Origin of the sequence: Paraburkholderia diazotrophica, from assembly GCF_038900755.1 — a bacterium.
Classification (GTDB): domain Bacteria; phylum Pseudomonadota; class Gammaproteobacteria; order Burkholderiales; family Burkholderiaceae; genus Paraburkholderia; species Paraburkholderia diazotrophica_A.
Genome location: NZ_JBBPEN010000005.1, coordinates 456,052 through 513,722 on the forward strand (window position 1 = coordinate 456,052; position 57,671 = coordinate 513,722).

Below are 57,671 nucleotides of genomic sequence, written 5' to 3' on the forward strand. Positions count from 1 at the left end.
GTAGTCGCGTACAAGAACGGCCGCCCCGTGATGCTGACGGACGTCGCGAGCATCGTCTCCGGCGCGGAGAACACGAAGCTCGGCGCATGGGTGGACAACACGCCCGCGATCATCCTGAACGTGCAGCGCCAGCCGGGCGCGAACGTGATCCAGACAGTCGACAGCATCAAGAAGCTGCTGCCCACGCTCCAGCAGTCGCTGCCCGCCGCGCTCGACGTGCAGATCGTCACCGACCGCACCACGACGATCCGCGCGTCCGTGCGCGACGTGCAGTTCGAGCTGCTGATGTCGGTCGTGCTGGTCGTGCTGGTGATGTATCTGTTCCTCGCGAACATCTACGCGACGATCATCCCGAGCCTCTCCGTGCCGCTTTCGCTGATCGGCACGCTCGCCGTGATGTACCTGTGCGGCTTCTCGCTCGACAACCTCTCGCTGATGGCGCTGACCATCGCGACAGGCTTCGTCGTCGACGACGCGATCGTGATGATCGAGAACATCGCGCGCTACGTCGAGGAAGGCGACGCGCCTCTCGAAGCCGCGCTGAAGGGCTCGAAGCAGATCGGCTTCACGATCATCTCGCTGACGGTCTCGCTGATCGCCGTGCTGATTCCGCTGCTTTTCATGGGCGACGTGGTCGGGCGCCTGTTCCACGAGTTCGCGATCACGCTCGCCGTGACGATCGTGATTTCCGCCGTCGTGTCGCTCACGCTCGTCCCCATGATGTGCGCGAAGCTGCTGCGCCACACGCCGCCCAAGGAAAGCCACCGCTTCGAAGCGAAGGCGCACGCGGCGATCGACTGGATCATCGCGCGCTATGCCGTCGCGCTGGAATGGGTGCTGAACCGGCGCCGCTCGACGCTCGTCGTCGCCGTGCTGACGCTGGTGCTCACGGGCGTGCTGTACGTGTTCATTCCGAAGGGCTTCTTTCCGGTGCAGGACACGGGCGTGATCCAGGCGATCACGCAGGCGCCGCAGTCGGTGTCGTACGCGTCGATGGCCGAGCGCCAGCAGCAACTCGCCACCGAGATCCTGAAAAATCCGAACGTCGAGAGCCTGACATCGTTTATCGGCGTGGACGGCAGCAACATCACGCTGAACAGCGGCCGCATGCTGATCAACCTGAAGCCGCGCGACGACCGCGACGCAACGGCGAGCCAGGTGATCCGCCAGTTGCAGCGCGACACGTCGCACATTCCGGGCGCGACGCTCTACATGCAGCCGGTGCAGGATCTGACCATCGATTCGACGGTGAGCCCGACGCAGTATCAGTTCATGCTGACCGATCCGAACATCGAAGAATTCTCGACATGGGTGCCCAAGCTGATGGAGCGGCTACAGCAGTCGCCCGAACTCGTCGACGTGGCCACCGATCTGCAGAACAACGGCCAGTCGGTCTACGTGGAAATCGACCGCGCGTCGGCGGCGCGCTACGGCATCACGCCCGCGACCGTCGACAACGCGCTCTACGACGCGTTCGGCCAGCGCATCATCTCGACGATCTTCACGCAGTCGAACCAGTACCGCGTGATTCTCGAAGCGCAGCCGCAGATGCAGCACTACACGGAGTCGCTGAACTCGATCTACCTGCCATCGTCGACGTCGACGGGCGGCCAGGTGCCGTTGGCGTCCATCGCGAGCTTTCACGAGAAGCCCTCGCCGCTGCTCGTCACGCATCTGAGCCAGTTCCCGGCCACGACCGTGTCGTTCAATCTGGCGCCGGGCGCGTCGCTCGGCGCGGCCGTGAAAGCGATCGAACAGGCGGAAAAGGATATCGGCCTGCCCGCGTCGTTCCAGACGCGCTTCCAGGGCGCGGCGCTCGCATTTCAGGCGTCGCTTTCGAACGAGCTGTTCCTGATTCTCGCCGCCGTCGTCACGATGTATATCGTGCTCGGCGTGCTGTACGAGAGCTTCGTGCATCCCGTCACGATCCTGTCGACGCTGCCGTCGGCGGGCGTCGGCGCGCTGCTGGCGCTGCTGCTCACGGGTCACGACCTGGACATCATCGGCATCATCGGCATCGTGCTGCTGATCGGCATCGTGAAGAAGAACGCGATCATGATGATCGACTTCGCGCTCGAAGCCGAGCGCGTGCACGGCAAGCCGCCGCGCGAAGCGATCTATCAGGCGTGCCTGTTGCGCTTCCGCCCGATCCTGATGACGACGATGGCGGCGCTGCTCGGCGCGCTGCCGCTGATGCTCGGCGCGGGCGCGGGCTCGGAGTTGCGCCGGCCGCTCGGTATCGCGATTGCGGGCGGCCTGATCGTCAGCCAGTTGCTGACGCTCTTCACGACGCCCGTGATCTATCTCGGCTTCGATTCGATCGCGCGGCGCCTGCGCGCGCGCTTTCATCGTGACGGCCATCCCGCGCCGCCCGTCACCGACGCCGACGCCTGAATGAAGAGGCCGAAACGATGAACCTGTCGCGCCCTTTCATCCAGCGCCCCGTCGCCACGACGTTGCTCGCGATCGGCATTGCGCTGTCAGGCCTGTTCGCGTTCGCGAGGCTGCCCGTCGCGCCGTTGCCGCAAGTCGATTTCCCGACCATCTCGATTCAGGCGAGCCTGCCGGGCGCGAGCCCGGAGACGGTCGCGACGAGCGTGGCGAGTCCGCTCGAACGGCATCTCGGGTCGATTGCCGACGTCACCGAAATGACGTCGACGAGCTCCGTCGGCTCGGCGCGCATCACGATGCAGTTCGGCCTGAACCGCAACATCGACGGCGCCGCGCGCGACGTGCAGGCGGCCATCAACGCGGCGCGCGCCGACCTGCCCACGAGCCTCCGGCAGAACCCGACCTATCACAAGGTCAATCCCGCCGACGCGCCCATCCTGATTCTCGCGCTCACGTCGAAGACGATGACGGCGGGCCAGCTATACGACTCGGCCGCGACGGTGCTGCAACAATCGCTGTCGCAAGTGGACGGCGTCGGCGAAGTGGACGTGAGCGGCTCGGCGAACCCGGCCGTGCGCGTCGAGCTCGAGCCGCAAGCGCTCTTTCACTACGGCATCGGTCTCGAAGACGTGCGCGCGGCGCTCGCGTCGGCGAATGCGAACAGCCCGAAAGGCTCGATCGAATTCGGCCCGAACCACGTGCAGCTCTACACGAACGACCAGGCGAAGCAGGCTTCGCAGTACAAGGACCTGGTCATTGCGTATCGCGACGGCGCGGCCGTGCATCTGTCCGATGTCGCCGAAGTCGTCGATTCCGTCGAGGACCTGCGCAATCTCGGCCTGATGAACAACGAGCGCTCGGTGCTCGTCATCCTGTACCGGCAGCCCGGCGCGAACATCATCGAGACGATCGACCGCGTGAAGGCGATGATCCCGCAATTGCAGGCTTCGCTGCCCGCCGCCGCCCAGATCACGCCGACGGCCGACCGCTCGACGACGATCCGTGCGTCGCTGAAGGACACCGAGCACACGCTGATGATCGCCGTCGCGCTCGTCGTGATGGTCGTCTTCCTGTTCCTGCGCAACTGGCGCGCGACGCTGATTCCGAGCGTGGCGGTGCCGATTTCGATCGTCGGCACGTTCGCGGCGATGTACCTGCTCGGGTTTTCAATCGACAACCTGTCGCTGATGGCGTTGACCATCGCGACAGGCTTCGTCGTCGACGACGCGATCGTCGTGCTCGAAAACATCACGCGCCATATCGAGAGCGGCATGCCGCGCATGAAAGCCGCGTTCATCGGCGCGCGCGAAGTCGGCTTCACGGTGATGTCGATCAGCATCTCCCTCGTCGCCGTGTTCCTGCCGATCCTGCTGATGGGCGGCATCGTCGGGCGGCTGTTCCGCGAGTTCGCGCTAACGCTGTCGCTTGCGATCGGCGTGTCGCTGATCGTATCGCTGACGCTCACGCCGATGATGTGCTCGCGCCTGCTCTTCGAGCCGCACGAGAAGCGGGAAGAAGGCCGTTTCGCGCGCTGGCTCGAACGCGGCTTCGACGCGATGCAGCGCGGCTACGCGCGCACGCTCGGCTGGTCGCTGCGTCATCCGCTGCTGATCCTGATGGTGCTGTTCATCACGATCGCGCTGAACATCGCGCTCTACATCATCGTGCCGAAGGGCTTTTTCCCGCAGCAGGACACGGGGCGCCTGATCGGCGGCATCCAGGCCGACCAGGCGACGTCCTTCCAGGCGATGAAGGTGAAGTTCTCCGAGATGATGCGCATCGTGCAGGCGAATCCCGCCGTCGACAGCGTAGTCGGCTTCACGGGCGGACGGCAGACCAACTCGGGCTTCATGTTCGTGTCGCTCAAGCCGAAGACGGAGCGCAAGATTTCCGCCGATCAGGTGATCCAGCAATTGCGCGGACCGCTGTCGGGCGTCGCGGGCGCGCGCACGTTCCTGCAGGCGGTGCAGGACATCCGCGTCGGCGGCCGGCAGTCGAATGCGCAGTATCAGTTCACGCTGCTCTCCGATACCACGGCGGACCTGTACATATGGGCGCCGCGTCTCACGGAAGCGCTGCAAAAGCGGCCCGAGCTCACCGACGTCAATTCGGACCAGCAGCAAGCCGGTCTTGAATCGATGGTGACGATCGACCGCCAGACGGCGGCGCGCCTCAACATCAAGCCCGCGCAGATCGACAACACGCTGTACGACGCGTTCGGCCAGCGCCAGGTCTCGACGATCTACAACCCGCTGAACCAGTATCACGTCGTGATGGAAGTCGCGCCGAAGTATTGGCAGAGCCCCGACATGCTGAACCAGGTGTGGGTCAGTACGTCGGGCGGCAGCGCGAGCGGCTCGCAGTCCACTAACGCGACGGCGGGCACGGTCACGTCGGCCACGACGGCAACGACGCGTTCGCCGGCGGGCGGCACGGCGGGCACGGCGGCGTCGAGCGCGGCCGCCATCGCCGCTGACTCCGCGCGCAATCTGGCGAACAACTCGATTGCGGCGAGCGGCAAGTCGAGCGCGTCGACGGGCGCCGCCGTGTCGACCTCGAAGGAAACGATGATTCCGCTTTCCGCGATCGCCCGCTTCGGCCCCGGCAACACACCGCTCGCGGTGAATCACCAGAGCCAGTTCGTCGCGTCGACGATCTCGTTCAACCTGCCGCCCGGCAAATCGCTCTCGCAGGCCACGCAGATCATCTATCAGACGATGGCCGAGATCGGCATGCCGGCGACGATCCACGGCAGCTTCCAGGGCACCGCGCAGGCGTTCCAGCAATCGATGTCCGACCAGCCGATCCTGATCCTCGCGGCACTCGCGGCCGTCTATATCGTGCTCGGCATCCTGTACGAGAGCTACATCCACCCGCTGACCATTCTGTCGACGCTGCCGTCGGCGGGTGTCGGCGCGCTGCTCGCGCTGCTGCTCTTCAACACGGAGTTCAGCATCATCGCGCTGATCGGGGTGATCCTGCTGATCGGCATCGTGAAGAAGAACGCGATCATGATGGTGGACTTCGCAATCGACGCGTCGCGGCAAGGGCTGTCGTCGCGCGATGCGATCGAGCAGGCGTGCCTGTTGCGCTTCCGCCCGATCATGATGACGACCTGCGCGGCTCTGCTCGGCGCGCTGCCGCTCGCGTTCGGGCGCGGCGAAGGCGCGGAGCTGCGCGCGCCGCTGGGTCTGGCGATCGTCGGCGGGCTGATCGTGAGCCAGATGCTCACGCTCTATACGACGCCCGTCGTCTATCTGTACATGGACCGCCTGCGCGTGCGCTGGGAGGCGCGCAAGAACAAAGGGGCGCAGGCGGCTGCTTCGGGGAGCTGAGCCCGTTCGTCCGGCTCGCTGTGCGCGGCGGCTCGCGTTGTGGTTTCATTGCCGGGTCGCTGGCCTCCGCCGCGCATCATGCGGAGGCCAGCGTTCAGCGAACCATCCAGCTAACCACTCCGACTAGCCACAAGCCTCGCTTCTCAAAGCTTCTGCGCCATCGCCAGCAAGAAAATGCGCGTCCACTGACGCGCCTCGCGCTCCGACGTCATCGGCAAGCGCCATTCGGGATGCGCCGCATCCTTCACATCGAGCTTGACCTGCCAGCGCTCGCCATCGCGCACCGGCTGCGCGTGTCGAAGGTCCGCGAAAATGTACGAGCCGCGCGTGCCGCTCACGCGCACGTCGCAAAGCCGCTTGCCCGCCGCGAGCCGCACGTCGCCCCATTCGCCTTTGAGCCCGTGCGTCCAGTCGCCATCGCGGATATTGGCCGCGACTTCCTTGCGGCGGCGCCACCACCATGCGAGCGCCGCGAGCAGCAGCGCGACGACGAGCACCGCGACACCGACCGCCACGCCCAGCCCGAACTGCGCCGACAGCGTGTGAAACGCCTGCACGGCGCCATAGATCAGCGCGGCCAGTACGAGCAGTCCGACGGCAATGGGCATCGCGTATCGGCGATCAGAAGTGGAACGGGGCGGACTGCGCGCAACCGGGCATCAAGGCTGCTTGTGGGCCGTGGCCCACGCCTTGAGCGCCTGCATCGTGTTTTCGACGTGCTTGTCGGGCGACAGGCTCGTGTATTCGTAGATGACCTTGCCGTCGGGCGCGATCACGTATGACACGCGGTTCGCCATCGGCGCGTGCATCGGCAAGCCCGCGTCATAGGCGTTGATGACCTTCGAATCGGGATCGGCCGCAACCGGGAATTTGCTGCGGCATTCGCTGACCGAGAACTTCGTCAGCGTGTCGATGTTGTCGTGCGACACGCCGATCACGGTCGCGCCGTACTTCTTGTACTCGTCGACGGCCTCCGCGAATTCGTGCGCCTCGATCGTGCAGCCCTTCGTGAAGGCGGCGGGATAGAAGTACAGGACGACGGGCCCTTTCTTGAGCGCATCGGCGAGTTGATACTGATAGCTTTTGCCTCCCAGCGACGCCTGCGCCGTGAAATCCGGCGCGTCGTCGCCGGGCTTGAGCGTGGCGGAAGCCGTCAGCGCATACAGCGATAAACTCGCGCACAGCGTAGCGGCCAGCGCGAACGGCGCAATCTTCTGCTTCATGTCGAGTCCTCGAATCGTGAACGCACGATACCCGTGCGATGTCGCGCGACGCTCGCGCATCAGCCATGCGAGCCGCCGCAACCGTAACCTGCCCCTTCAATTGGACCACGTTTGGCGAATGCGCGTCGGCGCGCAGCATGAACGCAGTCGATCCGTCCACAAACTGCGCAGTCCGCTGACCACGCGCGCCATCATCCGCCAATGCATGAAACGAACGGGATGCGGACTTTAATCCACGAGATGCGCGCCGAACCACGCTGCCGCCGACAGGTTCAACTCGGCGAGCACCACGGGCGTCAGCGCCGCGAATTCGGCGAGCGATTGCGAGCTTGCGATCGCCGCAATCGCGGCTGCATCCTGCGCTTCGCCCGCCGCTTCGGCGATCCGCAGCAGCGCGCCCATCGGCCCCGCACGTTCGACGATCGCATCGCGAATGATGGGCGACAGGTCAAGCGGATCGAGCGTCTCGCCGGGCGTCGAATCGACGAGCACATGCACCAGCGAGAACGCGCCTGTCAGAAACGCGGCATCGGCGAAACCTTCGTCGTTCGGCCGTATCCAGCGCGCGGCCAGCTCCATGAAACGCGCGCGCGTGCCCGCCAGTTGCACGAGGGGATCGGAGCGCCACGGCAGGTCGCCGCCGCCCGCGTATAGCAACAGTTGCGCCCAGCGCGCGATCTGCCGCGTGCCCGTCGCGATGATCGCTTCGCGCAGCGACGAAATATTGCGTCCAAGCCCGAACGCACTCGAATTCACGAGGCGAAGCAGTTGCATCACCACATTCGGATTGCGCTTCAATTCGTCTTCTAGCTCGACGATGCCCGCCTCGCCCGCGAGCAGCGCAAGCAGCCGCATCAGCGACGCACGCGATGAACGGTCATGGCGCGTCGACAGCACCTGCGGCCGCGCAAAGAAATAACCCTGGAACAGATGGAAGCCCAACTCGCGGGCAAGCGCAAAGTCTTTGCGCGTTTCAACCTTCTCGGCGATCAGCGTCTTGCCGTGCATGCGCAGCGTCCGCGCGAGCGTGCGCAACTGCGCACGGTCCGTCTGCAGGAAGTCGACCTTGACGATGTCCGCGTGCGGCAACACGGTCAGCAGATTCGGCGACAGCTCGCACACGTCGTCGAGCGCGATGCGAAAGCCCGCGCTCCGCAACTCGGCGATGCGCGCAATGAGCCGCGCATCGAACGTGACCGTTTCGAGGATTTCGAGCACGAAGCGCTCGGGCTGCATCAGATGCACGATGTCGTCGAACAGCAGCTTGCTGCTGATGTTCACGTAGCCCCGATGCGCGCCGAGCACCGACGGCACACCGATGCCGCCTATCGTGCGCACGACGACCTGTGCAGTTGCTTGCGCATCGTCGGAGACTTCCGCGTAGTTGCGCGCGCTGCCGCGAAAGAGCAGTTCATACGCATGCAACGCGCCGTTGCGGTCGAGAATCGGCTGACGTCCCACGTAGACGAACTGAGCGGAAGACTGTGACGCGGACAGCGGCGACAGCGGCGCGTCGTGCTCGCCATGCGCTTGCGCAAACGTTTGGACGCGAGCGGCTTGATCGTTGTCGTGGGAAGGATCGGCCAATTTTTTCGACGGCTTCAATTCCATAGTCAGTTGAACGGGATGGCGCGCGCCCCGTTCGGGCAACGCACGTGCTTCGCCGACGCGGCACATTGGACGTCGCATCGGATTCGTTAACGGTGCGCGATCGCCGCGACTTTAGCGGAATTCACGGACGCATGCATGGGTCAACAGCCTCTACCACACGTTACGGCGCTTTTTATGTGCGAAAGCTAAAGATTCCGCCGCGAGGGTCGTTATCCCGTTCTGATGGATGGCCTTACGCCCGCACGGACCCGTCGTCCCGCTGGCATTGCGCGGCCGTCCCGCCTCACGACGAACCCGGGTAGTCACCGACATACATGGAAGCGACCAGGATCACCCCAGCCCGCCGGGGCTTGCTGCGCACGGCTATCGACCGATTCCGCGCGGTCCGTCAGCCCGCGCACGCGACGGTCGCGCAAGGTCTTGCGGCCGGCCTCGAGCAGGCCGCGGGCGCCGTCGACTTCCTCGCGCACGTGGCGCGCAACCTCACGTTCCTGTATGTGTCGGAAGCGAGCCTGCGCTTCATCGGCTACCACCGCGAATATCTGCAAACCGTCACGCTGCACGAACTCGTCGCGCCCGCCGACGTTGCGTCTCTCGATGCCGCATTGCGCCGCGCCGACGAAACGGGCGCCGTCGAAAAGGTCACGCTCGATCTGATCAAGTCGCTGACCTACCCTGTGCCCGTCGAACTGCGCATCGTGCGCAACTGCCACGACGGCATCGAAGGCTACGCGATCGCGGGCTTTGACGTATCGAGCTGGCGCACGGCGGAAGCGAACCTCAAGCATCGACTGCATCACGATCATCTGACGGGCCTCGCGACGTTGCCCGCGCTGATCGAGGACATGCGCAACGCACAGCGAAAGGCCGATGCGACGGGCAAGGCGGCCGCGCTGCTGCTGCTCGATATCGACGACTATCAGCGCGTGAACCGCGCGCTCGGCTACGACGCGGGCGATGAGATGCTGCGCGATACCGCGCGGCGCCTGACCAACATGGCGACACAAGGCGAAGTGATCGCGCGCATCTCCAGCGACGAGTTCGCGATCCTGCTGCCGCCCGTGCATCCGCGCGCCGATGCGGCAATCGCCGCCGAAGCGCTGGCGCGGCGTCTGTTGACGGCGATCCAGCAGCCGTACACATTCAACCGTCAGCCCGTGCATCTGTCGGCGAGCGTCGGCATCGCGCTGTATCCCGACGTGCAGCACATGCCCGACGCGCAGCACCTGTCCGACGCGCAGCACATGTCTGATACGCAGCGCACGCCCGATTCGTCCGACGCCTCGCCGCGCGACAGCCAGCTATTGCGCTGGGCCGATCATGCGCTGTTGCGCGCGAAGGCGGCGGGCGGCAACACGCTCGCCTTCTACGTGCCCGACGACAGCCCCGCCGACGCCGAGCGCCTCAAGCTCGAATCGGACCTGTACGACGGCGTGCGCAACGGCGAGTTCTCGCTGCACTTCCAGCCGATCACGAGCAGCCAGACGCGCGGCGTAGTCGGCGTCGAAGCGCTGATCCGCTGGCAGCATCCCGTGCACGGACTCGTGCCGCCGTCGATGTTCATTCCGCTCGCCGAATCGGTCGGCCTCATCAACTACCTCGGCAACTGGGTGTTGAAGGCCGCATGCATGCAGCTGATCCGCTGGGACGCGCAAGGCATCCGGCTGCAATACGTCGCGGTCAACGTGTCGCCGCAACAATTCCGCGATCCGCGCTTCAAGGAGAGCGTGCGCGAAGCGATCGCGCTGACGGGCATCGATCCGCGCCGGCTCGTGTTCGAGATCACCGAAAGCCTGCTGATGCACGACCCGCAGCACGCGACGACGTTGCTCGAAGAACTGACGGGCCTCGGCATCCGCTTCGCCGTCGACGACTTCGGCACCGGCTATTCGAGCCTTGCGTATCTGCAACGCTTTCCGCTGGCCAAACTGAAAATCGACCGGAGTTTTGTGGAGAACCTGCTAACCTCGCGCAACGATCAGGCCATCGTGAGCGCTGTCGTGGGCCTCGCGCAGACACTCGATCTCGAACTGGTCGCCGAAGGCGTCGAGACGGAAGAACAGCGCAATCTGCTCACCGAGATGGGCTGCGATCACATTCAGGGCTGGCTCGTCTGCAAGGCGCTGCCGTCCGAAGAACTCGCGCAGCGCTTCGAATCGCGCGCGCTACACGTGCATGGTGAAGCGTGACCGGGATGACGCGTGTTCGCCCTGTGCATCGGCCACGCATCGGCGTGGCGCTAACTGGAACTTGTATGGCTTTCGCGGGATTCTCATGCTAAAGGCTGCGCTGCTTGACCGGCTCTGGGCTCGCATGAACGAGCGCGGCGATTTTCCGATGCTGCAGCAGTCGCTCCGCACGACGATGGCCGCGATGAACAACGACGATCTCGACTTCAGCGCGCTCGTGCAAATCGTGCTCTCCGACTTCGCGCTGACGCAGAAAGTGCTGCGTCTCTCGAACTCGGCGATGTACATGGCGTTCGGCGGCAACATCACAACCGTCTCGCGCGCGCTGATGGTGCTCGGCATGGATGCCGTCGGTCATCTCGTCGTCGGCCTGAAGATCGTCGATCACTTTCATCACAGCGTGCCGCGGCGCATCGACGCGAAACTCGAACTGAACCGCACGATGCTCTCGGGCTGCGTCGCGCGCAAGATCACCGAGCGCGGCGATCTGCGCCAGGGCGAAGAGGCCGTCGTGTGCACGCTGATGCGCCAGGTCGGCAAGCTGCTGGTCGTGTTCTATCTCGATGCCGAGTGGGACCAGATTCGCCGTCAGGTCGATACGGGCATGGGCGAAAACGAAGCGTGCGAAAGCGTGCTCGGCGTGACGTTCCAGGAGATCGGACTCGAAGCGGCGACGCGCTGGCGCCTGCCGGACATGATCCGCGTCGGCATGACCGGGTTCGATCCGCAGCAGCACGACGAACCGCGCCAGGCGCAATGGCTGCGCGCGATCACGAACTATTCGACGGAAGTCGCGAACGTGCTCACGCAGGCGCATCTGCCCGAGTCGCAACGCGACGTGCGCATCGCCGAACTGGCGCAACGCTACAGCCGCACGCTCGGCACCGACCCCGAAGTGCTCGTCGACATGAGCCTGACGCTCGCCGAAGAAGAAACCCGCGACGGCGTGATGCGCGAGATCTTCGAATTGCGCGCGAACGCCGATGCGATCGCGCGCGAGTCGCTCGACCCCGAGTCGTGCATTCTCGCGGGCGTGAGCGAGCTACAGGCGCTGCCGGGCGACAGCGGACTCGCGCCCGCGCTCGCGATGGCATCGGAGACCGTGCTCGCCGGGCTGAACTTCGAGCGCACCGTCGTGTTCGTGCGTCAGGGCAACGGCATCTTCAAGGCAACGATGGGCTTCGGCGCGAAGATCGAAGGCGCGTTGCCCGCGCTCAGCTTCGCGACGGCGTTCGAGCCCGACGTGTTTCATCTCGCGATCGCGAACTCGGTCGGCATCTTCATCGAGAACGCACGCGATCCGAAGATGCACGCGCGCTTGCCGGGCTGGTATCGCCGCGCATTCGACGATGTGCATTCGTTCGTCTTGCTGCCCGTGATGCTGGAGAACAAATCGACGGTCGCCCTGCTCTACGGCGACTGGACGCGTCACGACATGCCGCGCCGCATCTCGCAGCGGGAAATGGCCGCGCTCAACGACCTCGCGCGAGAATTGGGACGGTTCTTCGCGCACGCGCCGGTGAGCGAAGTGGAAACGCTGTGAAGTAACTGGAAGATCGCGCTGACCGGCTCACGCCGAGGTCATGCGCGCGCCTTCTGCCATCGACATGCGCGGCTCATGCATTCGAGCCGCGCGCCTTGTTCAATCCTCGATCCGCTCGAGCCCTGCCGCTTCCGCGCTGCGATCGGCGATGCCCGCCCACGCGGCGGCGACCAGGCCCATTTGCGCGACGTCGCTCACCTGCAGGCCTTCGAGTCGCGCACAACCGTTTTCGATGTCGGACCATGCGCCGCGCTCGAGCGCTTCGATCACGGTCAGCAACGTGCCGAGCACGCCTTCGCGCTGGAGAATCGCGTCGCGGATCGGCTTCGACAGCGCGAGCACGTTCAGCGTATGTTCGAGCGAGCCGCCGAACACCGCATCGACAAACGAGAACACACCCGTGAGGAACGCCGCATCGGTTTCGTGACGGCCCGCCTCGGGCAGGCGCTCGATGGCCAGTTCCATGAAGCGTGCGCGCGTGGCGGCGAGTTGCAGCAACGGATCGTCTTCGAGCGCGACCTTGCGGCCGTCCGCGTACAACAGCAGTTGCGTCCAGCGCGCGATGCGGTTGGTGCCCGTCGCGTTGATCGCCTCGCGCAGCGTCGTGACCTTGCGCCCCATCGCGAGGCCGCTCGAGTTCGCGAGTCGCATCAGGTGCATCACGAGCACGGGGTTCAGCTTCAGTTCCGCTTCGAGTTGCGCGACCGTCGGCTCGCCGCCGAGCAGTTGCAGCAGGTTCAGCAGCGCATGACGCGGCGCGCTGACCTTGCGCGCGTCCGCGCCCGTTGGATGCGCGAAGTAATAGCCCTGGAAGCGGTCGAAGCCGAGATTGAAGGCCTGCTCGAACACGGCTTGCGACTCGACGCCGAGTGCGATCAGCAGCTTGCCCGCCGACTTCAGCACGCTAGCGAACTTCGGCAACATCGCCTGCGGGATGCGGTTCATGTCGATCTTCACGGCATCCGCGTACGGCAGAAGGCGCGCGAACGTTTCGTCGGCCTGCGCGACGTTGTCGAGCACGAAGCGATAGCGGCGGCCATGCAGCTCGACGATGCGCGCGATCAGTTGGTCGTCGGCTCCTGTTTCGGGCGGCAGCTCGAACATGAAACGCCCGGCGGGAATCTGGCGGAGCGCGTCGTCGAACAGCAGTTCGCGCGTGATCTGCAGGTAGCCCGGATGACCGGCGAGCGCAGCGCGCACATCGGCCTGCAAAACGGCGCGGATGACGGCTTGCGTCGCGCTGCGCTGTGCGTTCGACGAGGGCTCGTCGGCCGCTGCCGGCTCTTCGCTCGTTTGCGCGACGGGCGGCTGGTGCACCTTGAGTTCGAACGCGCACAACATGTTGTCGCGATTCAGAATAGGCTGACGGGCAAATGAAACGTTTGCCCGCTGGTCCTGCGCGATGCCGGGAACGCCTTCGAACTGGCGTTCTTCAGCGACTGCGTTGGTGGTCATTCCGGTCCCCTGTCGAGCAGACGAGGCGTGTCGATGGGCGTGGGCGCTTTAGCGCGCGCTCTCGTCCCGTGCCTGCTCTGGTCTCATGCAAGTAGTTGCGGCGAAGCGTGGCGCTTCGTACTCTCATCGTGTTCAGTGTTCTTCTTCAGGCTTCAAAGCGTTCGCTTCCTGAGCGCGGCGCATCGAGCCCCTTTCCCCGCTCGCTGATTTTAGCGCAGCCACAATGGCCCGGGAGCACGGCTGCGTGAAAAAGACCATGAAACAAGGGCAAAAAAACAAAACGGCCGCTCGAAGCGGCCTTAGTGGAACGACATCGGCGAGCTTATCCGCAGCCGATGACGCGCGTATTACTTGAGCACGACTTTCACGTCGAAGTATTTGGCGGCGAGGCGGTCGATCGTGCCGTCGGCCTTCAGTTCCTTCAGAGCCTGGTTGACGGCGTCCTTCAGCGCGGCGTCGCCCTTGCGGATGCCGAAGCCGACGCCCGAGCCGAGCAGCTTTTCGTCCGAAACGGCTGGCCCCGCGAATTCGAAGCCTGCGCCCTGCGGCTTCTTGAGGAAGCCCTTGGAGGCCGCTTCCGCGTCCTGGAACGATGCATCGAGACGGCCCGCGACTAGATCGGCGTACACCTGGTCTTGCGTCTGATACGGAATCACGTCGACGCCTGCGGGCGCCCACTTGGCCTTCGCGTAGGTTTCCTGGATCGTGCCTTGCAGCACGCCGACGTGCTTGCCCTTCAGCGATGCGGCCGTCGGCTGGAGGCCGCTGCCCTTCCTCGCGATCATCTGGTTGGGGATCACGTAGATGGGATCGGTGAAGTCGATGGCCGCACGGCGCTGGTCGGTGATCGACATATCCGAGTTGATCGCGTTGAACTTGCGGGCCTGGAGCGCGGGGATCAGGCCGTCGAACGAGTTCTCGACCCACACGCACTTCGTCTTGAGCCGGGCGCAGACGGCGTTGCCGATATCGATATCGAAGCCTTGCAGCTCACCCGCCGGCGACTTCGATTCGAACGGCGCATACGACGCCTCGACGCCGAAGCGAAGTTCCTTGATCTCGGCGGCCGTTGCGTTCACTGCCATCATCGCGCCCGCGAATGCGGCGAGCGCGGCCATCTTTTGCCAACTCATTTTCATCGATGTTTTCCTAAAGAAGTGCTGGTGTGCGGTAGCTGGGATGCGGTACGCCCCGCGTTGGGCGTGCGCGTGATCATTGCAACGTCAAAAATGCAGTTCAAACGCATGCGCGGGGGTTGGTGCGACGCACAAGGCGGTGGATTTTACAGGGTCCGCGGGTTCGCTCCGCGTGGCGGTGTTTGGGTTAGGGTTCTTGCTGCGCGCGAATTTTGTAAGTTCTTGTCGGAGAGGGGCAATGAATTTTGTTGTCCGCCGGCGGTTTTTTGTTTTTTCAGCTTGCCGCTGGCATTCGCGCATGCGTGGTTATTCCAGCGTGCCGCCGGCATCCGCAATTGCGTGGTTGTTTCAGCGTGCCGCCGGCATCCGCAATTGCGTGGTTGTTTCAGCGTGCCGCCGGCATCCGCAATTGCGTGGTTGTTTCAGCGTGCCGCCGGCATCCGCAATTGCGCCTCGCGGCGCAGGCGTTGCCCCTGTGCGGGGCGGCACCTACTCTTCTTTGCCGCGGCAAAGAAGAGTAGGCAGAAGAAAGCCGCTCACACCGCCAGTGCTTGACGATTACCCATGGGCTCTCAACGTCCCCGTCCTTCATGCGGCAGGGTGCTGGCTCATGCGCGTTGCCAGCGCATTTATCGAACGCGTCACCCTTCATGCACCCGTGTTGCGGCCCGCGACATCAAATATCCCCGGCCCCTTTGCGGCAAACTGTGTGTAGGCATTCGCAGCGCACAGGAAACCTTCGCTACGCGATGCGGCTCAAGTGAGGACGGCGCCCTGCGCGACACAGCAACCGGATTCACTACCGACATGCGGCGCTGGAACATTCAGTGCCCTTTAGTCGTGCCACAGGTGCGTGAAGTGGGTGAGGCGTTCAACTAGCGTGTTGGCAACGAACATCAGCGAGCACATTGCGGTGCGAAACACGGGGACGTTGAGAGCCCGTGGGTAGTCGTCAGTTCGGGCGGTGTTAGCCCGCTTTCTTTTGCCTACTTTTCTTTGCGGCGGCAAAGAAAAGTAGGTGCCGCCCCGCACAGGGGCAACGCCTGCGCCGCGAGGCGCAATTGCGGATGCCGGCGGCATGCTGAAACAACTACGCAATTGCGGATGCCAGCGGCACGCTGAAACAACCACGCAATCGCGGATGCCGGCGGCACGCTGAAACAACCACGCAATTGCGGATGCCGGCGGCACGCTGAAACAACCACGCAATTGCGGATGCCAGCGGCACGCTGAAACAACCACGCAATTGCGGATGCCAGCGGCACGCTGAAACAACCACGCAATTGCGGATGCCAGCGCAAAAGCAAAAAAACCAACAGCGTCGCAGACAAAAAACTACACTAGTACCGAATGCGTCTCATCAGTCGTTTCGACAACCAGAAGCCCCGCTCTCAATCCAGGCTTCACGGTCGCATTAGGAAACACAATCCGCTCTTCGTCGTGACGCACGACATACCGATAATCCCCATCTCGCGCAAGCACCGTATCGCGCCCGAACGCCGTGAAGTTGGCCACGTCCTTTGCGAATAGCAATTCAAATGCATCGCTCTTCTTCGTGATCTGATCGATCACGGTAAACACGCGCGGCAAAGCAAGCGATGCATTCCCCGCTTCACCAGCGATGAGCTGCCGCACGGCATGATCCGCGCCAACAAACCGCGACAAGTCGTTTTGCCCAAAAGGCCTGACCTTCCCGAGCTCCAACGTGCAGGCATCCGCGCCGCAAAACTCGGCCGTGAAATGCGAGTATGTGTTGCCCTTCGTCGTATGCAGCAGCACAGCCGCGATACGCGCGTCGCGCAGCCACTCGAACATCGAACGTGACAACGGCGCGCCCGTATGCGGCAGCAACGCAAACTGCTCGAACACGGAAGCGCGAATCGCCGTGTGCATGTCGATGTGCCAGCGCGCACCCGGCGCATCCGAGGCATCGGCGAAAAAACGCGTCGCAATGCGCTCCAACGCGGCAGCACGCGGCGCCTCGTGACTTTCAGGCAACTGCGCATGACGCCCGCTGAAGAGCCGGTTCAGATCGTCGTCGATATAGCGGCACGACTCGCGCATCGCCTGCACGTTTCCCAGAATGACGAGCACCCGGCATTCGAGCGCAACGCGTCCATGCGCAATGTCGCGAACCAGAAACGACAGCAACTCGATGGGCGCGGTCTCGTCGCCATGAATGCCCGCCGACGCAAGCACGCTGCGCACGTCACCGCCCGATGACGCAGCGGGCTCGAACTGCAGCACGCCGTCATCGATCCACGACCATTGCGCGCCGTTCGCGCACACGCCGGCGCGCGCATCGTCGCCAGGCTGCGCGCCCGCGAGCGTGAACGCGACGAAATCGTCGAGCATCGCCGGCACGGAAGTATCAGCGCTGGAAGTCATATAGCGATCCCAGACCCAGAATCTGTGTCAGTTCGTCGAGCGCCGTGCGCGACTCCAGGAGCAACTGCGGATCGGCCAGATCCAGCGGCGCGAGACGATCGCGATAGTGCTTCTCGATCCACGCATCGAGCCGAGTGAAGAGGCTGTCGTCGATCCACACGCCCGGCGCCACCGCGCCGCGCTCGGCATCGTTGAGCACCACTCGCAGGCGCAGGCACGCGGGACCGCCGCCGTTCTTCATGCTCTCGCGCAGATCGAAAGCAAGCACGTCGTCGATCGGCGCCTTGCCCGATGCGAGTTCGTCCAGATACGCCGCAACGCGCGGATTCTCGCGGCACTCCTGCGGCACGACCAGCACCTGGCGGCCGTCGCCGCGCAACAGCAGCTGGCTGTTGAACAGATACGACGTCACGGCATCCGCGACGCTCACCTGCGCGTCCGGCACTTCGATCACATTGAATTCGCCGTTGAGCGTGGAAAGCTTCGCGCGCAGTTCGTCGTACACAGCCTTTTGATCGACGAACGCCAGCTGATGGCAGAACAGCGTGCGCGCATTGCCCACCGCGATCACGTCGTTGTGGAACACGCCCGCGTCGATCACATCGGGCGTCTGTTGCGCGTACACGGTTGCATCGTCGGAAAGGCCATGACGATGCGCAACCGCACGGCTCGCCTCGAATGTCTGACGCGCGGGGTAACGTTTCGGCTCCGGTCCGCGGCGATATTCGCTGCGTCCGTAGACGAAGAATTCGACGCCCTTCGCGCCGTACTGCGCGCAAAAACGCGTGTGATTCGCCGCGCCTTCGTCGCCGAGCGCAGGCGTGCCCGGCAGCGCTTCATGCACGACGAAACGCGACGGGTCCGCGAAAATCGCGCGCAGCGTGCGGCGCGTCGATTCGTGTTCGATTGCGCGATGCAGCTTGCTCGTCAGGTTCGCGGGCGTGAAGTGCACGCGGCCATCGTGCGTGTCCGCGGATGGGCTGACGGTCGCCGCGTTCGCCGTCCACATCGCCGATGCGGAACTCGCCGCCGCGAGCAACTCTGGCGCGTTCTTCGCGACGCGCGCGATCACACTCGCCTCATCGCCCGAAAAACCCAGCTCGCGCAACAGGCGCATCGACGGACGTTCTTGCGGCGGCAGCACGCCCTGATTGAAACCGAGGTCCGCGAGCTGCTTCATCTTGCGCAGCCCCTGCTTTGCAGCGGCCTTCGGGTTCGCAACGGACTTCTCGTTGGTCTGCGACGCGACGTTGCCGAACGACAGCCCTGCGTAGTTGTGAGTCGGCCCGACGAGTCCGTCGAAATTCGCTTCAGTGGCTTGCATCGTCGATCCTTAAAAATGAAGACCCGGCGACACGCTCGCGGGCATTTGCAGTTGCGCGCTTTCGACGGAGGCCATCGGGTACGCGCAGTAATCGGCCGCATAGTACGCGCTCGGCCGGTTATTGCCTGAGCGCCCCGTGCCGCCAAACGGCGCCGCCGACGATGCGCCATTGGTCGGCCGGTTCCAGTTCACAATGCCGGCGCGGATCGCGCGCTGAAAGTGCGTCCACAGCGCTTCGTCATCGGCGAGCAGTCCGGCCGACAGACCGAACTCGGTATCGTTCGCGCCCGTGATCGCTTCGTCGAACGAACCGTAGCGAATGATCTGCGCGAGCGGGCCGAAGTGCTCCTCGTCAGGCAGGCTCTGCACGTTCGTCACGTCGAGAATCGCGGGCGTCACGAAGCCGAGCTTCGGATCGCGTTGCTCCATCTTCAGCAGCGGCTTCGCGCCGTCGGCGATCAGGCGCCCCTGCGCTTCGACCAGACGCGCCGCCGCGCGCGCCGAAATCACGGCGCCCATGTACGGCTGCGGATCGGCGTTGTATTCGCCGACCGCGATGCGCGACGTCACGTCGACGAGACGCTCGACGAAGCGCTCGCCGAACGCATCGTTCGGCACGAAGATGCGCCGCGCGCACGTGCAACGCTGCCCGGCCGACAGGAACGCCGATTGGATCGTGTGATGCACAGCCGCGTCGATATCCGCGACTGGCGCGACGACGAGGGGATTGTTGCCGCCCATCTCCAGCGCGAGCACGATTTCGGGCCGGCCGCCGAACTGCTTGTGCAGCAGCGTGCCCGTATCCGAGCTGCCCGTGAAGAACAGGCCGTCGATCTGCCGATGATTCGCAAGCGCGATGCCCGTGTCCCTCTCGCCTTGCACGAGATTCAGCACGCCAGCGGGCAGACCCGCGTCACGCCACACTTCGACGGTGACGCGCGCGACGCCCGGCGCAAGTTCCGAGGGCTTGAACACGACGGCGTTGCCCGCGATCAGCGCAGGCACGATGTGCCCGTTCGGCAGATGCCCCGGAAAGTTATACGGACCGAACACGGCCACGACGCCATGCGGGCGATGACGCAGCACGGCCGTGCCGTCCGCCATCGCGGCGCGCCGTTCGCCCGTGCGCTCGTTGTACGACTGGATCGAAATCTCGACCTTCGCCGCCATCGACGCGGCTTCCGTGCGCGCTTCCCACAACGGCTTGCCCGTTTCCCGGCCGATCGCGTCGGCGATCGCTTCCTTGCGTTCGTTGATCAATGCAGCGAAGCGGCGCACGATGGCGATGCGCTCGTCGAGGCTCACGGCCGACCACATCGCGAACGCACGGCGCGCGCTCATCACGGCGCGATCGACATCTTCGGCCGATGCGCTATTGCCTTCCCACACCGTCGCGCCCGTGCCCGGGTTGCGCGATGCGAATGCGTGTCCTGTGCCGGCGATCCATTCGCCGTCGATGAAAAGCTCGCTCATGTCAGTCCTTGTTTCTCTCTCACTTACTTACGCTCATTTGCGTTTCAGCGGCAGCACGCGCACAGGCTCGCCTGGCTTCACGTTCAATGCCGCCGCCTCGTCCGCCGACAGACGGAACACGCCGTCCTCGACGACGCCCGCCGCCACGCCTGTGCGGAAATCCGCAAGCGACGTGTTCGATACGAGCGAGCGCGGGCCATCTTCCTGCGCTTGACTCGTGGCGATCTCGACGGGCACGACGACGCTCTCGCGCACCGTGCGTAGGTCCGCGACGTGGCACTCGAGCACGGGGCCCGCATCGAAGATGTCGACGTGATTCTCGTAACGCAGCCCTTCCGCTTCGAGCATCTTGCGCGCGGGCAACGTATCGCTATGCGTGAGGCCGATCGCCTGCTGCGCGTCTTCGGGCAGCAATTCGACATACACGGGGAAGCGCGGCATCAGTTCCGCGAGGAACGACTTGCGGCCATGCGAGCTGAGATAGTCCGCGGCGTTGAAGTCGATCTGATAGAAGTGCGAGCCGACCGCGCGCCAGAACGGCGACGTGCCGTCCGCGTCGAAATGGCCGCGCAGCTCAGCGCATATGCGCTGCGGGAAGCGGTCGCGAAACTGCGCGATGAACATGAAGCGCGAGCGCGACAGCAAGCCGCCCACGCCGTGCGCGCGATAACGCGGACTCAGAAACAGCGAGCACACTTCCGCGTAACCCGTCAGGTCGTGCGAGATGTTGAGCGCCCGCATGCGCGTCCAGATGCCGAGGTCCTGCGACGCATGCACGACCGTGCTCACGCGATAGTTGTAGAACGGCTGCTCGAGTCCCACGGCCGTTTCGATGCCGCAGACACCTGCAATGTCCTTCGTCTGCGAGTCTTCCATCACGAAGAAGTAGCCCTTCTCGTGCGACGCGGCCTTGTCCTCTATCGTGCGCCGCGCGCGAGCGATGCGCGCGGCGAGCGCGTCGCGGTCCGGCTTGAAGGTCGTGAGACCGGGCCCCGTCTCCTGAGCGAGCGCGACAAGCGCGTCCACATCGCCCGTCTGCACGACGCGAACGACGATCATTGTGCTTCTCCCGTAGTGTGTTTCTGTTCCTGCTGATGCAGTGGCACGCAGCGCACGGCCTCGCCGTCCCGCACGCCGAGCGCGTGACGCGCGGCCGCCGGCAGCGGCGCGCCTTCGTCCTTCTGCGCAGGCAGATCGGCGAGCACGCAGCGGAATTCGCCGGGCTTGTTGCTCGCGATCAGATACGTCGCGCCCTGTTGCGCCGATGTCTCGCGCACCGTGCGCGTCTCGTTGCGCGCCACGCATGTGCTGCGATCGACCTGGGCGGTGAGCACCGGGCCCGCATCGAAGATATCGACGTAGCGGTCCGTCTCGAAGCCCTCTTCCATGTGGATGTCGTACGCGAGCAGCGCCTTTTCGTCGGGCTCGCCGAGCACGCGCTGCGCGGCTTCGGGCAACAGCGGCACATAGATCGGATAGCTCGGCATCACTTCCGCTATGAACGTGCTGCTGCGTCCGCCCGACTGCACTTCGATGTCCGCGAAATTGCGGCCGAAGAACTTGCGGCCGACGGCCTCCCAGAACGGCGACACGCCCGCGTCGTCCGTCACGCCGAGCAGCAGCGAGAAGACTTCGGGCGTGAAGCGCTTGCGGTTCGCGGCGATGTACATCATGCGCGCGCGGGACATCAGATGAGCGGCGGCATCGCCGCGCATCGCGGGGTCGATATAGAAGCCGGCGAGACGGCTCTTGCCGGTTAGTTCATGCGACATCGTCAGCGCGTGAATCTTGCGGTTCACGTGCAGTTCGCGCGACGCGTGAATGAGGGCATCGTTGCGGAACACGTAGAACGGTTCCGAGTAGCCGGCTGCCGCGACGATGCTCGCCGTGCCGTGCAGCTTGCCCGTCTCGCTGTCCTCCAGCACGAAGAGATAGAACTCCTCGCCCGGAAAATCGACTTCCGCGCGAAACGAGTCTTCCGACAACGCGACGCGCGCCTCCAGCGCGCGCCGGTCGTGCGGCAGCGAGTGCAGCACGGGCTGCGCATTGCGCGCCATCTGTTGCAAGGCGTCGAGATCGGCCAGGCGGCTTGGGCGGACGAAGAGCATCGTGGTCTCGTGTAATGAAGCTTTAATGTGGCTCGTTGCCCGGCGGATTACCTGGCCAGCGCCGTGGCGCCGACGAGTTCCTCGATCGCCTTTTCGAAGCGCGCGAGACCTTCGTTCATGTCGTCGAGCGGAATGATCAGCGATGGCGCGAAACGCAGCACATCGGGACCGGCCATCAGCATGATCACGCCGTGCTTGCCCGCTGCCGTCACGAAGTCTTTCGCGCGGCCCTTGTAAGCGTCCGTCAGTTCGGCACCGATCAGCAGGCCCTTGCCGCGCACTTCGCTGAAAATGCCGAAGCGTTCGTTGATCTTCGCGAGCGTCGCCTTCAGTGCTTCGCTGCGCGCGCGCACGCCCTCAAGCAGCTTCGGATCGCTGACGAGATCGACTACCTTCAGCGCGATCGCCGTCGCGAGCGGATTGCCGCCATACGTCGTGCCGTGCACGCCGACCTTGAAGTGAGCGGCGAGTTCTTTCGTGGTCAGCATCGCGCCGATCGGAAAGCCGTTGCCGAGCGCCTTGGCCGTTGTCAGCACGTCGGGCGTCACGCCCGTGTCCTCGTATGCGTAGAAGAAGCCCGTGCGGCCCACGCCCGTCTGCACTTCGTCGAAAATCAGCAGCGCATCGTGCTGGTCGCACGCTTCGCGCAGCGCCTTCAGGAACGCGGGATCGGCGGGAATCACGCCGCCTTCGCCCTGCACCGGCTCGACGATCACGGCACACGTCTTCGGGCCGATGGCCGCGCGCGCCGCGTCGATGTCGTTGTAAGGCAGATGCCGGATGCCTCCCGGCACCGGGCCGAAGCCTTCCGAATACTTCGGCTGGCCGCCGACGCTCACCGTGAAGAACGTGCGGCCATGAAACGACTGCGTGAACGAGATGATTTCGTCCTTCTCCGCGCCGAAGCGGTCGAAGGCGACGCGGCGCGCGAGTTTCAGCGCGGCTTCGTTGGCTTCCGCACCCGAGTTCGCGAAGAACGCGCGGTCGGCGAAGGTCAGTTCTTCGAGACGCTTTGCCAGACGCAGCACGGGCTCGTTCGTGTAACCGTTACCGATGTGCCACAGCTTCGCGCCCTGATCGTGCAGAACCTTCAGCAGATCCGGGTGCGCGTGGCCCAGCGCCGTCACGGCGATGCCGCCCGCGAAGTCGATATAGTCCTTGCCTTGCGTGTCCCACACACGGGAACCGACGCCGCGATCCGGCACGAAAGACGCCGGCGCGAATACGGGGACCATGACTTCGTCGAAGGTCTGGCGGGTTACGTTCTGGTCGTTCATGGCGGGTCCTTGGGGCTCGTTCACAGTAATGGTTCCTAGTGTAGGTGACGTGGCGCGAGGCGTCTTGCGTGGAAGCGACGGGTTCTTTTTAATGTCTGGCGACACTGTCTTGATTTGCCGTCGTCGCGGGCATCCGCGTATGCGGTTTTTGTCTGCGACGGCTTTTCGCTTTTGGTTTTTATGGCTTGCCGCCGGCATCCGCGATGCGCCTACCGGCGCAGGCGTTGCCCCTGTGCGGGGCGGCACCTACTCTTCTTTGCCGCGGCAAAGAAGAGCAGGCAGAAGAAAGCCGCTCACACCGCCAGTCTTTCACCTTTACCCACGGGCTCTCAACGTCCCCGTCCTTCAACCGGCAGCGTGCTATGTCATGCATGTTGCCAGCGCGTTTATTCGAGGCCTTACCTGCTCATGCACCCACGTCGCGGCCCGCGACATCGAATATCCCCGGCCCCTTTGCGGCCAACTGTGTGTAGGCAATCGCACCGCACAGGACACCTGCGCTGCGCGATGCGACCGCAGCGAGAGCGTTGCCCTGTACGTCACAGCAATCTCATTCACTACCGACATTCGGCGCTGAAACCTTCGATAGCCGTGGCCGTAACCATACGTGTATGAAACGGGTGAGGCGTTTAGCCAGCACGTTGGCAACTGCATAAGCGAGCACATTGGGGGGCGAAGCACGGGGCCGTTGAGAGCCCGTGGGTAGAGGTCAAGTGCGGGCGGTGTTAGCCCGCTTTCTTTTGCCTACTTTTCTTTGCGGCGGCAAAGAAAAGTAGGTGCCGCCCCGCACAGGGGCAACGCCCGCGCCGCGAGGTGCATCGCGGATGCCAGCGGCACGCTGGAATAGCCACGCATTCGCACATGCCCGCGGCACGCTAAAAAAGCCCAAACAAAAACCGTCGGCAGACACAATCCGCATTGCGGATGCCGGCAGCAAGCCATAAACCAATAGCATCGCAGACAAAAAGAAAACCTAAACATCAGGCCGCTCAATCAACGCCGCCGGCCGCGGCTCATCGATGCCCGCGCGTGCAACCCCAACCCCGTGCTGCTTCTCGATCCAGTTGCGCCGCTCTTCTCGCGGCGTCACGCCGAACCGCTCGCGGTAAGCATTCGAAAAGTGCGCCGCCGACGAGAACCCGCACGCGAGGCTGATCTGCACGACCGACTTGCTCGTGCGCTGCAACTGCGTGCGCGCCTTCGCAAGGCGCAAGCCCAGGTAGTATTTCGACGGCATCGAGCCAAGGTACTGGCGAAACAGACGTTCGAGCTGCCGGCGCGATACGCCGACCAGCCCCGCGATCTCGTCCGAGGTCAGCGGGTCTTCGATGTTCGCTTCCATCAACAGCAATGCATCGTTCAATCGCGGATGGCGCTCGCCCGGCGCCGTCACGAAGGGAATGCGCTGGCGCTCTTCGCCCGAGCGCAGCGTGCCGACGCCCATCGTGTCCGCGATCCGCTCCGCAAGCTCAGGCCCGTGGTCGCGGCCGATCATCGCGAGCATGAAATCGACGGTCGCCTGGCCGCCCGCGCAGGTCGCGCGGTCACGGTCGATCTCGAAGATCTGCTGCGTGACGATCGAACGCTCGAATTGCTCCGTGAACTGCTGGTACGTCTCCCAGTTCACGCTCACGCGATAGCCGGACAACTGCCCCGCCATCGCGAGCCACCAGACGCCATGATGAATACCCGTCACGAGCGGCGTGCGCTGGCCGACGCGCGACAGGCTCGCGAGGAACAGGCGGTAATCCGCGAATTGCTGGAAGCGCTCGCTGACGATGATCAGCCAGTCGCATGAAATCGCATCGCCGAACGCGGCATCGGCGGGCCAGTGCGCTCCGCCCGCAAACGGCACAGGCCGGCCGTCCCACGAGCACACCTGCCAGCGGTACAACGCGCGGCCGTCGATCTCGTTGGCGAGATTCAACGCATCGACGATGGGACCCACGCCCGACATCGAGACGGGCGGCAACGCGACGATCGCGACCTGAGTCGTGCGTGCCGGACTGGACGACGGGCGTGCCATTGATGTGTGCTGCAAAGTCGTGCCGCGCGATACGGGATTACTTGAGGCTGCCGGACAGGAACTGCTTCAGCCGCTCGCTCTTCGGCGCGACCAGCACCTCGGACGGCACGCCCTCTTCCTCCGTGCGGCCCTGATGCAGGAACATCACATGGTTCGACACGTTGCGCGCGAAACCCATTTCGTGCGTGACGACGATCATCGTGCGGCCTTCGTCGGCGAGCTTCTGCATCACCTTCAGCACTTCGCCGACGAGTTCGGGATCGAGCGCCGAAGTCGGCTCGTCGAACAGCATCACGTCGGGATGCATCGCCAGCGCGCGCGCAATCGCAACGCGCTGCTGCTGGCCGCCCGACAGATGCGACGGATACTGTTTCTCCAGGCGCGGCGCGAGGCCCACTTTCTCGAGGTATTCGCGCGCGCGGTCTTCCGCCTCCTTGCGCGGCACGCCGAGCACATGGATGGGCGCCTCGATCACGTTTTCCAGCACGTTCATGTGCGCCCACAGATTGAAGTGCTGGAACACCATCGCGAGCTTCGTGCGAATGCGCTGCAACTGCTTGTGATCCGCGACTTCGAAGTTGCCGTGGCGGTCGACCTTCGTGCGCACTGCTTCGCCGTCGACGATGATCTGTCCGGCATTCGGCCGCTCGAGAAAGTTGATGCAGCGCAGGAACGTGCTCTTGCCCGACCCGCTCGCACCGATGATGCTGATCACGTCGCCCTTGTTGGCGTTCAGCGAGACGCCCTTGAGCACTTCGTTATCGCCATAGCGCTTGTGGATATCCTGCACGGCGAGCTTGCAGGCTTCCGTTTGAGTCGTGTGGAGCAAGATGCTCTCCCAGAGTGAAGACGGGTGAAACCGATGCTTCGATGCGGCGTGCCGCTGATCGATGCGATGCGCCGTGATGCGAACGGCGCGGCGCTGCGGCGCGAAGTCCGGTCAATGCCGGCGCACGGCGAGATACGCGAGCCAGTGACGCTCGGCGCGCCGGAACAGCGCAACCAGCGCGAACGATACAGCAAGATAGATCAGCGCCGCGAGCCCGAATGCCTCGAACGAGCGGTACGTCGCCGAGTTCGCATCGCGCGCGACCTTCAGCACGTCAGGCACGGTGGCCGTGAAGGCGACGGTGGTCGCATGCAGCATCAGGATCACTTCGTTACTGTACAACGGCAGCGCGCGGCGCAGCGCGGACGGTATCACGATCCGCCGGTACATCGTGAACCAGCTCATCCCATAGGCGCGCGCGGCTTCGACTTCGCCATGCGGCGTCGCGCGGATCGCGCCGGCGAAAATCTCCGTGGTGTACGCGCAGGTGTTCAATGCGAACGCGAGAATCGCGCAGTGAAAGCCGCTGCGGAAAAACGTGTCGAGCAGCGCATGCGAGCGCACGAATTCGAGGCTGTACATGCCCGTGTAGATCAGCAGCAACTGCACATAGAGCGGCGTCCCGCGAAACACATACGTGTAGAAGCGCACGGGCATCGAAAGCCAGCGCTTCTTCGACACGCGCGCGACGGCAAGCGGTATCGACGCGACGAAGCCTATGCCGATGGATGCGACCAGCAGCCACAGCGTGACGGCAAGCCCCGAGATGCGCTGGCCGTCCCAGTAGAGGAACGCGCGCCAGAACTGGTTGAGGATGTCGATCATGGTCGTCGTCTCCAGCGGATTCGGGCAATCAGAGTTCGGCGTGCCGCACGCCCGTCGAATAGCGCTTGTCCAGCCAGATCAGCACGAGGTTCGATACGGTCGTGATCGCGAGATAGATCAGCGCGGCGACGAGGATGAAAAAGAACATGTTGAACGTGCTCTTGCCGGCGTCCTGCGCGGCCTTGACGACATCGGCGAGCCCGATGATCGACACAAGCGCCGTCGCCTTCACGAGCACCTGCCAGTTGTTGCCGATACCGGGCAGCGCGAAGCGCATCATCTGCGGGAACAGGATGCGGGCGAACACGCGCGCGCCGCTCATGCCGTACGCCGAGCCCGCTTCGAGCTGGCCGCGCGGCACGGCGAGAAACGCGCCGCGAAACGTCTCGGTGAAATACGCGCCGTAGATGAAGCCGAGCGTCAGCACGCCCGCGACGAACGGATCGATGTCGAATTGCGGCAGGCCGAGCGCGTCGGTCAGATTGTTGACGGCGATCTGGATGCTGTAGAAGAGCAGCAGCATCAGCACGAGATCGGGCACCGAGCGGATCAGCGTCGTATAACCCGTCGCGATCGCGCGCAGCGGGCGGTTGAACGACAGCTTCGCGGCCGCGCCAATGAGGCCGAGCACGACGGCCGCCGCCAGCGAAAGAATCGACAGCTCGATCGTCTTGATCGTGCCGTCGAGAAGCACCGGGCCAAAGCCATAGAGAATCACGCGCGTCTCCCTTCCCATGTTCGAGAGCCGCATCCGCTGCGGCATGGCGCGGATACTCGCAGGCAAAAATACTTTCTCAAATAGGATCAGTCGGCTTTTGTGCGTCGCAACATCGCCGATGCCGGCGGACGGCTGGCGTTGAACGCCCGCAGAACCGGGCGCTATCCGTTTGTAAGCGGGCGCCGCACGCAAACCGCGTGCCGCGATTTAGCAAGTTTCGGGTCGCTTTTTCGATAGACGCGCAAGCCGTGCGAAAAGCCCGCAAACCCGCGCCGATTGGGGCTTTCCCTGAATGACAGGCGCCTTGCGTCCGGTGCATGTCTTGCAGCAACGCGCGTCGCGCCGAAGCCGCATTCGCCACTGCGCGCTAGACTTGCCGATGCCCTCTCACGCCCGCCGCCGCATGCCCTCACCGGATCAGGATCGCCATGACATTTCGCCCCGACTCCGCGACGCTCGACGCGTACACGCGCGACGCCGCCCGCTACTCGCGCGAATGGCTCGACCAGCCGCCGCCCGACGACATGTACGCGCTCTGGCACGACCATCTGCTGCCGATGGGCAAGACGGCCGACGTCGGCTGCGGCAACGGCCGCGATACGGCATGGCTCGCGGACCACGGCTATCGCGTGACGGGCTTCGATGCGTCGGAGGGGCTGCTCGACGAAGCGCGGCGGCTCTATCCGACTATCGCGTTTCGCACCGCGACGCTGCCGTTGCTGGCCGAGATCGACGAGCAGTTCGACAACGTGGTCTGCGAAACCGTGCTGATGCATCTCCCCGCCGACGCGATCACCGATGCCGTCGACAACCTCGTGCGCATCCTGCGGCCGAGCGGCATGCTGTATCTGTCGTGGCGCGTCACCGAGGGCGACGATCAGCGCCAGCCGGACGGGCGCCTGTATTCGGCGTTCGAGCCTTCGCTCGTCGCGAATGCGCTGAGCGCCTGCGTGATCCTGTTCGCCGACGACACGACGAGCGCCAGTTCGGGCAAGCGCGTGTGCCGCATCATTGCGGCCAGGCGCACGGAAGGCGCCTCCGGCTGAAGGCGGCCCGGGTCCGTCAATGTCCGTGATGGTCCGTCAATCGATCGCGAGACTCGCGCGTATCGCAGGCAGCATCGCTTCGACAGCCGCGCGCCCTTCCTCGATCGCGGGCTCCGCGCGGTGGAAATCGAAAATGCCCATGCCGCCCAGACGCGGCTGGATCAGGATGTCCGCGGGCTCGCCCGCGAGGCGGCTGCGCGTGATCCGCACCTGCATGATGTCGATGCTTTGCGCGATCGAACTCAGCAACGAAGGCACGCGCGCGCTCGGCGCGGGCGGCACGCGCACGTCGCGCGAATATTCCGGCGAAGGCTGCAGCCAGTTCGGAAACGGCTTGCCGTTGCGCCGTAGCAGCGGCGATGGCTCGGCCGTGGCGATGTCGGGCGCCGGCGCATCGGGATCGACGCCGACCGGCTGCACTTCTTCGACGGGCACGGGCGGCAGATCGACCACCGCGCCGCCGAAATCGCGGCCGTTGAGAATATCGTTGTTCAGGTCGACGGCGATCACGTAATCGGCCCGCATGCCGCGCGCAACGGATACAGGCACGGGGTTCGACAGCCCGCCGTCGACGAGCCACACGCCATCGTGCAGAACGGGCGTGAAGATACCGGGAATCGCAATCGACGCGCGCACCGCATCGACCACGCCGCCGTCCTGCAGCCACGTCTCCCGGCCCGTATCGAGCTCGGTCGCGACGGCGGCGAACGGCATCTCCAGCTGGCTGATCTCGCGGCCATTAAAGCGGTTCGCAAAGACCTGGATGACTTTCTTGCCGCCGAGCAGGCCGCCCGAGATACGCAGATCGAGCAGCCGCACCACCGTCTGCCACGTGAGCCGCGACACCCATTCCTCGAGCCAGTCGAGATCGCCGTTCGCGTAGATAGCGCCGACCAGCGCGCCGATCGACGTGCCGACGACGAGATCCGGCCTGATCCCCGCATCGTGCAGCGCGCGAATCGCACCGATGTGCGCCCAGCCGCGCGCAGCGCCCCCGCCCAGGACGAGGCCGATGCGCCGGTAGCGTCTATGAGTTGACACCGTTGTTCTCTCCCTTGCTTGCAGGCATTTTTATGATTGGACCGGCGTTTTCGGCGTTTGTTTTAATCGTCCGCTTTTGCGTTCGGTAGTTCGGGCCTGGGACTTCGGGCACGGCATTTCGCGCTTCGTATCCTGTCGTGGCCGTCGCCTGGCGCGTGCTGTCCTCCGCTTCGTTCGCGGTCCCGCGCGCCTGGTGCGTTGTGCCTCGTGCTTTGCGCTTCGTCAGTGGCCGCGCATCACGTCCGAGCGCGACGTCGTGTAGACGACGTGATTGACGTCGAAATGCACGTTGAAAAAGCCCTCCTCGGTGACACCGCCTTCGCGCCACTTCCAGCTCCATACCGTCTCGGGCTTGAGCGGATAGACGGCCACTTCGCCGGGCTTGCCGAGCAGGCAGCGCACTTCGTCCTCGGTCATGCCCACGCGGATCTTCGCGAAGTTCGCGGCCGTCAGCACTTGCGTGATCGCCTGCAGCGTGCCATCCGGGCCGATGTCGACCATGTAGGTGTTGAGGCCTTGCGGGCCGCGCGGATATTCGAGCCGCTTCGAGCCGTCGGTGAAATCGCGCTCGGTTTCCGGCTTGCCCATCTGGTCGCGAATCTGCGCTTCCGTCGTGACGCCGGGCGTGAGCCCTTTCAGAAGCAGCGCATCCGGTTTGACGGCGTTGAAAAATTCCTTGAGTTTTTGCACGGCCTGATCGCTTTGCTGTTGGTCGCAGCCGGCGAGCGCGGACAGCGCGCCTGCCACCGCGACGAAAAGCATCATGTTGCGCAACGAGGTGCGGATAACCATCTTCGATGACACGTCAATCAAACAATGTGAACGACAGAGAGGATAACCCGCTCGACGGCGAAACCGTGAACGAACGCGACGCGGATGTGTTTGGAAAGTTAAAGAATTGCTACGCGAGATTTCGCGCGTGCGAAGAAGCGTGGAATGTGGAGTGCGGAAAAGTGCTGAGTGCGGAGAAGCGCCGGGATAGCGCATTGCACGAGCGCGTGCATCAGTAAGCGCCCGGCCGACGCAACCGGTTCGTTGCGAACAACGCACGCCGCAGACACCCGTCGCAAACATCGGCTGCGGATACGAGCCGCAACGCCGTTAGCGTTTCGGCCAGAAGCCCTTCGGGCATCTGGCCGTCGCGCAGTTTCACCACTTGATCGGCCGTCGGAGCAACGGCCACTGGCCCCTCGACTGTCCCGCAATGCTGACAATCTAGCGTCCGCGCGCGAATTGCGCGAGAGCGCGTTTACACCGAATCGGCAGATGAATCATGCGCTGGCGGTGCTGATTTCGCGGGGGCGCGCAAAGATCGCGGGCAGGCAATGCATGCCCGGCTGACCCGGCCGGCCCGGTTCGCCCGGGTGTGCGCTGCGTAGCCGACCTACGCGTGACGTGACGGACCGACCGGCGTCGAGGTCCGTGAAGGCCGCCGCCTCGCGAGGCGAGAACGCGCCGCGCAGTTTCGCGTCGTCGACGGCGACGTCTTCACACTAGCGCGCAAGCGCGCCGGACTCTGTGCGAGGACACACGCACCGAAGCAGACGGCAACGCATTCCGGGCGGTGTTTTCAAGGTGCTTTGCTGTCGGGCGCGCGCGGTCTTGCTTTTCCGCGCTTGCCGGGCGCGACCTTCGCGACCCTCCCGCCGTCAGGGGCATGATCGCGCCACCAGCACGAATGGGGGCGCTTTGGCACAATCCGCTTTTGCCCTGCCGAGCCGGCTCGCCCATCGCCCCTTGCAGCGGACGATGGTTGGCCGCACATCCATTGCCATGATTCCTTTTTCGGTCCTCGATCTTTCTCCCATCACGGCCGGCGCAAGCGCCGCCGACGCGTTGAGCAACACGCTCGATCTCGCGCGGCACGCCGAGCAATGGGGCTACAAGCGCTACTGGCTCGCCGAGCATCACAACATGACGGGCATCGCGAGCGCCGCGACGTCCGTCGTGATCGCGCACGTCGCGGGCGGCACGAAGACGATCCGCGTCGGCTCGGGCGGCGTGATGCTGCCGAATCACGCGCCCCTCGTGATCGCCGAGCAGTTCGGCACGCTTGCGTCGCTCTTCCCGGGGCGCATCGATCTCGGCCTCGGCCGCGCGCCCGGCACGGACCAGACGACGGCCCGCGCGCTGCGTCGCGATCTGCACGGCAGCGCCGATTCGTTTCCCGACGACGTCGTCGAGTTGCAGCGCTATTTCGCCGATCCCGTGCCGGGCCAGCGCGTGCGCGCCGTGCCGGGCGCGGGCCTGCACGTGCCGCTGTGGCTGCTCGGGTCGAGCCTCTTCAGCGCGCAGCTGGCAGCGGCGCTCGGCCTGCCGTTCGCGTTCGCGTCGCATTTCGCGCCCGATTACATGATGCAGGCGCTGCATGTGTATCGCGCGCAGTTCCAGCCGTCGGAGACGCTCAAGAAGCCATACGTGATGGTCGGCGTGAACCTGTTCGCCGCCGACACGAACGAAGAGGCGCGGCGCCTCTTCACGTCGTTGCAGCAGCAGTTCATCAATCTGCGGCGCGGCACGCCGGGACAGCTGCAACCGCCCGTCGATCGCATCGACGCATCGGAGATGGAACTGGGCAGCGTGCGGCATTCGCTCGCGTACTCGGTCATCGGCGATCGCGACGCTGTGCGGGAAGGCCTGCAATCGATCGTCGAGCAGACGGGCGCGAACGAACTGATGCTGACCGCACAGATCTACGATCACGCGGCACGGCTGCGTTCGTTCGAAATCGGCGCGCAGGTGCGCGACGAGATCGGCGCGGAGTGAAAGCTCGAGCGGTTGCGATGTGGCCAGATAAGGCCGGCGCGCGGTGCGTGCGAATCGGCGCACCACGGTAATGACAGGCACTCGAGATTCCAGCGAAGGCGGCACCGCCGCCTTTGCATCACCATCGAATATGCGACGTCAGTGATCGGCGGGCACGGCGGCGAGTCCGTCGAGCAGCGCCTTGTGAAAAGCTTGCGGGTCCTGCATCTGCGGCGCGTGGCCCAGTTCGGCGAATTCGACGAGCTTCGCGTGCGGAATCGCCTTCGCGGCCTCGCGGCCAAGCTCCGGGTAATGGCCGATCTTCGCGCGCACGTCGGGCGGCGCTGCATCCTTGCCGATCGCAGTGGTGTCCTTCTGACCGATCAACAACAGCGTCGGCATCTTCAGTTGCCCGAGTTCGTAGACGACGGGCTGCGTGTAGATCATGTCGTACAGCAGCGCCGAATCCCACGCGACTTCCTTCTTGCCCGGGCCGCGATACATGCCCGCAAGCATCTGCACCCACGGCTCGAAATCGCTGCGCCACTGGCCTGAGTAGTACGTGGCCTGTTCATATCGGCGGATGCCGTCCGCCGTGGTCTTCAGTTCGCGCTCGTACCATTGATCGACGGAAAGCGACGGCACGCCCTTCGCCTTCCAGTCCTCGAGTCCGATGGGGTTGACGAGCACCAGTTGCTGCGTCTGAGCCGGATACATCAACGCATAGCGTATCGCGAGCATGCCGCCCGTCGAATGGCCGATCACGGTCGCGTTGCTCACGCCGAGCGATTCGAGCAGCGCATGCGTGTTGCGCGCAAGCTGCTGGAAGCTGAATTGATAACGCTGCGGCTTGCTCGACTTGCAAAAGCCGATCTGGTCGGGCGCGATCACGCGATAGCCCGCTGCCGACAGCCGCTCGATCGTGCCTTCCCATGTCGCCGCGCAAAAATTCTTGCCGTGCAGCAACACGGCCGTGCGGCCGTTCGGATGCGCGGGCGCGATATCCATGTAGGCCATGTGCAGCGCTTCGCCTTGCGATGTGAACTCGAACTGCCGCACGGGCGCCGGATAGCTGAAGCCCTGCAGCTCGGGGCCGTACACGGAACCGTCGTCGCTCGCGGCCGCATTCGGCGAAGACGTGGCGGATGACGCAGAGGCACCTGCCGCATCGGCGGCGAAGGCATTCGCGCCCAGAGCAGCGACGCATGCGGACAAGGCGACGGCAACAAGGGATGAAAGCAATTTCATAGGCAGTGAGCGTGGAAAATGAAGACTGGCTGAAGAAAGAGCGGACAAGGCCGCATGATGCCCGCGTCGTCGCCGCTTTGCAGCGCCGCGCGCAAGTGCCCGTGGCTAGTGCCCATGCCACTGCGCCCGGCGGCGAGCGCGATCCAAACACGCGTTTGACTACGGCATCAATTACCGTACGCGCTTCATGCCGCAGCGCACGGGCGCCGTTTCTACCGGATGCCGTCCGCTTCCCCGTTGCGACCGCGCGCGCAATGTGGCGTGCCGAACGCGCGACGCGCAACAGGCCGATGCGCCACCGTTGCGCGCCGCATGCGCATGGTCCAGACTAAACGCTGCCGGCGCAGCCGACAACGACGACAACAACACCAGGCGCCAGGCCAAGAACAACAAAAACGACGGGGCAAAGTAGGCGAAGACAGAAAGCTTCCACCAGGGCTCACCCATAACAGCAACCGTGCTGGATGGGACCGGGGGCAGGCCGCTAAAGCGTCAAAGTCGCTAAAGCGTCAACCCCGGTCCACACAGGAGACGCACATGGATACGCCGGCAAGCCTCAACGATCTTCAGCACACGACACTCGCCATCGTTCTCGCTGGTGGACGCGGCACCCGCCTCGGCCCCCTGACGAACAAGCGCGTCAAACCCGCCGTTCATTTCGGCGGCAAATACCGGATCATCGATTTCGCGTTATCGAACTGCCTGAATTCGGGCATCCGGCGCATCGCCGTCGTCACCCAGTACAAGGCGCATTCGCTGCTGCGCCACGTGCAGCGCGGCTGGGGCTTCCTGCGCGGCGAGTTCAACGAGTTCATCGACCTGTGGCCCGCGCAGCAGCGCGTCGAAGGCGCGCACTGGTATCGCGGCACGGCCGACGCAGTGTTCCAGAACCTCGACATCATCCGCTCGATCAGTCCGAAGTACGTCGTCGTGCTAGCGGGCGACCACATCTACAAGATGGACTACACGCGGATGGTGATGGACCACGTCGAGTCGCACGCGGACTGCACGGTCGGCTGCATCGAGGTGCCGCGCATGGATGCCGTCGCGTTCGGCGTGATGCATGTGGACGAGGAGCGCCGCGTGACGGGCTTCGTCGAAAAGCCTGCCGATCCGCCCGCGATGCCCGGCCGCCCCGACATCGCGCTCGCGAGCATGGGCATCTACGTGTTCAACGCCGATTACCTGTACTCACTGCTCGAGGAGAACATCACTAGCGTCGCGACGGATCACGACTTCGGCAAGGACATCATTCCGCGCGTCGTCACGTCGGGGCATGCGATCGCGCATCCGTTCAGCATGTCGTGCGTGTCGTCGGACCCGAGCGTCGAGCCGTACTGGCGCGACGTCGGCACGATCGACGCTTACTGGGCCGCGAATCTCGACCTCGCATCGACGATCCCCGCGCTCGATCTCTACGACCGCAACTGGCCGATCTGGACGCATCAGGAGCAGTTGCCGCCCGCCAAGTTCGTGCGCGACCTGAACGGACTGCAAGGCTCGGGCACCAACATGATCGTGTGCGGCGGCTGCGTGATCTCCGGCTCGCAGATTTCGCGCTCGGTGCTGTCGTCGAATGTCGTCGTGAATTCGTTCTGTAACATCGCTGAGGCAGTCTTGTTGCCGCAGGTGACGATCGGCGCGAGCTGCCGGCTGCGCAAGGTCGTGATCGACCGTGGCTGCCAGCTTCCCGACGGCACCGTGATCGGCGAAGACCCCGTGCGCGACGGCGAGCGCTTCTATCGGACGGATAGCGGCGTCGTGCTCGTGACGGCCGAAGCGCTCAGGCGCCAGGCGGCGCCCGCGCGATAGCAGGCCCGCGGCCGGCGTGGCGGGCGCGGCGATCGCCGGCATTGGAACAACGAACCCAACCCATTGCGAACAGGACCCAGCCCATGACGATCCGCGCGCTGCACGTCGCAAGCGAGATGTATCCCCTTCTGAAAACGGGCGGTCTCGCCGATGTCGTGGGCGCGCTGCCGCCCGCGCTGATCGAGCTGGGCGCCGACGTCCGCGTGCTGCTGCCGGGCTTTCCTGCCGTCGTCGCCGGGCTGTCGGACCTGCAGCCCGTCGCGCCCATCGGCGAGCGCTTCGGCGCGCCGGACGTGACGCTCGAGCGCGGCACGCTGCCCGCGAACGGCCTCGTCGTGTATGTGATCCGCGCGAAGACGCTGTACGACCGCGGCGGCAATCCGTATCTCGACGCCGAGCACGTGCCCTACGGCGACAACGCGCAGCGTTTCGCGACGCTCGGCTGGACGGCGGCGCAACTCGCGCAGCAGCTCGATCCCGAATGGACGCCGCAGATCGTCCACGCGCACGATTGGCACGCCGGGCTTGCGCCCGCGTATCTGAAAGCCGCCGCGCGCGAGCGCGGCAAGCCGTTGCCGCGCACGGTGTTCACGGTCCACAACCTCGCGTATCAGGGCATCTTTCCCGCGCATCAGTTCGGCCAGCTGGGACTGCCCGCCGATTTCTTCCACATGAGCGGCGTCGAGTTCTACGGGCAGATGTCGTTTCTCAAAGCAGGCCTCTTCTACAGCGACCGCATCACGACGGTGAGTCCAACGTATGCGCGCGAAATCCAGACGCTCGCGCAAGGCGGCGGTCTCGACGGGCTGCTGAGCCAGCGCTCGCACGATCTGTCGGGCATTCTGAACGGCGTCGACTACTCGGTGTGGCAGCCGTCCGCCGATCAGCTGATCGCCGCGCGCTACACCGACACGCGCCTTGCCGGCAAGCGCGCGTGCAAGACGGCGCTACAGGAGCGCTTCCATCTCGCGCAGAAGAGCGACGCGCTGCTGTTCGGCGTCGTGAGCCGGCTGACGGAGCAGAAAGGTCTCGACCTGCTGCTCGCGGCGCTGCCGGAGATCGTCAGGCGCGGCGGCCAGCTCGTCGTGTTCGGCACCGGCGATCCGGCGCTCGAGAACGGCTTGCAGCGCGTCGCGCACGCGCATCCAGAAAGCGTCGCCGTCGAGCTCGGCTTCGACGAGACGCTCGCGCATCAGATCGTCGCGGGCAGCGACGTGATCGCGGTGCCGTCGCGCTTCGAGCCGTGCGGCCTGACGCAGCTCTACGCGCTCGCGTACGGGTCGCTGCCGCTCGTGCATCGCGTGGGCGGTCTCGCGGATACCGTCACGGATGCGTCGCTCGAAAACATCGCCGACGATCTCGCGACGGGCTTCGTGTTCGAGCGCTTCGAGCCCGAGGCGCTGATGGGCGCGATCCGCCGCGCTTTCGCGCTCTACGCGCGACGCACCGACTGGAAAGCGGCGCAGCGTCGCGCGATGCGCCAGGACTTCAGCTGGGGCGCGTCGGCGGAACGCTATCTCGCGCTGTATCGCGAGCTGGTCTGAGCGCGCGTCAACGCGTGCTGCGGCGCCACGTGACCGGGCGCCAGCGGCTGCGCCATCGGCCCTCGCGATGATGGTTCGGCGCAACACGACGGGGCCTGATCGCTTCCGTCGCACGAAAACTCATGTATCTTGTGCTGATCAGGGCATGACGCGCATGCTGTCCATGTATCGTGGACGTAGACGCCAAAACGGTGTAAGGACGCGGTGCGCGGCTGCCCGACAGGCCGTTGGGCGCACGAGCCGACATGTGCTGCCTGCCGGCCGCCCGTCAATACATGCGTCCGTATTCGACCAGCGCGTTCGCCGCGCGATATCGGTTCAACATGAAAAACGTTCTGAGCATCCAGTCACATGTCGTGTTCGGGCACGCTGGCAATAGCGCGTCGGTGTTTCCGATGCGGCGTCTCGGCGTCAACGTGTGGCCGCTCAACACGGTGCAGTTCTCGAACCATACGCAATACGGCCATTGGGAAGGCAGCGCAATCGACGCGTCGCAGATGCTCGCGCTCGTCGAGGGCATCGGCGCGATCGGCGTGCTGCCGCGTTGCGATGCCGTGCTGTCGGGCTACCTCGGCACGCCCGAGCAGGCGCAGGCGGTAGTCGAAATCGTGCGCGCGGTGAAGGCCGCAAATCCGCATGCGCGCTATATCTGCGACCCGGTGATGGGCACCGCGACGGGCTGCCGCGTCGAGCCCGGCATCCAGCAGTTTCTCGTGCGGACGATGCCCGAGGTCTCCGACGTGATGTGCCCGAATCACAGCGAATTGCAGCGGCTCGTGGGCCGCGAGATCGAAACCGTCGAAGAAGCCGTCGCCGCGTGCCGCGAGCTGATGGAGCGCGGACCGAAGACGGTGCTCGTCAAGCATCTGCTCGATCGCAACAGCGCCGCGGACCGCTTCAACATGCTCGTCGTGACCGGGCGCGAAGCGTGGATGGGCCAGCGCCCGCTCTATCCGTTCGCGCGGCAGCCCGTCGGCGTCGGCGACCTGACGAGCGCCGTGTTCGTCGCGCGCACGCTGCACGGCGATTCCGTGCGCGGCGCGTTCGAACATACGATGGCCGCCGTCAACGCAGTCGTGCGCGCGACGTGGGATGCGGGGCGCTATGAGCTCGAGATCATCGCCGCGCAGGACGAGATCGCGCATCCACGCGACTGGTTCGATGCGTGGGTGGTGGAGTCGGCATAGCGGCCGGCGATACACCGAGCGTCCGCGAACTTTACCTTTAAGCCTGACGTCCTATAATGCGTGCCGCGCGAAACCGCGCGGCATTTTTATTGGCACTGGCAGACGAGGCATCGATGGACGGCACTATCCGCAGCGAACGTGAAGAGCAGTTTGAAGAGTTGTGCATCAGCGTCGATGCAGACGAAGCGCACGAGCAGGAAGCGATCGAGTTCTTCGAATTGCAATTCGGCGAGGCGGATTTCGACGCGGCTCAATGGCTCGATATCGCGCTCTACTATTCGCCTGCCGTCGCGCGCGGCATCATCGACATGGTCACGCCCGACGACAAGGCGCGCAGCAACATCGCCGAAGTGATCGGCGACAACCTCGACATCTCGTATGGCGCGGACGAATGCCAGCAGTTCGCGGAGACCCTTCACTTCGCTATCGCGAACGGCGTGCCCGTCGATCTCGACGTCGTGCTCGACGGTTGCCAGCGCGCAATCGACGATCTCGACACGTGGGCCGAAGACGACGTGAAAGAACCGCTGCTGCGTCTGCGCGAAGAACTGCTGCGCATGCAAGGCGAGCAGTGAGCGCATCGCGCTGATTTTCACGCGCGGCGCCTTCTGCGTGATCTGCATTAACGGGCGTTGCGCGAATCGCCAGCGCGCGATGCATACATGACGCGCGGCCTCCACACTTTCCCTCCCCTCGCGCGGCCAGGCGCCTGCGCATCTTCCCTGCCCTCGCTCGATAGCCGGCACGCTCGCGACACAACCGCTGTGCTGAAATGCGCATTCAACATGCCGCGAACTGCCAAGACGCACGCATATTGGCTTTCTATATTCGCGCCACGGATCGGCTGCAGCGCGCGGGTTGCGCGAGGTCATAGCTCCGTCGGCAGAGGGCATGCAAGCGATACGGCTTCGGTGTTTTCCAGCATTGCCGTCCGTGCTGCATCGTCCGTACTCTCGTCCGTGCATTTGTCCGATTTCGTCACGAAGGAGACCTGCCGACACACTGCATCGAGCAATCCGACCGGTAGCGCTTCGCGTCATTCGACGTAACACCAGACGTCGGGCCCGACGTGAAGCGCGCACTGCAAGCCGGCTGTTTTTCCCATCCCTGTCTGCCGATGTAAGGAGAAACCATGAGCCTTTGCAAGACGCTGAATCCGTTTGCCGTGATGTTGGGCGCCGTGCTGTCCATCGCGCCGCTCGCCAGTTTCGCCGCAGACGAAATGCCCGTGAAAATAGGCTTCGCCGCGCCGATGACTGGCCCCAACGCAGGGTATGGGAAGGACCTGCAGAACGGCGTGCGGCTTGCCATCGAGGAAGCCAACGCACAGAAGATCAAGATCGGCGACAAGGTCGCGCATTTCGAGCTGGTCTCGGAGGACGACCAGGCCGACCCGCGCATCGGCGTGCAGGCCGCGCAGAAACTGGTGGACCAGAGCGTGTCCGGCATCGTCGGCCACTTCAACTCGGGCACGACGATTCCCGCGTCGCAGGTCTATGAACAGGCGGGCATTCCGATGATCGATCCCGCCGCGACGAACCCGACCATCACGAACCGCGGCTTCGCGAACACGTTCATGGTGATCTCCACCGACGCGCAAAACGCCGGCAACGCGGGCACGTACGCGGTGCAGGTGACGAAGGCGAAGCGCATCGCGATCATCGACGACCGCACGGCCTTCGGCCAGGGCGAGGCAGACGAGTTCGAGAAGGCGGTGAAGGCGGCGGGCGGCAATATCGTCGCGCGCGAGTTCACGAGCAACACCGCCGTCGACTTCAGCACGCAGCTCACGAAGATCAAGGCGACCAACGCCGATCTGATCTTCTTCGGCGGACTCGACACGCAGGCTGCCGCGATCGCGAAGAAGATGAAGCAGCTCGGCATGACGGCGCAGTTGCTCGGCGGCGGCGGCGTCGAAGACCCCGAGTTCGTGAAGCTTGCGGGCGAAGCGGCCGAAGGCGCGATGGCCTGGGAATATGGCCGGCCGCTCGCGCAACTGCCCGGCGGCAAGGACTTCTCGGCGAAGTTCAAGAAGCGCTTCGGCGACGACATCCTGTCGTATGCGCCGTTCGGCTATGACGCGGCGTGGGCCATGATCAAGGCAATGCAGACGGCGAAATCGTCGGACCCGAAGGTGTATCGCCCGGCTCTCAAGAGCATCAATTTCGAAGGCGTGACGGGCACGATCTCTTTCGATAGCACGGGGGCGCTGAAGAGCGCGGCTTCGACGCTGTATCAGGTGAAGAACGGGGTTTGGGTGCCTGTTGTGACCAAGAGCGGCGCGTAACGGGCGCCGCGGCCCCCTTTTTGGTTGTCTTGGCCTGCCGCCGGCATCCGCGGTTGCCCGGTGTGTCGGCGACGGCTTTTTGTTGTGGCTGGCTTAGCGTGCCGCTGGCGTCCGCGATGCGCCTCGCGGCGCGGGCGTTGCCCCTGTGCGGGGCGGCACCTACTCTTCTTTGCCGCGGCAAAGAAGAGTAGGCAGAAGAAAGCCGCTCACACCGCGCGCACTTGACCTTCACCCACGGGCCCTCAACGTTCCCATCCTTCTTGCGGCAGTGTGCTGGCCTATGTAGTTGCCAACACGATGGCTAAATGCCTCACCCGCTTCACACACACGTGGCGCAGCTAAGGTATCGAATATTCCAGCGCTGCATGTCGGTAGTGAATCAGGTTGCTGTGTCGCGCAGGGTGCCGTCCTCACTTGAGCCGCATCGCGTAGCGAGGGTTTCCTGTGCGGGGCGAATGCCTACACACAGTTTGCCGCAAATGGACCGAGGAATTTCGATGTCGCGGGCCGCAACACGGGTGCATGAAACAGGTGAGGCGTTCTGGTAGCGCGCTGGCAACGAACATAAGCCGGCGCGTTGCCGCCTGTAGGACGGGGACGTTGAGAGCCCGAGGGTAAGGGTCAAGCACTGGCGGTGTGAGCGGCTTTCTTCTGCCTACTCTTCTTTGCCGCGGCAAAGAAGAGTAGGTGCCGCCCCGCACAGGGGCAACGCCCGCGCCGCGAGGCGCATCGCGGATGCCAGCGCAACCGCAAAAAACACCGCAAGCAAAGGCCGTCGCAGACAAAAGCGCAAAGGCCGTCGCAGACAAAAGCAAGACACAGGGCCAACGCCCGCGCCGCGAGGCGCAACGCGGACGCCTGCGCAACCGCAAAAAACACCGCAAGCAAAGGCCGTCGCAGACAAAAGCAAGACACAGGGCCAACGCCCGCGCCGCGAGACGCAACGCGGATGCCAGCGCAACCGCAAAAAACACCGCAAGCAAAGGCCGTCGCAGACAAAAGCAAGACACAGGGCCAACGCCCGCGCCGCGAGGCGCATACGCGGACGCCAGCGGCAAGGGCAAAGCAAACCAGCCAGCGGCAGACTAAACAAACTTCAGGCGCCCTAGCCTGCCCTAACCACGATCTGCGACAACGCATCGCGTTCGATCCTCACCAGCGACGCCCGCGTCAGTGCGAACTCATCCGGGCTGCACACCTGGTGCCCGAAGCGCGCGTGCAGCCGCCGCGTGATCTGCACGATCCGCGACGTCGGATCGAACACATAGTGCGATTCGTAATCGAAGAAGCGGTCACGCACCGATGTGTCCTGCGGCATGTCGGTCACGCGCACCGTATCGGGCAGCGTGATCTGCGACGTCTCGTCGAAGTCGCCGCCGATGCACACCCACGGCTGCGTGCGCGCCGGCTCAGCGAGCCACGCCTGCACCTGCGTCGCGATGCCGCCCGACAGGCTCGTCAGCGCGGGCAGCGCCGTCGTGCCGTCGGGCCATGAGAAGTGCTCGAGCGTGCCCTGCATCGTCATCGGGAAAGGGCCTGTGGTCGCCCGCAGCTCGCCCGGCTGCAGGCGCGCGATGCCGTGCAGTCCCGTCTGCCGCAAGCGGTCGGCGGCAATCTGCTGCCAGCGCTGGCGCGTCGCGCGTCGAAACACGTTGCGCTCCAGTTCGGCCGACACGCCCGCGTCCTCGACGCGGTACGTGAAGCCCGCCGTGCCCGTACGATCGATGTCGATGGCAAGCCGCACGGTGCGGCCGCGCTCCTGCGTCGCGGGCGTGCGCGCTAGCGCGCCGTCGTCAACGAGCAGCACGGGCCGGTCCATCGCGCCCGGCGGCAGATAGCCGAAGCCGATCCCGCCCGCCGTCGTATCCGCGTACATCTGCAGCGACGGAATCCATGTAATCGCGTGATTGATCGCGCTCGCGCCGTAGCCCGGCACGTCTGGCAGCGTATAGACAGGCCCGAGATTGAGCAGCACCGCCTGGCTGTCGATGCCGACGGCCGACAGCATCGCGCTGTACAGCGCGACGTGATCCTTGCAGTCGCCGTAGCGGTTGCGCAGGATGTCGCTCACCTTGTGCGGCATGGCCGCCGTCTCGCCGAGAAAAAGCGCGACGTAGCGGATATTCAGACGCACCCAGTCGTAAAGGATCTGCGCCTTCGTGCGCGGATCGTCGGCCTGCGCCGTCAGCGATTGCGCGAGTTGCACGACGCCCGGATCGCGCCAGGTCGGATCGTATGCGGCAGAACGATAACGCTCGGCGAACGCGGCGAAATCGCGCGTCGTCGTGACCATCAGGCGGTCGCCGTATGTCGGATAGCCGACGGCGCCCGACTCGATGGGCGCATAGGGTCCGTGATGATATTCGAACGTGTAGCGCGTGCGGCCGTTCTCCGTCACGGGCGGCAACGCGACGTAGCCGCGCGCGTCGGCGTAGAGCGGCACGTCGGCGGGCAGATCGAAGATCAGCTGCTGCATGTCGACAGGCCCGCGCGTCGGCTCGACGAAATACGCGAACGTGCCCGCCTGCAACGGCACCGCGCGCGTCTTGCGAAACGCGAGATGCACGCGCGAGCCCGGCTCGACGCCCGGAAAGATCACCGTGCGCAGCACTCCGTCCTCGAAAGTCGGCGCGCCCGCCGAACGCGGCTCCTGCACGTCGCGAATGCCGTCCGGCCCGACGGGATGCGCGACGCCATTGCCATCGATCGTCTCCGCCGCGAGCAGTTGCACCTGCTCGATGTCCTTGTTGAACCACACGTAGCGCTGCGCGATTTCGTCGACACCGCTCGTCGTGTTCGCGCGCAGGATCGTATCGTCGTGCTCCTCGACGGAACCGTCTTTCTGCACGACGAACAGATGCACGTCGCGTTCCGTGGTCGACGGTGGCACGTCGTCGGGCGCGACGCGCTCCTGAGCGTGCACGGCGACCGCGCCGCACGCACAGACGATCAGCGGCAGCACGGCAGCCGCGCGCAACCGATGCACACGCCGGCTCATGCTTTCGATGCCTCGCGGATGCGAGCCACGCCATCGTCACGCGCGCCGCGCTGCACGCGCCACGCGCGCGGGCTCATGCCGAATTCGGCGCGAAACGCGTGATTGAAATTGGACACATCATTAAAGCCGCTATCGAAAGCGATATCGACGATCTTCGCGTCCTCGCTGACGAGCCGAAGCGCTGCATGACGCAGCCGCGCGCGCAACACGTACTGATGCGGCGTGACGCCCGTCACCCGTTCGAACGTGCGCAGAAAATAGAAATCGGACAGTCCGCACATCTTCGCGAGACTCGCGAGCGTATGCGGCGCATCGGGCGCTTCGTCGATCGCGCGGACGATCTGCGTGACGCGCGCCCATGCCGATGCGCCCGTCTCTGGGGCGCGGCGTTTCGCATCGGCTTGCGTCGAGCGCAGCGTGGCTTCGGCGAGATCGACGGCGAGTTCGTTCCAGGCTTCGAACTGCGTTGCATCGGTCGCGCCCGCGCAGGCTTTCGCGATCAGGCCGGAAAATGCGCGCAGCGGCGGCATGCAGCCGTGCCGGAACGGGATGTCCGCGCGAGAGAAGCCCGCATCGAGGGCGAGCCGCTCGAAGTACCCAGGCTGATAGTGAAACGACACGCAGCGATCGCCCGGCGCATGACGATGCCCGCACTCGAAGCATTCGCCCCCGTTGCCGAGCAGCAGCGAGCCGGGTGTCAGCAGCTCGCGCCCTTTCGTCGAGCGGTAGCCGAACGCGCCCGCCGCCACCATTGCGATGCAGACGCCCCCGTGCCGCTCTTCGAAGGGCTGGTCGCGCGGACCGAACGTGCACAGCACATCGATGACGGTCCAGCCATCGCCCGCAGCGAGCGTGCGCATATGCGTTTCGCCGCGCGCGCCGAGCACATCGCGTCGTTGCAACGCGGCTTCGAGATCGACGGCAATTTTTCCCAAGATGTCACCTCGCCGGGTCCGTACGATTGTTTTATCACATCGGCGGCAGGCGCACAGAGCCACGCCCGGCCGCCCTTTTCACCGGACACTGCAACCGGACTATTCACCGTCACCCTTCAATCCCATTTCTTCAACCGAACCTGTCAAATGGAGCAACATGCAATGAACGCATTGAATCATGGGCTTGCTTCCGGCTTTCACGCCGCACTCGCGGCGCCTGGCCGCGCAGCGGATATCGATGCCGCCGACGATCTGTATGGCTGGCTCATCGGCAGCTGGGACATGGACGTTTTGCACTATCGCGCCGACGTCCGCGAGCGGCGGCTCACGGGCGAGATTCACTTCGGCTGGGCGCTCGAAGGACGCGCGGTGCAGGACGTCTGGATCATGCCGCGCCGCGCGGACCGTAGCGCTCAACGCGAGCCCGGTCTCGACATGTACGGCACGACGCTGCGCGTGTGGGACCCGTCGATCGGCGCGTGGCGCGTCACGTACATCAATCCCGTGACCGGCCAGCGCGACGAGCTGATCGGCAGGAAAGTCGGCCGCGATATCGTGCAGATCGGCACGCGTGCGAACGGCACGCCGATCCGCTGGAACTTCACCGAGATCACCGACGACGCGTTCCGCTGGACAGGCGTCGCGCTAGCCGATGACGGCATCGCGTGGAATCTCGAAGGCGAGTTCGTTGCGCGGCGCCGGCGCGGCTGACGTCGGCGAAAGAACGGGCGGACGAGCGAACCGGCTAGCGCTGCCGCAACTCCGCGCCCTCGTCCTTCGACAGCTTCACGAAGAAGAACAGCGAGCACAGCACCGCCGCGCCGACGACGAAAAACGCCGGCGAGAAGTCGCGCGCGGTCAGATGCGCGGCGCTGCCGCCGTGCAGATGCGCCGTGAGCGCGAGCAGCGACGCGCCGAACGCGACGCCCACGCTCACGGAGAGCTGCTGCGCCATGCCGGAGAGCGCCGTCGCGCGGCTCATCTTCGGCTTGGGCATGTCGGAGTAACCGAGCGTGTTGAGCGTGACCATCGCCAGCGAATTGAAAAGGCCGCCCACCAGCAGCACGCAGAAGATCAGCAGATGCGGCGTGCCCGGCCGGAACAGCCCATAGCACGCGTAGAAGCATCCCGTCATGCAGGTCGCGCCGATCAGCACCGTGCGAAAGCCGATGCGGCGAATCGCGAGACCCATCACGCCGCGCACGGCGAGCGAGCCGACGGCCGTCGCGACGCTCAGCGACCCCGACGTGAGCGGCGAGAGACCGAAGCCCAGTTGCAGCATCAACGGCATCAGGAACGGCGACGCGCCGATGCCGATGCGCAGCGGCATCCCGCCGAGCACGGCCGTCCGGTACGCCTTGAAGCGCAGCAGCAACGGATCGATGATCGCGTCAGCGTGACGACGGCTATAAAGCCAGTACAGCAGCATCGACAGCGCGCCCGTGCCCGTGAACGCGAACGTCACCCATTGCGGCACGAGTCCGCGGCCCGCCGTGTCGAGCCCGCCGACCAGCCCGACGAGCCCCGTCGAAAGCAGAATGAAGCCGGGCAGGTCGAAACGCTCGTCGATGTGCTCATGCGTATCGTCGACGAAGGCCAGCGCGCACAGCACGCCGATCACGCCGAACGGCACGTTCAAAAGAAAGATCCAGCGCCATGACGTGATCGTCACGACGAAGCCGCCGAGCAGCGGCCCCGCCAGCCGTCCGACGGCACCCGGCACCGTGAACCACACCATCGCCGCGACCATCTTCGCGGGCGGCACGCTGCGCAACAGGATCAGGCGGCCGACGGGCACCATCATCGCGCCGCCCATGCCCTGCAGCACGCGGAACACGACGAGCTGCGGCAGCGACGCGGCGAGCCCGCACAGCGCCGAGGCGAACGAAAACAGGCCGATCGCCGAGCAGAACACGCGACGCGCGCCGAAGCGGTCGGCGAGCCAGCCGCTCGCGGGCAGGAACACCGCGAGGCTGAGCAGATAGGAGGTGATCGCGAGGTTCAGATGCAGCGCCTGAACGTCGAGCGAGCGCGCGATAGACGGCAACGCGGTCGCCATGATCGACGTATCGAGGTTTTGCAGGAACAGCGGACAGGCAACGATCAGCGGAATGATGCGGGCGCGGTCGGTCATCCTTTTCTTTTACCGCAAAACCGCCGGCGATGGCGAGGTCCATCGCGTGTCAGTCATTACAGTTTGTTGCGCGCGCTACCGGTTTGCGCGGCCGCTTGTGGCTTGCGAAGGCCGGCGAACGCTCGTTACTTCGTCACTGGCGCGGCGCCCTCTTCCAGTGCGCGGCGCAGCGACAGCGCGATGCCGCGCGCCGCGAGCGTCACCTCATCCAGCGACGGAAACGACGGCGCGATACGCAGATGCCGGTCTTCGTCGTCGCGTCCATACGGATACGCGGCGCCTGCGGGCGTCAGCACGAGTCCCGCGTCGGCCGCGAGCGCGACGGTGCGTTTCGCATGGCCCTTCGGCACGTACAGGCTGATGAAGTAGCCGCCTGCCGGCCGGTTCCACGACACATCGGGCACATCGGCGAGCAGCGCGTCGAACGCGGCCACCACTGCGTCGAACTTCGGGCGCAGCAGCGCGCGATGCTTCGCCATCAGATGTTCGAGCCCTTCGCGGTCGCGCAGATAGCGCACATGCCGCAACTGGTTCAACTTGTCCGGGCCGATCGTGCGAACGCTCGCATGCCGTTGCCACCAGTCGACATTGCGCCGCGACGACGCGAGGAACGCAACGCCGCCGCCCGCCAGCGTCACCTTCGACAGCGATGCGAACACCAGCGCGCGATCCGCATGTCCCGCCCGCTCGCAGCGTTCGATGATGTCGGGCGTCGCGTGCAGCGTGTCGGTCAGATGATGGAAACGGTATGCGTCGTCCCAGAAGAGCCGGAAATCGTTCGCGGCTGCGGGCATCGCGGCGAGTCGCTCGATCGTCGCGCGCGACCAGATCGCGCCCGACGGATTGCTGTAGAGCGGCATGCACCAGATGCCCTTCACCGACGCATCGTGCCTGACGAGCGCTTCGACGACGTCCATATCGGGGCCGTCGTGCGTCATCGGCACGGCGATCATGCGGATGCCGAGCGCCTCGCAGATCGCGAAGTGCCGGTCGTACCCGGGCACCGGGCACAGAAACGCGACCTCGCCCTGCTGGCTCCACGGCGCGTGATGGGACACAGGAGCGGACACGCCGTGCAGCATCGCGAACACGAGCGCATCGTGCATCAGTTCGAGGCTCGAATTGCCCGCCGCGATGACTTGCGCCGCGTCGACGTCCAGCAGTTGCGCGCCGAACTCGCGCGCTTCCGGCAGGCCCAGCACATGACCGTAGTTGCGGCAATCGATTCCGTCGCGCGACACGAAACCCGCCGTCCCCGCTTCGTCGATCAGCGCTCGCGACAGGCCCAGCTGCTCGGGCGAAGGCTTGCCGCGCGACATGTCGAGCCGCATGTTCAGGCGCTTGAATTCGTCGTAGGTGGCGGGCGTCGTCATGGTGTCGTGTGAAAGGTCTCGGACGAAACCAGTATGCCCGCTGCGCCTGACTTCAGGAAAACGCGTTATATTGAACATTTCGATCAATTTTCCTGATGCATCCCACTAACGGATAACAGCGGATAACAGAGAATGAAAGCCCTCGACCTCGACGTGCTCGCCATGTTCGTCGCCATCGCCGATACGGGCAGCTTCGTGCGCGGCGCGACGCTCGTGCATCGCTCGCAATCGGCGCTGAGCATGCAGATACGTTCGCTCGAAGCGGCGCTCGGCAAGCCGCTCTTCATACGCGGACCGCGCAGCGTGACGCTGACGCAGGACGGCCAGACGCTTCTCGCCTACGCGCGGCGCATGCTCGCGCTGCGCGACGAGGCATGGGCGTCCGTGGTGCATCCCGATGTGAAAGGCCGTGTCGCGATCGGCGTGCCGGACGATTACGCGTCGTCGCTGCTGCCCTCCGTGTTGCGCAACTTTTCGGCGACCTATCCGAAGGTCGAAATCCAGGTGGTCGGCCTGCCCAGCAATGCGCTGGCGCCGCTCCTGAAGGACAACAAGATCGATCTCGCGTGCGTGACACGCGTCAAGGGTCTCGCGGGCGAGTTCATCCGGCTCGAACCAATGGTCTGGGCGGGCACATCCGCCGCGGGACGCGAAGTGTGGAAAGAACGCCCGCTTCCCATTGCCGTGTTCGGCACAGGCAGCGTCGCGCGCGCGAACGCGCTGCACGCGCTTGAGCGCGCGAAGATCGCCTATCGCACGTCGTATGAAAGCCCGAGCCTGATGGGGCTCTTCAGCATGGTCGACGCCGGGCTCGCCGTCGCGCCGCTCGCGCGTTGCGCGGTGCCCGAGCGCTTCGTCACGCTCGGTCGGCCGCATGGCCTGCCGAAGCTGCCGGAACTCGAAATCATTCTGGCGCGCAGCGCGCGTTCGAATCGTCCGCCTTGCGACTATCTCGCGGAACAGATCCTGAGCGAACTGCGCGCCTGAAGGCACGCGTCAGCCGCGAGACGGCCGCTCCCCTCCCGATGCGTGCGCCCCCTTGCTGGCGAGCTCCACGAACGAAGTGACGTATTCCTCGCAGTGGTCGAGATAGGCCTTTACGAGGCTCGACGGATGACGATGCGACGGGTACACGAGACTGATGTGCTGCAACGGCATCACGAGATCGGGGAACACCGGGCGCAGCGTGCCGTCGCGGATCGCGTCCGCAGCGAGAAACGGCGGCAGCTCCGTGACGACCTCGCCACGCAACGCGCGAATGCGCAAATGAAGGTAGTCGTTCGTGACGAGCCTCACGCTGCCGCGCAGCGCCTGGTCGCCGAGACGCCAGCTGCTTTCGTCGTTCGGCTCGTTCGACCAGACCGCGCACGGACACGAATGCAGCGCCTCGGGCGAATCGATATCGAGGCGCTCGGCGAGCGACGGACTTGCCACCAGCACATGCCGGTAGCTGACCAGCCGCCGCGCCACCATGCTGTCGTCGACGACACGGCCAACCCGCAGCGCCACGTCGATGCCCTCGTGCCGCAGATCGACATTGCGCTCGCTGCTGTACACGCACACCTTGATCGCCGGATACCGCTTCTGAAATTCGCCGAGCATCTCCCACCACGGCTCGAACGAAGGCGGCAACGAAAGCCTGAGCACGCCTTCGTAATGAGCCTGCCCGGACCTCAGCACATCCTCGGCTTTGAGCAGCGCGTCGATGCCGAAGTCGGTCGTTTCATAGAACTGCATGCCGGCGCGCGTCAACGTCACGCCCCGTGTGCCGCGCTCGATCAGTTGCACGCGCAGGTCGCGCTCGAGCCGCCGGATGCGCCGGCTCAACGTAGGCAACGGAACATTAAGGCGTGCTGCCGCGGCAGAAAGGGTCCCCGTCTGCACTGCCGTAACGAACATACGAGTCGCGTTTAGATCCATAAGAAACCTTTTTCAAAAATGAAAATACTGTTTTCAACTAAATCTATTTCTTAGTTATCCTATGAGACATATTATTTTTAAGGAAAAATCACATGCACCGTTACTCGCGATACGGCAAAACGCCGCTTTTGTACAGCTAATTCTTTATCGCAATGGAGGCATCCGATGGAGCGCGAGCATGCAGAGCACGACAGTGAGTCGCAGGTCTTGACGCGGACGTCTTTTCCCTTCGCGCGGTTGATTGGGCGTGTGCAATACGGCGTGCGGCGAAGCGCTGAACGCATTGCGTCGCTCGTCTTAGGCCACGGCGTGCAGGCTACTTGCGGCATGTTTCCTGACTACATCTGGTTGCGCCCCCGACCGATTAGCAGAGAGTCTAAGTCGGGAAATTCGATGGGGCACCCTCCGTTTGGAGGGGGATAAATTATTCTCATGCACGATCAATTCGCTTTGTTTTCAACAATGAAATGCCGGCTATTCGGTAGTTACATAAGCGATATCAAACACGATGGATGCGTTAAATAATCGAGAACGCGAACAAAATGGCATTACGCGCGGCGACACTTGAATTGTGCCGCTCGCGCACGAGAACGCGTTTCCATTGAACGCCCTTTCAACTTCAAGAGCCGCACTCATGATCCGTATCCTCATCGCACACGATCACGCGCTGATACGCGAAGGCATCCGCCACATTCTGCTTCGCCTGACGGACTTCGAAGTCGCCGGCGAAGCAGCGGATGCGGCCAGCGCGATCGCATTGGTGCGCTCGACGCAGGCGCACGTCCTGATACTCGACGCGTCGATCGCGGGTCGCACCGGCGTCGAGTTGATCCGCGAAATCAGGGAGATCGATCAGGGTACCCAGATACTCGTGCTGACGATGAACGGCGACGAGCAGTATGCGATACGTGCATTCAAGGCGAGCGCATCGGGCTATCTGACCAGCGAAAGCGCAAGCGGCGATCTCATCAGCGCGCTCACGACGATCGCCAGCGGCGGTATCCACATGAGCGTCGCAATGGCCGCGCAGATCGCGCGCGATCCGCCCGAGTTTCATGAAGCGCTGCCGCATCAGCGGTTGAGCAAGCGCGAATTCGACGTGTTCCGGCGCATCGCGGCGGGAGAAAGAATCGGCGAGATCGCGACGCAACTGTCCGTGAGCACGAAGACCGTCAGCACTTACAAGGCCCGCATCCTCGAGAAGATGCGGATGCCGCACGGCACGGCGCTCGTCCGCTACGCGATGCGCCACAGGCTGTTCGACGACAGCGAGGAACCCTGAGCGCGCCACGCTCACCGCAACACCGAAGTCGCCCGTCCGCGCCGCTCTTCTGCCATGACGCGAAGGCGGGACAACATCACCGCACGCGCGCATGGCCGCACGCGCGTTCCCTTGAAGGAGATGATCATGCTGCTTGCCGACGCGCAGACGCCCACGCCCTTCCCATTCAGCCAGGCACCGGACCTCGCGCGGAGATTGCACGCGAGCGCGGCGCTGCATCCGGTGCCGTTCGGCTCGCAATGGGCGATCAACGCACTGTGCAATCCCGCCGATCTCAGCGCCGACGAACTCACGCAGGTGGACGCGCTCGTTTGCGAAGTGCGCTCCGTGCAGCGCGGCGCCAATCTCTATCGCGCGAACGATCCGTTTCACAGCGTCTACGTGCTGCGCAGCGGTTCGTTCAAGACCGTCGTGATGCATCGCGAAGGACGCGAGCAGGTGACGGGATTCCAGATCTCAGGGGAAATACTCGGGCTGGACGGCATCGCCGGCGGCCAGCATCGTTGCGGCGCGGTCGCGCTCGAACGCAGCACCGTCTGCGTGATTCCGTTCGAGCCGCTCGAGAACCTGTGCCGCGAAATCAAGCCGATCCAGCGGCATCTGCACAGAATGATGAGCTGGGAAATCGTGCGCGAAACAAACATGATCCTGCTGCTCGGCACGATGCGCGCCGAGCAGCGCGTCGCCGCATTTCTGCTGAATCTCGCGGAACGCTACGGCACGCTCGGCTATTCGGCGACCGAGTTCAACATGCGCATGACGCGCAACGAGATCGGCAGCTATCTCGGCATCACGCTGGAGACAGCCAGCCGGATGTTCTCGAAGTTGCAGCAGGAGCGGCTCGTGCATGCGCGCGGCAAGCAGATCCGCATTCTCGACAGCGCCGCGCTCGCGCGGCTGTGACGCATCATGCGCTACCGGATCGTGCGTGACACGCTCAGCCGTCTTCGCCTAGCTGTGCGAGCAGCGCGTGCAGGCGCTCTGTATGACGCAGCAGCATATGGCGGTGCTTGTCGATCTGTTCCAGACGGCCGGCGAGATCGGCATCGATCCGTTCGTCGAGTTCGGCGGCAGCCATTACGTCTTCGACTTTTGCGCGCACCGACGCCAGCTCGACGGGCGGCTGCGTCAGGTAGCGTTCGAAGCGCCGCACTTCCTGCACGGCGAGATCGCGCACCTTGCGAAAGTGAGCCTGACGCCGATGCTGCTCGGCTTCGTGCGTGTCGTCTTCGGGACGGCGTTGCGGCTGCTGACCGAAGATCGGCTCCGGCGGACGCAGCACCGATTTCTTGCGCACCGGATGCGCAGTGCCGCGAAAGCGGGCAAGCGGCGTTTCGTTGTCGATTGCATCGCGTGCATTGTCGGGTACGTCGTGCGATTCATGCGGCGTATCCATCCAGCCGGGCGGCAGCCCTGTCACCGCTTCGACGCCGCGCACGAATTCTTCGCTGAAGTCTCGCTGGCCGGAGAGCATCAGCTTCAGATACGACGGGGAGAACGTCATCATCCGCGCAAGACGCGTCGATGCACCGACCTCGCGCGTCAGCAGGGCCAGATTTGTTCGCCAGACAGGAAGCAGGTATTCGTCGGAATATTCCATCGCTGGGTCTTCCTTCGTCAGTCTCGCCGCTAACGCATGCAGCGCACGCGGCGCCGATGCGCGATGCTTCGCCGGACGGCCTCGCGGCGCAACGCGCGTGCCCAGGCGCTGTGTTCGACAAAGATAGTCGCATCGCCATGCGGCGCGCAACCGGATTCGCCCGAACGCTGCGGCGCAAAGACAACAGTGGCGCGCAGACCGGACGCGTGCCACTCACTCGGGAATTGACCGCGGGAAGCAAGCCGCGTTCCGCGATGGAGACGCCGCCACAGGGTTTTCTCCGTATCGCGGCGAGGAAGGGGTCATCAGGCAGCCACGACGCGCTCGAGCGCCGTCTTCACGAGCGTTTCAAGCAGCGGTTCGATCTTCGCGGCAAGCGCTTCGTCGTACGCGTATGGCATCTGCTCCTGCATGTACGTGATCTGCGACAGTTCGAGCTGGATCGCATGCACGTTCTGCGCGGGCTGTCCGTAGTGCCGCGTGATATAGCCGCCCTTGAAGCGGCCGTTTGCAACGGCCGTATAGCCGCCGTGCCCTACGACAATATTCGCCAGCGTTTCAGCGAGCCCTTCGACTGCGCTTGCGCCGTTCGATGTGCCGAAGTTGAAATCGGGCAGCCGTCCGTCGAAGAAGCGCGGCACCTGCGAGCGGATCGAGTGCGCTTCCCACAGCAGCACGTTGCCGTGCTGCGCCTTCAGCGCGGCGAGTTCGCCCTGCAAGGCCTCGTGATACGGCTTCCAGTACGCGTCGCGGCGGCGCGCGACTTCGGCGTCGTCGGGCAGATGGCCGTCGAGATAGAGCGGCTCCTTGTCGAAGGTATCGACGGGCAAGAGGCCTGTCGTGTCCTGCCCTGGATAGAGGTTCGCGCCATCGGGCGGACGGTTCAGGTCGATCACGTAGCGCGCGTAGGTGGGCGCGAGAATCGATGCGCCCATGCGTTTCGCGAACGCGTACAGGCGGTCGAGATGCCAGTCGCAATCGTCGGTGCGCGCGGCGACGGGGGTCATCGTCGCGGCGATGTCGTCGGGAATGCGCGTGCCCAGATGCGGGATCGAGATCAGCATCGGCAGGCTTCCCCGGTGCAGCGAGAAGACAGGCAAGGTGTGCGTCGCGGTCATGTCGTCAGTGCTTCTCAAAGTTGATTCGGGCCGGCGAGAGAGCCGGCGATTCGGTTAGCTTCACTTCAGCAGCTCGGAAAGCGCCGCGCGGTATTGCGCATACGCGCGCTCTTCGTCGCGATGCTCGCGGTTATCGACGACTTTCGTGCCGCCCGCGTACACATCGCGGATGGGCGTCTCGCCATGCTCGCAGAATACGACGCCCGACAACCACGCGTCGCTCGCATGCTCCGCGATGCTCGCATGGTTCGCGTCGAGCACAATGAAATCGGCGCGCGCGCCAGCCCGCAACGCGCCGACAGCGCGACCCGTAGCAAGCGCGCCGCCTTCCAGCGATGCAGCGAACAGGCGGTCCGCGACGCGCGGCATGTCCGCCGATGCGAGCACGTTGCGCTGCCGTCTGGACAAGCGCTGTCCGTATTCGAGCAGCCGCAGCTCCGCGCGCCAGTCAACGCCGATATGGCTGTCGCTGCCGACGCCGATGCGCCCGTTCTGATCGAGATAACCGTGCGCGGGAAAGATGCCGTCGCCGAGATTCGCTTCCGTCGTCAGGCACAGGCCCGCGACGCCTCCGCTCTTCGCGAGCGCCGCCGTTTCATCGGCGTCGATATGCGTCGCGTGCACGAGACACCAGCACGCGTCCACGTCGAAGCGATCGAGCAGCCATTGCACGGGTCGCGCGCCTTCCGTTTCGATGCACGCGTCCACTTCCGCCGTCTGCTCGGCGATATGGATATGCACGGGCGCGCCCGGCGACATCGCGTCGAGGCCATCGAGCAGCGCGCGCAGCGTATCGCTCGACACGGCGCGCAGCGAATGCGGCGCGACGCCGTAACGCAGCGCGCCATGTTCGGGGCGCGCGCCGCGCAGCGTATCGAGCAACGCAAGCAGGCTCTCCGGCGTGTTGATGAAGCGCCGCTGATCGTCGCGCGGCGGCCGCGCGCCGAAGCCCGCGTACTGATAGAGCACGGGCAGCATCGTGATGCCGATGCCGCTCGCGCCAGCCGCATCGACGACGCGTTGCGCCAGTTCCGCCGCGTTCGCATAGCGGCTGCCGTCCTGCATGTGATGCACGTAGTGGAACTCGCAAACGGACGTATAGCCCGCCTTCAGCATTTCGATGTAGAGCCATTGCGCAATCGACGCGAGTCCTTCCGGCGTGATGCGCGCGGCAAAGCGATACATCAGGTCGCGCCAGCTCCAGAAGTTGTCGGTTGCACCCGGGCCTCCGGCGCGGTATTCGGTGAGGCCCGCCATCGCGCGCTGAAACGCGTGCGAATGAAGATTCGGCATGCCGGGCAAGACGGGGCCGCTCGCCCGCGCGACGCCCGCGGGCGCTTGCGCGTCGGGCGTGACGGAAAGCAGCGCGCCGTGCGCGTCCCATTGCAGCAGCACATTGCGACGCCAGCCTTCGGGCAGGAACGCGTGATCGGCGAAAAGCGATTGAGTGGCTTGAGTCATGTCGTATTGGGCTGTCGTTGCGTTGGCTTGCTTTGATCGCGTGCTCGTGCGTGTTTCTGTGCGTGTTTCCGTGCCTTTACGCGTGTTCCCGCGCGCGAATCAGCCGCGCCGCGTATAGACGGTTTCGCCGCCGCGCACGACGCGCTCGCACAGCGGACGCCCGATCCAGTACGCGAGTTCCGCGAGCGATTGCACCGACCACACCGCGAAGTCGGCGGCACGCCCGATCGCGAGCGCGCCATGCGTATCCGCATTGCCGAGCGCCTGCGCCGCATGACGCGTCACGCCTTGCAGCACTTCGGGCACGGTCATCCGGAAGAGCGTCGTCGCCATGTTCATCATCAGCAGCAGCGAGGTCGCGGGCGATGTGCCGGGATTGCTGTCGGTCGAAATTGCAATCGGCACGTCGTAGCGGCGCAGCAGGTCGAGCGGCGGCAACTGCGTTTCGCGGATGAAGTAGAACGCGCCGGGCAGCAGCACGGCGACGGTGCCCGCTTCCTTCATCGCGGCAACGCCCGCTTCGTCGAGAAACTCCAGATGATCCGCCGACAACGCGCGATGACGCGCGGCAAGCGCGGTGCCGCCGCTGTTCGACAACTGCTCCGCGTGCATCTTGACAGGCAGTCCGCACCGCGCCGCCGCGTTGAACACGCGCTCGCTCTGTTCGAGCGAAAAGCCGATGCGCTCGCAGAAGACGTCGACGGCATCGACGAGCCCTTCGTCGGCGAGCGCGGGCAGCATGCGCTCGCACACTTCATCGATGTAGTCGTCTGCGCGGCCCGCGAACTCCGGCGGCAACGCGTGCGCGCCGAGAAACGTCGTGTAGACCGTCACGGGATAACGCTCGCCCAGTTGCCGCGCGACACGCAGCATCTTGCGCTCGCTTTGCAGGTCGAGCCCGTAGCCGGACTTGATTTCGATGGCCGTCACGCCTTCGGCGAGCATCGGTTCGAGCCGCGCCGCCGACTGACTGAAGAGCGATGCGTCGTCGGCGGCGCGCGTCGCGCGCACCGTCGACACGATCCCGCCGCCCTGCTTCGCGATTTCTTCGTAGCTCACGCCTGCGAGACGCTGCGCAAACTCATCGGCGCGCTGGCCGCCGTACACGAGATGCGTGTGGCAATCGACGAGCCCCGGCGTCACCCACGCGCCGCTCAGGTCCTCGCGCGACCAGGCCGTATATTGCGCGGGCATCTCGCGCGCCGCGCCGAGCCACGCGATGCGGCCGTTCTCGACGGCGATCGCGGCATCGTCGATCGTTTCGTTGGGGTTGCCCTGCGCGCAGAGCTTCAGATGGTTCCAGACGGTTGGCTTCATTGTCGGTTTCGTCGAAGGCTGTCCGTTCGAAGCAAGCCGCGATGCTCAGGCTTGCGGTGGTTCGGTATAGCGGATGCAGACGGCGAGCAACGCGCCCGTCCCCTCGACCTCGCATCGCAATGCGCGAGCGTTGTCGATGCGCAAGGTGTCGTTGGACGCGAGCGTGGCTTTTGTATCGCCTGCGAGCGCGACATCGAGCGAACCTTGCGCGCAGAACAGCAGCACGACATCGGCGTCGAGTTGCGCGCGCACTTCGTCGCGCCAGATCGCGACGTCGCCCGTTGCCGCGCCACGCCGCACCATCAGATTGAAGTCGCGCGTCGGGCCGTCGACGAGACGCGCGTCGATGGCCGTCTCGCCCTTGAAGCGCGCCACGTCGAGCGGCTCGCGCAACGCATGCGCCCCTTCATCGCCTTCGAGCAGCATGCCCGCGCCCGACAGCAGCACGAGCGTCCGGTCGATGCCCGCGAAGCGCGAGAACGGACCGGCCGCGCCGACATCGGCGACGCTCACGCGCCACACGAACGCATCGAGCGCCGCGCCCGCGGGATGAGCCGCGACTTCGCGCGTGACGCCGCCGCCGTTTTTCCACGGCGACGCCACGACATCCGCGCCGCGGATCAGCGACACGCTTGCGGACGATGACGTCGCGGCCACGATCAGCGGCCCAGCATCGGCAGCTTGAGACCGGCTTCGCGCGCGGTCTTCTGCGCGAGCTCGTAACCGGCGTCCGCGTGACGCATCACGCCCGTCGCGGGATCGTTGAACAGCA

The 57,671-nt window shown here is 64.8% G+C and carries 46 protein-coding genes (2 of these 46 only partly in view); 16 read left to right on the top strand and 30 right to left on the bottom strand.

The annotated features are described in order from the left end of the window. On the top strand, positions 1-2,394 hold the 3' portion of the coding sequence (locus AABE10_RS18980; RefSeq protein ID WP_342934788.1) for an MdtB/MuxB family multidrug efflux RND transporter permease subunit. 732 nt of this gene lie to the left of the window's left edge; only the last 2,394 of its 3,126 coding nucleotides appear in the window; its start codon lies off the left edge, out of view; the stop codon is at positions 2,392-2,394. A 17-nt stretch (positions 2,395-2,411) separates the two neighbouring features. Continuing rightward, positions 2,412-5,726 (top strand): efflux RND transporter permease subunit, encoded by a 3,315-nt coding sequence (locus AABE10_RS18985; RefSeq protein WP_342934789.1) that lies wholly within the window; start codon positions 2,412-2,414, stop codon positions 5,724-5,726. 143 nt (positions 5,727-5,869) lie between these two features. Here the strand turns inward: AABE10_RS18985 and AABE10_RS18990 are convergent, their stop codons facing one another. From AABE10_RS18990 to AABE10_RS19000, 3 genes are all read right to left on the bottom strand, one after another. Next, positions 5,870-6,334, bottom strand: coding sequence for a hypothetical protein (locus tag AABE10_RS18990; RefSeq protein ID WP_342934790.1), 465 nt, complete (start codon positions 6,332-6,334; stop codon positions 5,870-5,872). Between the two features lie 51 nt (positions 6,335-6,385). Further along, positions 6,386-6,949, bottom strand: coding sequence for a redoxin domain-containing protein (locus AABE10_RS18995; protein ID WP_342934791.1), 564 nt, complete (start codon positions 6,947-6,949; stop codon positions 6,386-6,388). A gap of 228 nt (positions 6,950-7,177) precedes the next feature. Continuing rightward, positions 7,178-8,560 (bottom strand): EAL and HDOD domain-containing protein, encoded by a 1,383-nt coding sequence (locus tag AABE10_RS19000; protein ID WP_342934907.1) that lies wholly within the window; start codon positions 8,558-8,560, stop codon positions 7,178-7,180. Positions 8,561-8,874: 314 nt separating this feature from the next. On the opposite strand from AABE10_RS19000, the gene AABE10_RS19005 reads away from it, so the two are divergent. Together AABE10_RS19005 and AABE10_RS19010 are read left to right on the top strand one after the other, a co-directional pair. After that, complete coding sequence (locus AABE10_RS19005) at positions 8,875-10,749, top strand: sensor domain-containing phosphodiesterase (protein WP_342934792.1); 1,875 nt, start codon at positions 8,875-8,877, stop codon at positions 10,747-10,749. Positions 10,750-10,834: 85 nt separating this feature from the next. Continuing rightward, positions 10,835-12,292 (top strand): HDOD domain-containing protein, encoded by a 1,458-nt coding sequence (locus tag AABE10_RS19010; RefSeq protein ID WP_342934793.1) that lies wholly within the window; start codon positions 10,835-10,837, stop codon positions 12,290-12,292. A 99-nt stretch (positions 12,293-12,391) separates the two neighbouring features. Here the strand turns inward: AABE10_RS19010 and AABE10_RS19015 are convergent, their stop codons facing one another. Together AABE10_RS19015 and AABE10_RS19020 are read right to left on the bottom strand one after the other, a co-directional pair. Further along, on the bottom strand, positions 12,392-13,747 hold the full coding sequence (locus AABE10_RS19015; protein ID WP_342934794.1) for an EAL and HDOD domain-containing protein: 1,356 nt from the start codon (positions 13,745-13,747) through the stop codon (positions 12,392-12,394). 347 nt (positions 13,748-14,094) lie between these two features. Next, positions 14,095-14,886, bottom strand: coding sequence for an ABC transporter substrate-binding protein (locus AABE10_RS19020; protein WP_342934795.1), 792 nt, complete (start codon positions 14,884-14,886; stop codon positions 14,095-14,097). A gap of 235 nt (positions 14,887-15,121) precedes the next feature. Here AABE10_RS19020 and AABE10_RS19025 point away from each other — a divergent pair, with 235 nt between their 5' ends. After that, positions 15,122-15,598 (top strand): hypothetical protein, encoded by a 477-nt coding sequence (locus tag AABE10_RS19025; RefSeq protein WP_342934796.1) that lies wholly within the window; start codon positions 15,122-15,124, stop codon positions 15,596-15,598. A gap of 271 nt (positions 15,599-15,869) precedes the next feature. On the opposite strand, the gene AABE10_RS19030 is transcribed toward AABE10_RS19025, so the two are convergent. The 11 genes from AABE10_RS19030 to AABE10_RS19080 form a co-directional block, all read right to left on the bottom strand. Continuing rightward, on the bottom strand, positions 15,870-16,214 hold the full coding sequence (locus tag AABE10_RS19030) for a hypothetical protein (protein WP_342934797.1): 345 nt from the start codon (positions 16,212-16,214) through the stop codon (positions 15,870-15,872). 4 nt (positions 16,215-16,218) lie between these two features. Further along, on the bottom strand, positions 16,219-17,271 hold the full coding sequence (astE, locus tag AABE10_RS19035; protein ID WP_342934798.1) for a succinylglutamate desuccinylase: 1,053 nt from the start codon (positions 17,269-17,271) through the stop codon (positions 16,219-16,221). Beyond that, positions 17,255-18,595 (bottom strand): N-succinylarginine dihydrolase, encoded by a 1,341-nt coding sequence (gene astB / locus AABE10_RS19040; RefSeq protein ID WP_342934799.1) that lies wholly within the window; start codon positions 18,593-18,595, stop codon positions 17,255-17,257. Before astB ends, astE begins: the two co-directional genes overlap by 17 nt. A 9-nt stretch (positions 18,596-18,604) precedes the next feature. Next, entirely contained in the window at positions 18,605-20,068 is a 1,464-nt protein-coding gene (gene astD, locus AABE10_RS19045; RefSeq protein ID WP_342934800.1) for a succinylglutamate-semialdehyde dehydrogenase, read from the bottom strand. A gap of 33 nt (positions 20,069-20,101) precedes the next feature. Then, positions 20,102-21,127: an arginine N-succinyltransferase gene (gene astA / locus AABE10_RS19050; protein ID WP_342934801.1), complete on the bottom strand. Its 1,026-nt coding sequence runs from the start codon at positions 21,125-21,127 to the stop codon at positions 20,102-20,104. Further along, entirely contained in the window at positions 21,124-22,176 is a 1,053-nt protein-coding gene (aruF, locus tag AABE10_RS19055; RefSeq protein ID WP_342934802.1) for an arginine/ornithine succinyltransferase subunit alpha, read from the bottom strand. The genes astA and aruF overlap by 4 nt, the downstream gene beginning before the upstream one ends. A gap of 47 nt (positions 22,177-22,223) precedes the next feature. After that, on the bottom strand, positions 22,224-23,453 hold the full coding sequence (locus AABE10_RS19060; protein WP_342934803.1) for an aspartate aminotransferase family protein: 1,230 nt from the start codon (positions 23,451-23,453) through the stop codon (positions 22,224-22,226). Between the two features lie 973 nt (positions 23,454-24,426). Then, the gene (locus tag AABE10_RS19065) at positions 24,427-25,479 is read right to left on the bottom strand and encodes a GlxA family transcriptional regulator (protein WP_342934804.1); all 1,053 of its coding nucleotides are present in this window, start codon (positions 25,477-25,479) and stop codon (positions 24,427-24,429) included. A 37-nt stretch (positions 25,480-25,516) separates the two neighbouring features. After that, positions 25,517-26,308 (bottom strand): ABC transporter ATP-binding protein, encoded by a 792-nt coding sequence (locus AABE10_RS19070; RefSeq protein WP_342934805.1) that lies wholly within the window; start codon positions 26,306-26,308, stop codon positions 25,517-25,519. A gap of 111 nt (positions 26,309-26,419) precedes the next feature. Further along, complete coding sequence (locus tag AABE10_RS19075; RefSeq protein ID WP_342934806.1) at positions 26,420-27,133, bottom strand: ABC transporter permease; 714 nt, start codon at positions 27,131-27,133, stop codon at positions 26,420-26,422. 28 nt (positions 27,134-27,161) lie between these two features. Then, complete coding sequence (locus tag AABE10_RS19080; protein WP_342934908.1) at positions 27,162-27,851, bottom strand: histidine ABC transporter permease HisQ; 690 nt, start codon at positions 27,849-27,851, stop codon at positions 27,162-27,164. Positions 27,852-28,279: 428 nt separating this feature from the next. On the opposite strand from AABE10_RS19080, the gene AABE10_RS19085 reads away from it, so the two are divergent. Then, positions 28,280-28,897, top strand: coding sequence for a class I SAM-dependent methyltransferase (locus AABE10_RS19085; RefSeq protein WP_342934807.1), 618 nt, complete (start codon positions 28,280-28,282; stop codon positions 28,895-28,897). A 36-nt stretch (positions 28,898-28,933) separates the two neighbouring features. Here AABE10_RS19085 and AABE10_RS19090 read toward each other — a convergent pair whose 3' ends face one another. After that, a complete protein-coding gene (locus AABE10_RS19090; protein WP_342934808.1) occupies positions 28,934-29,938 on the bottom strand; it encodes a patatin-like phospholipase family protein in 1,005 nt (334 codons plus the stop codon). 222 nt (positions 29,939-30,160) lie between these two features. Next, the gene (locus AABE10_RS19095) at positions 30,161-30,703 is read right to left on the bottom strand and encodes a hypothetical protein (RefSeq protein WP_342934909.1); all 543 of its coding nucleotides are present in this window, start codon (positions 30,701-30,703) and stop codon (positions 30,161-30,163) included. 1,008 nt (positions 30,704-31,711) lie between these two features. Between AABE10_RS19095 and AABE10_RS19100 the strand changes: the two genes are divergently transcribed. Beyond that, positions 31,712-32,704, top strand: a complete 993-nt coding sequence (locus AABE10_RS19100) for an LLM class flavin-dependent oxidoreductase (RefSeq protein ID WP_342934809.1) — start codon at positions 31,712-31,714, stop codon at positions 32,702-32,704. 138 nt (positions 32,705-32,842) lie between these two features. Here the strand turns inward: AABE10_RS19100 and AABE10_RS19105 are convergent, their stop codons facing one another. Continuing rightward, on the bottom strand, positions 32,843-33,931 hold the full coding sequence (locus AABE10_RS19105; RefSeq protein ID WP_342934810.1) for an alpha/beta hydrolase: 1,089 nt from the start codon (positions 33,929-33,931) through the stop codon (positions 32,843-32,845). A gap of 537 nt (positions 33,932-34,468) precedes the next feature. On the opposite strand from AABE10_RS19105, the gene glgC reads away from it, so the two are divergent. The 5 genes from glgC to AABE10_RS19130 all read left to right on the top strand — a co-directional run bounded on the left by glgC (position 34,469) and on the right by AABE10_RS19130 (position 40,761). Next, positions 34,469-35,743, top strand: coding sequence for a glucose-1-phosphate adenylyltransferase (gene glgC, locus AABE10_RS19110; protein ID WP_342934811.1), 1,275 nt, complete (start codon positions 34,469-34,471; stop codon positions 35,741-35,743). An 83-nt stretch (positions 35,744-35,826) separates the two neighbouring features. Then, a complete protein-coding gene (glgA, locus tag AABE10_RS19115) occupies positions 35,827-37,287 on the top strand; it encodes a glycogen synthase GlgA (protein ID WP_342934812.1) in 1,461 nt (486 codons plus the stop codon). 323 nt (positions 37,288-37,610) lie between these two features. Continuing rightward, positions 37,611-38,474, top strand: a complete 864-nt coding sequence (gene pdxY / locus AABE10_RS19120) for a pyridoxal kinase PdxY (protein ID WP_342934813.1) — start codon at positions 37,611-37,613, stop codon at positions 38,472-38,474. A gap of 113 nt (positions 38,475-38,587) precedes the next feature. Continuing rightward, on the top strand, positions 38,588-39,049 hold the full coding sequence (locus tag AABE10_RS19125; RefSeq protein WP_342934814.1) for a hypothetical protein: 462 nt from the start codon (positions 38,588-38,590) through the stop codon (positions 39,047-39,049). Positions 39,050-39,606: 557 nt separating this feature from the next. Then, entirely contained in the window at positions 39,607-40,761 is a 1,155-nt protein-coding gene (locus AABE10_RS19130) for a branched-chain amino acid ABC transporter substrate-binding protein (RefSeq protein ID WP_342934815.1), read from the top strand. Between the two features lie 1,105 nt (positions 40,762-41,866). Here the strand turns inward: AABE10_RS19130 and AABE10_RS19135 are convergent. Further along, positions 41,867-43,759 carry a DUF3857 domain-containing transglutaminase family protein gene (locus AABE10_RS19135; RefSeq protein ID WP_342934816.1) on the bottom strand — a complete coding sequence of 631 codons (1,893 nt, stop codon included), beginning with the start codon at positions 43,757-43,759 and terminating at the stop codon, positions 41,867-41,869. Further along, positions 43,756-44,694, bottom strand: coding sequence for an AraC family transcriptional regulator (locus AABE10_RS19140; RefSeq protein ID WP_342934817.1), 939 nt, complete (start codon positions 44,692-44,694; stop codon positions 43,756-43,758). Before AABE10_RS19140 ends, AABE10_RS19135 begins: the two co-directional genes overlap by 4 nt. A 162-nt stretch (positions 44,695-44,856) precedes the next feature. Here AABE10_RS19140 and AABE10_RS19145 point away from each other — a divergent pair, with 162 nt between their 5' ends. Then, positions 44,857-45,405 carry a hypothetical protein gene (locus AABE10_RS19145; protein ID WP_342934818.1) on the top strand — a complete coding sequence of 183 codons (549 nt, stop codon included), beginning with the start codon at positions 44,857-44,859 and terminating at the stop codon, positions 45,403-45,405. Between the two features lie 34 nt (positions 45,406-45,439). Here the strand turns inward: AABE10_RS19145 and AABE10_RS19150 are convergent, their stop codons facing one another. Both AABE10_RS19150 and AABE10_RS19155 read right to left on the bottom strand, forming a co-directional pair. Then, the gene (locus AABE10_RS19150; RefSeq protein ID WP_342934819.1) at positions 45,440-46,828 is read right to left on the bottom strand and encodes a DHA2 family efflux MFS transporter permease subunit; all 1,389 of its coding nucleotides are present in this window, start codon (positions 46,826-46,828) and stop codon (positions 45,440-45,442) included. A gap of 125 nt (positions 46,829-46,953) precedes the next feature. Then, positions 46,954-48,201, bottom strand: coding sequence for an aminotransferase class I/II-fold pyridoxal phosphate-dependent enzyme (locus AABE10_RS19155; protein ID WP_342934820.1), 1,248 nt, complete (start codon positions 48,199-48,201; stop codon positions 46,954-46,956). Positions 48,202-48,333: 132 nt separating this feature from the next. Between AABE10_RS19155 and AABE10_RS19160 the strand changes: the two genes are divergently transcribed. Further along, the gene (locus AABE10_RS19160; RefSeq protein ID WP_342934821.1) at positions 48,334-49,188 is read left to right on the top strand and encodes a LysR substrate-binding domain-containing protein; all 855 of its coding nucleotides are present in this window, start codon (positions 48,334-48,336) and stop codon (positions 49,186-49,188) included. Positions 49,189-49,197: 9 nt separating this feature from the next. On the opposite strand, the gene AABE10_RS19165 is transcribed toward AABE10_RS19160, so the two are convergent. Beyond that, positions 49,198-50,121, bottom strand: a complete 924-nt coding sequence (locus tag AABE10_RS19165) for a LysR family transcriptional regulator (protein WP_342934822.1) — start codon at positions 50,119-50,121, stop codon at positions 49,198-49,200. A 634-nt stretch (positions 50,122-50,755) separates the two neighbouring features. Here AABE10_RS19165 and AABE10_RS19170 point away from each other — a divergent pair. Both AABE10_RS19170 and AABE10_RS19175 read left to right on the top strand, forming a co-directional pair. After that, the gene (locus AABE10_RS19170) at positions 50,756-51,403 is read left to right on the top strand and encodes a response regulator transcription factor (protein WP_342934823.1); all 648 of its coding nucleotides are present in this window, start codon (positions 50,756-50,758) and stop codon (positions 51,401-51,403) included. A 126-nt stretch (positions 51,404-51,529) separates the two neighbouring features. Continuing rightward, positions 51,530-52,306, top strand: a complete 777-nt coding sequence (locus tag AABE10_RS19175; protein ID WP_342934824.1) for a helix-turn-helix domain-containing protein — start codon at positions 51,530-51,532, stop codon at positions 52,304-52,306. Positions 52,307-52,340: 34 nt separating this feature from the next. On the opposite strand, the gene AABE10_RS19180 is transcribed toward AABE10_RS19175, so the two are convergent. The 6 genes from AABE10_RS19180 to hutU all read right to left on the bottom strand — a co-directional run. Further along, on the bottom strand, positions 52,341-53,003 hold the full coding sequence (locus AABE10_RS19180) for a hypothetical protein (RefSeq protein ID WP_342934825.1): 663 nt from the start codon (positions 53,001-53,003) through the stop codon (positions 52,341-52,343). Between the two features lie 305 nt (positions 53,004-53,308). Beyond that, a complete protein-coding gene (gene hutG / locus AABE10_RS19185; RefSeq protein ID WP_342934826.1) occupies positions 53,309-54,121 on the bottom strand; it encodes an N-formylglutamate deformylase in 813 nt (270 codons plus the stop codon). 60 nt (positions 54,122-54,181) lie between these two features. Further along, on the bottom strand, positions 54,182-55,582 hold the full coding sequence (locus AABE10_RS19190) for a formimidoylglutamate deiminase (protein WP_342934827.1): 1,401 nt from the start codon (positions 55,580-55,582) through the stop codon (positions 54,182-54,184). A 99-nt stretch (positions 55,583-55,681) separates the two neighbouring features. Further along, positions 55,682-56,899 (bottom strand): imidazolonepropionase, encoded by a 1,218-nt coding sequence (gene hutI, locus AABE10_RS19195; RefSeq protein ID WP_342934828.1) that lies wholly within the window; start codon positions 56,897-56,899, stop codon positions 55,682-55,684. Between the two features lie 45 nt (positions 56,900-56,944). Further along, the gene (locus tag AABE10_RS19200; RefSeq protein ID WP_342934829.1) at positions 56,945-57,556 is read right to left on the bottom strand and encodes a HutD family protein; all 612 of its coding nucleotides are present in this window, start codon (positions 57,554-57,556) and stop codon (positions 56,945-56,947) included. Between the two features lie 2 nt (positions 57,557-57,558). Then, positions 57,559-57,671: the end of a urocanate hydratase gene (gene hutU, locus AABE10_RS19205; protein ID WP_342934830.1), read on the bottom strand. Its footprint extends 1,576 nt past the window's final position; the window shows 113 of its 1,689 coding nt (coding positions 1,577-1,689); its start codon lies beyond the right edge, outside the window; its stop codon occupies positions 57,559-57,561.

Coding starts and splice junctions, on each gene's coding strand:
- AABE10_RS18985 (WP_342934789.1), top strand. CDS start 2,412: ATGAACCTGTCGCGCCCTTTCATCCAGCGCCCCGTCGCCACGACGTTG.
- AABE10_RS18990 (WP_342934790.1), bottom strand. CDS start 6,334: ATGCCCATTGCCGTCGGACTGCTCGTACTGGCCGCGCTGATCTATGGC.
- AABE10_RS18995 (WP_342934791.1), bottom strand. CDS start 6,949: ATGAAGCAGAAGATTGCGCCGTTCGCGCTGGCCGCTACGCTGTGCGCG.
- AABE10_RS19000 (WP_342934907.1), bottom strand. CDS start 8,560: ATGGAATTGAAGCCGTCGAAAAAATTGGCCGATCCTTCCCACGACAAC.
- AABE10_RS19005 (WP_342934792.1), top strand. CDS start 8,875: ATGGAAGCGACCAGGATCACCCCAGCCCGCCGGGGCTTGCTGCGCACG.
- AABE10_RS19010 (WP_342934793.1), top strand. CDS start 10,835: ATGCTAAAGGCTGCGCTGCTTGACCGGCTCTGGGCTCGCATGAACGAG.
- AABE10_RS19015 (WP_342934794.1), bottom strand. CDS start 13,747: ATGACCACCAACGCAGTCGCTGAAGAACGCCAGTTCGAAGGCGTTCCC.
- AABE10_RS19020 (WP_342934795.1), bottom strand. CDS start 14,886: ATGAAAATGAGTTGGCAAAAGATGGCCGCGCTCGCCGCATTCGCGGGC.
- AABE10_RS19025 (WP_342934796.1), top strand. CDS start 15,122: ATGAATTTTGTTGTCCGCCGGCGGTTTTTTGTTTTTTCAGCTTGCCGC.
- astE (WP_342934798.1), bottom strand. CDS start 17,271: ATGACTTCCAGCGCTGATACTTCCGTGCCGGCGATGCTCGACGATTTC.
- astB (WP_342934799.1), bottom strand. CDS start 18,595: ATGCAAGCCACTGAAGCGAATTTCGACGGACTCGTCGGGCCGACTCAC.
- astD (WP_342934800.1), bottom strand. CDS start 20,068: ATGAGCGAGCTTTTCATCGACGGCGAATGGATCGCCGGCACAGGACAC.
- astA (WP_342934801.1), bottom strand. CDS start 21,127: ATGATCGTCGTTCGCGTCGTGCAGACGGGCGATGTGGACGCGCTTGTC.
- aruF (WP_342934802.1), bottom strand. CDS start 22,176: ATGCTCTTCGTCCGCCCAAGCCGCCTGGCCGATCTCGACGCCTTGCAA.
- AABE10_RS19060 (WP_342934803.1), bottom strand. CDS start 23,453: ATGAACGACCAGAACGTAACCCGCCAGACCTTCGACGAAGTCATGGTC.
- AABE10_RS19065 (WP_342934804.1), bottom strand. CDS start 25,479: ATGGCACGCCCGTCGTCCAGTCCGGCACGCACGACTCAGGTCGCGATC.
- AABE10_RS19075 (WP_342934806.1), bottom strand. CDS start 27,133: ATGATCGACATCCTCAACCAGTTCTGGCGCGCGTTCCTCTACTGGGAC.
- AABE10_RS19085 (WP_342934807.1), top strand. CDS start 28,280: ATGACATTTCGCCCCGACTCCGCGACGCTCGACGCGTACACGCGCGAC.
- AABE10_RS19095 (WP_342934909.1), bottom strand. CDS start 30,703: ATGATGCTTTTCGTCGCGGTGGCAGGCGCGCTGTCCGCGCTCGCCGGC.
- AABE10_RS19100 (WP_342934809.1), top strand. CDS start 31,712: ATGATTCCTTTTTCGGTCCTCGATCTTTCTCCCATCACGGCCGGCGCA.
- AABE10_RS19105 (WP_342934810.1), bottom strand. CDS start 33,931: ATGAAATTGCTTTCATCCCTTGTTGCCGTCGCCTTGTCCGCATGCGTC.
- glgC (WP_342934811.1), top strand. CDS start 34,469: ATGGATACGCCGGCAAGCCTCAACGATCTTCAGCACACGACACTCGCC.
- glgA (WP_342934812.1), top strand. CDS start 35,827: ATGACGATCCGCGCGCTGCACGTCGCAAGCGAGATGTATCCCCTTCTG.
- pdxY (WP_342934813.1), top strand. CDS start 37,611: ATGAAAAACGTTCTGAGCATCCAGTCACATGTCGTGTTCGGGCACGCT.
- AABE10_RS19125 (WP_342934814.1), top strand. CDS start 38,588: ATGGACGGCACTATCCGCAGCGAACGTGAAGAGCAGTTTGAAGAGTTG.
- AABE10_RS19130 (WP_342934815.1), top strand. CDS start 39,607: ATGAGCCTTTGCAAGACGCTGAATCCGTTTGCCGTGATGTTGGGCGCC.
- AABE10_RS19135 (WP_342934816.1), bottom strand. CDS start 43,759: ATGAGCCGGCGTGTGCATCGGTTGCGCGCGGCTGCCGTGCTGCCGCTG.
- AABE10_RS19145 (WP_342934818.1), top strand. CDS start 44,857: ATGAACGCATTGAATCATGGGCTTGCTTCCGGCTTTCACGCCGCACTC.
- AABE10_RS19150 (WP_342934819.1), bottom strand. CDS start 46,828: ATGACCGACCGCGCCCGCATCATTCCGCTGATCGTTGCCTGTCCGCTG.
- AABE10_RS19155 (WP_342934820.1), bottom strand. CDS start 48,201: ATGACGACGCCCGCCACCTACGACGAATTCAAGCGCCTGAACATGCGG.
- AABE10_RS19160 (WP_342934821.1), top strand. CDS start 48,334: ATGAAAGCCCTCGACCTCGACGTGCTCGCCATGTTCGTCGCCATCGCC.
- AABE10_RS19165 (WP_342934822.1), bottom strand. CDS start 50,121: ATGGATCTAAACGCGACTCGTATGTTCGTTACGGCAGTGCAGACGGGG.
- AABE10_RS19170 (WP_342934823.1), top strand. CDS start 50,756: ATGATCCGTATCCTCATCGCACACGATCACGCGCTGATACGCGAAGGC.
- AABE10_RS19175 (WP_342934824.1), top strand. CDS start 51,530: ATGCTGCTTGCCGACGCGCAGACGCCCACGCCCTTCCCATTCAGCCAG.
- AABE10_RS19180 (WP_342934825.1), bottom strand. CDS start 53,003: ATGGAATATTCCGACGAATACCTGCTTCCTGTCTGGCGAACAAATCTG.
- hutG (WP_342934826.1), bottom strand. CDS start 54,121: ATGACCGCGACGCACACCTTGCCTGTCTTCTCGCTGCACCGGGGAAGC.
- AABE10_RS19190 (WP_342934827.1), bottom strand. CDS start 55,582: ATGACTCAAGCCACTCAATCGCTTTTCGCCGATCACGCGTTCCTGCCC.
- hutI (WP_342934828.1), bottom strand. CDS start 56,899: ATGAAGCCAACCGTCTGGAACCATCTGAAGCTCTGCGCGCAGGGCAAC.